Source organism: Nonlabens sp. SY33080 (assembly GCF_011784885.1).
Classification (GTDB): Bacteria; Bacteroidota; Bacteroidia; order Flavobacteriales; family Flavobacteriaceae; genus Nonlabens; species Nonlabens tegetincola.
In genome coordinates this window covers 57672-115342 of record NZ_CP050461.1, presented here as the reverse complement: position 1 = coordinate 115342, position 57671 = coordinate 57672, and the positions used below count along the sequence as shown (strand labels likewise).

The window sequence follows — 57671 nt, the reverse complement described above, 5'->3', positions numbered from 1 at the left end:
TATTTAAATCTGGTGGTTTTGAAATGTAATCAAAAGCTCCTAATCTCATAGTTTGAACAGCAGTATCTAAATCACCATGTCCAGAAATCATTACTACAGGAGTTTCGGGCTTAATTTTTTGAACAGCTTCCAAAACCTCTACTCCATCCATTTTGGGCATTTTTATATCACAAAGTACCAGATCATAATCGTTGTCCTTTATAAGGTCCATACCTGCAAGACCATCCTCGGCTTCAGTGATTTTGTAATTCTTATCCTCTTCACTTAATATTTTACCCAGCACTCTTCTAATTGCGCTTTCATCTTCTATAATAAGTATTTGTGCCATTAAATTTGAAATTTTATACCTGCTCTAGAATAAAATGTATTGCTGCTATTAATAGTGCGCACATCTTCTCCATCTGCATCTCTTAATCTTATATCGTTAAAGATAGTGTATCCTGCATATACATAAAATGAAATATGCTTTGTTAAGTTATATGTATAACCTGGTCCCATCATGGCAGTTGTCATACTTATATTATCAGCAACTCCATTAATTGTGTTTACGTCGTTTTGAATATTAGCATAAAAACCATCTAATCTTGCATATAATTGTACACTATGTTGATCGTTAAATCTATATCTTAAATTCATTTTGGGAGCTCCTATACTATAGCTCCAATCTGTTGCAAACTCTCTGTAATAATTTACGTAAGGTAATGGGAATGGTCGACCAACCGTTGTTGAGTACTGCACACCTAATACAAGTCGCCATGGTTTTCCACCATCTGTTCGTTTTTTCATGTCCTTGATGAAGTAAGCACTTCCTGTAAAAAACAAATCTTCACTTATTGGCTTTGCCTCATCAAAATTTGATGCTGCTAATAAACCTACCCTTGCACCAAATCGCCAATTATTCTCCATAGGAAATGTATATCCTAATGCAACTTCAATACTTTCATACCTATCAGTCTTAAGTTGTCTAAATCGTTCATCATCTCTTATTAGTAAGTGAACGTTCCTATATTCTATGAAAGGAACAAGATAGGATTGCTCTTTTACTTTCAAAGGAACATTGACAAAGGTTCTAAATCTCCTAAAGCTATTATCACTATCACTTTGTGGGAAATACGTAAATTCTGTTCTAAATAGATCAGTTGCTTGTGAGTTCGCTTTCGCGAAAGCGAGAACAACAATTATCAGTATTAATATTTTAATCAGTTTTTTCATCATCTTTTTTCCATGTGATATTAGAAGATACTAGGTGTAAATCTCGTTGAGGGAACGGTATTGATATATTGTTTTCTCTAAAAGCTTTGTCAATTTCAAAACGCAGACTACTCTTAATTTTAGGATCGGTAAAAGCATCGCGTACGTAAAAAAACAGTTCAAAATCTAAAGAACTATCTCCAAAATTTTGAAATAGAACCATGGGTTCTGGACTTTTAAGCACTCCTTTTTGATTATTCGCAACCTCGAGTAGTATTTTTTCTACTAGTCGTGTATCACTTCCATAGGCTACTCCTACTCCTACCTTTTCTCTTGTTTTTGCATGATTTTGTGTGTAATTAAAAACAATGTCCGAGAGAAATAAGTGATTAGGTATAATCAATACTTTATCGTCTCTTGTGATGGCTCTCGTACTTCTTAATTTGATTTCAAAAACACGACCCACCTTATCATCCACTTCTATGATGTCATTAACCAGAACCGATTTATCCACGATAATTGTTATACCTGCTATGATATCCTTGAAGAAGTCCTGTAAAGCAAATCCAATCCCGACGAATAACGCTGCACTGGCTGTAAGTAATGCCGTAATATCTGCTCCAGAACTATTCAGTATAACCAGGATAACAATGATGTAAACCAGATAGTTAAAAAACCTGAAAATACTATCAAATTTTAGTTTGTCACTGTGATCCATTTTACGAGTAAGAATTTTTTTCAATACTCTTAAGAGGACCTTGGTTGCAAGTAAAGCAACAATGGCAAGAATCACCATCCATGTGTCTAAATGAAAATCGCCCTTTTCCTTTGCTTCAATTATTTGATAGGTCAAAAAATCTTTGATGGATTGCCAATCTAATTTCATCTCGTTAATACTTTAACCACTTATATAATTGTTTCCAACTCGTCTTTTTGCCATACATTAAAATACCTACACGGTATATTTTGGCAGCTATATAGGTAACTCCTATTATACTTGCGTATAGCAAGCTTACACTTATAAGAATTTCCCACCAAGTTATTTCTCCAAAAGGAATTCTCATTAACATAACGATGGGACTGGTTAAAGGTATATAACTAAATGTAACCGCAACAGTACCGTGTGGATTATCTATAACTGAGAAAAAACCCACATATATGGATAGCATTAATGGTAAGATGATAGGAAGCATAAATTGCTGTGTATCTGTCTCACTATCTACAGCTGCACCTATAGCAGTATATATGCTAGCGTATAAAAAATATCCTCCTATGAAATAGACGAAAAAGAGGAAAATCAATTGTCCTATTGGTAATTTTAAAATGTCATTGACAAAAGCTTGGGCTTCACTAGCTGTTTGAACTTGATTAACGAGTTGCTCGTTAGCTGGGTTTTGAAGAGCATCTGGTCCCAAAACGACTGACAAAACAATTGCCAGCGTTCCACCTAAAACCACCCAAATAAGAAATTGAGTAATTCCCGCCAGTGACGTTCCTGTTATCTTACCCAACATAAGATATATAGGTTTAACACTGCTCACTATAATTTCTACAATACGATTTGTTTTTTCCTCAATTACAGACCGCATGAGCATGTTACCATATATTATGATGAACATCATTAATAAATATCCTGCTGCTCCACCTGCAGCAATTTTAATCCATCCTGCTTCCTTACTGGTCGTATCGCCATCAAATGTTTGTAACTGCAACTGCTTTTTTACAGTTGCTGCTTGTAAAATGCTAGGTTGAATATTGTTTTCTAATAATTTATACTCAGTGGCTTTTTTGTTTATGGCATTCTCTATTCTTTCTATAAAACCTGAAGATGGATTGTCTTTTGAATAAAAGGTCAAATTTTCGACTTCATTGTCAACACCATATATATGTATCAATCCATAATAGCCTGCCTCCTTAGTAGCAGTTATGGCTTGATCGATCTGATTATCAACTCGAACGAATTTGAAGTTGCTATAGTCTTCAAACAAATCTACATAGGACGCACCAGTCTCATCAAGTATTGCTACAGTCCTAGAATCTTCTCTATTCAAATTTGTGAGCCAACCTATAAGCACAGCTACACCGATGAATATCATAGGACTTACAAAGGTCATTATTATAAAGGTCCTATTACGAACCTTTGTCAAGTATTCTCTTTTAATTATTAAACCTAGTTTACTCATTGCTACCTACGTTTTTAATAAATATATCGTTTATGCTAGGTATAATTTCACTGAAATGAGTTACTTCGCCCAATTGGGTTAATCTATTGAAAACCTCATTTATAGAAACTTCTTTTTGTAAATGAATTTTAAAATCAACTGTATTATCTAGTCCTTTGATATCGGTTGATTGTGCTTGCCACTCAACTGGAAGTTCTTTTAACCATGAATCTGTTTCACTTAAAACACTTATTTGATAATCGTTGTTACGATACTCTTGTTTTACACGGTTAATAGGGCCTTCCAAAACCAAATTTGATTTGTTAATTAAAGCAATATGATCACACATTTCTTCCACACTTTCCATTCTATGAGTAGAAAAAATAATAGTAGCACCTTGATCTCTTAGATATAGGATTTCATCCTTTATGAGGTTGGCGTTTACTGGGTCAAATCCTGAAAACGGTTCATCAAAGATTAATAGCTTAGGTTGGTGTAAAACAGTCACAATAAATTGAACTTTTTGGGCCATACCCTTTGACAATTCTTGCAGTTTTTTATTCCACCATCCTTGCATCCCTAATCTTTCAAACCAAAACTCCAGTCGTTGCTTAGCTTCTTTTTTAGACAGACCTTTTAATTGGGCTAGGTACAGGCATTGCTCGCCTACTTTCATGCTTTTATACAAACCACGCTCTTCAGGCATGTATCCAATTTGTGCAATATGATTTGGTGCTAGTGGTTCACCATTCAATAACACGCTACCTTTATCAGGCATTGTAATTTGATTGATAATTCTAATAAGAGAAGTTTTACCTGCACCGTTTGGACCTAATAATCCATATATAGATCCTTCTGGAACTTTTATGGTCAAATTATTCAATGCAGTATAATCGCCATATTGTTTTGTTATGTTTTCTGCTTGTAATGCGTATCCCATATTCAATAATGAAACACGCAAGTTAACAATATAGGCCGTGGTATAAAGTATTTTAGATATATTTAATAGGAATGATTTATTTAAAGGTAGATTAAGCCATAAAAAAACCCACCTCTTTTGACAAAGAGGTGGGAAAAATTGCTATGAAAAAGAAAAATAACAACTGGTGTTGAAACCAATTGTTATTTCAAATATAGAACTTTTTTCTAATTCATTAAGTTTTTTTTAAGAAAACATGTCTTTTACCTTTTCAAAAAATGATTTATCCGACTTCTCAGGAGCTGGTTCAAAGTTTGAATCGGCCATCATATTTTCAAAAAACTCTTTCTGCTCACGAGTTAAGTTACGTGGTGTCCAGACGTTTACATGAACAAGTAGATCGCCAGTTCCATAACCATTTAAGCTAGGCATCCCTTTTCCACGTAATCTTAAAATTTTTCCACTTTGAATTCCAGATTCTATCGGAATTCTGACTTTTCCTGTAACCGTTTGAATTTCTTTAGAGGTTCCTAATACAGCTTCTGGAACACTTATATATAGGTCATAGTGTAAATTATTTCCTTCTCGTTGTAGTGATTCGTGAGGTTTAACTTCAATATCAACTAGTAGGTCTCCACTCACACCATTTCCTGGTGCATCGTTCCCTTTACCACCTACCTTTAATCGCATGTCACTTTCAACACCAGCAGGAATTTGAATAGTCACTAACTCCTCTTCTACTATGAGACCTTGAGAGTCTGCACCATTAGGTTTTTTGTCCAAGATTTGACCTGATCCACCACAGGTGCTACAAGGAGCACTAGTTTGCATTCTTCCAAGAATCGTGTTTTGAATACGAGTAACTTGTCCACTACCGTTACAAGTGCCACAAGTTTTATAAGAAACTCCTGCCGCTTGTTTTTTACGTTTAACCTTAACCTTTTTATCTACTCCATTTGCAGCCTCTTCTAGGGTAAGGGATACTCTTATTCGCAGGTCTTTACCTTTAACTCTGCGGCGTCCGCCGCCACCGCTGAATCCTCCAAACCCAGAAAAGCCGCCACCAGCACCGCCGAATATATCGCCAAACTGACTAAAGATATCATCCATATCCATGCCGCCAAAACCACCAGAGCCACCTCCAAAACCGCCAGCGCCACTCGTATATGCCTGATGACCTAGTTGATCATACCTAGCTTTTTTCTGAGGATCGCTCAAGGTTTCATAAGCCTCGGCTGCTTTTTTAAACATTTCTTCTGCCTCTGCATCACCAGGATTCTTATCTGGATGGTATTTAACCGCCTTTTTACGATATGCTTTCTTAATCTCTGCAGCACTCGCATTGCGATCTATACCTAATACTTCATAAAAATCTGCCATATTATTTTCCTATAACCACTTTTGGGTAACGTATCACTTTGTCACCTAGTTTATATCCTTTTTCTATTACGTCGATGATTTTACCTTTCATATCATCATTAGGAGCTGGAATTTGTGTAACAGCCTCGTGATCGTCTGCATTAAAAGTATCTCCAGCCTCAACCTCAACCTCTTCTAGGTTTTTTGATTTTAATGTATTGCGCAGCTTGTTGCTTATAAGTGTAACACCTGCGGTAAGTTGTTCATCACCAGATTTATTAATTTCTACAAGTGCTCTATCAAAATCATCTAATACCGGTAACATATCCTTTAAAATGCCTTCACCGGCTGTTTTAAATAACTCTACACGTTCTTTGGCTGTGCGACGTTTATAGTTTTCAAATTCTGCAAACAACCTTAAGTAGCGGTCTTTTTCTGCTTGTAACTCCTCTTGAACTTTTTCCAGTTCAGTTTTTTCCTCACTTTGATCTTGCTCTTGAGCAACATCTTGTTCTTCAGTGTTATGCAACACCTCTTGCTCTACTTCTTCTTGTTGTTGTTTATCTTTTGCCATGTTAAACTGGTCTTTTATTTTCTTGTAAAACTTCAATTTTTTCTAATATGTCGATGTATGAGCATTGATAGTTGAATTTATACGCTTTTGCGAAAGCTTAATTATCAACAACAATGCACAAACATCATCGCGCGTGAAGAAGCAAAATTACTGCCATCTAGTGGAACGATGTCAAAATGTCACAGGATTTTTTAATAAACCTTTAACCTGTTTAATTGTAGGTACATGTAATTTTACACCAACTTAAATTCAAATTATGAAAACGTCATTTATAAAATTCGCTAGTCTAGCCCTATTATTAGTAGGTGCAGTAGCTTGTAAAGAAAACAAAAACGAGGTAGATGCTACTGAAGAAAAAGAAGTTGCTGAAGCAACTGTAGAAGCTGTAACATACACGATTGATACAGAAGCATCAAACATTGCATGGGTAGGTTCAAAACCAACCGAAGATCACACAGGAAACATCTCACTTAAAAGTGGAATGGTTAAAGTAAACGGTGAAACTTTAGAAAGCGGTGAGTTTGTAATCGACATGACCTCGATCGAGGTAACAGATCTTGAAGGTGACAAAGCTGCAAGTCTAAAAGCTCACCTAGAAGGAACTGTAGAAGACCAACAGACTGACTTTTTTAATACACCAGAATATCCTACAGCAAAATTTGTTGTAACTGGAATTGAAGGATCTACTTTATCTGGAAACCTTACTCTTAAAGATGTTACTAAAAATGTATCATTCCCTGTTACTGTAAAATATGAAGGTGATAAAATGATGTTAGACTCTGAAGAGTTTACTATTAACAGAACAGATTGGGGAATTAAATACGGATCTGGGACATTTTTTGACATAGCCGCTAATAAAGCAATTAGTGATGACATTAAATTAACTGTAAATTTAGTAGGAACTAAATAAGCAAAAGTTTTTTGATAATTGATCAAAGACCTATGAGTTCAAACCTCATAGGTCTTTTTTATTTTTGCTTACAGTATGAAACTTACCCAACCTCTTTTTATTCTTTTACTGCTATGCTGTTTAAGCAATAAGTGTATTGCCCAAGATGAACCTTTTAAAATTGATTTTTTAGTTACCATTAATTTGGCTGAAGGAATAGATCTTAGTCACAAATATTCCAATAGACATCAAACGAATAAAGTAGTCGTTTTTAAACAGTATGACACTTATTATTATTAGGAAAAGGAGTTTAGGCGATAGGATTCATTTTTGTGACCAGGAAGAATTGAAATCGTTTTATAAATCTACTATTGAAGATTATATCGATAATAATTCACGATCTATACAAGTCGCTTATAATTCTAGATTCAGTCAAAATGGGGTTTACCAAGCAGTGTTTGAATATTATCGGAATCAACAATTGGAACCCTTGCATTATGACACTAGATTATTGGTAATAAAAAACTATTTATATCAAGTAAGTATAATTCAACCTAAAAATAAACATAGTGTGTATTCCAATCAAGATTTTTTTGATAGCATACAATTCAATTCAAAATACACTGGCATCAATCAATATGCTGCTTGTCATCATAACCAAGTCAAAACGGATCATTTATTCAAATTCGAAAAACCATTAAATAAAAAACTATTAATGGTTTAATGAATCTATTTTATTTAGGTACTGGTATTGCAATAACGGTTGTACTAGTTATTCTTTTAATAGTAGTGCTCAAGAAAAGAAGCAATAACTAGCCAGTCAATGATTTTTCTTTAGGATAAATAGTTTTGAAGAGCATTTTCTAATTCTCTATATTCAAAAGTATATCCTGTTTTTTCAATTTTTTCACTACTTACATGTTGGCTAGACAAAACAATAGCAGACATTTCACCTAGCATCATTTTCATTACAAATTTTGGAACATTTGGTAGAAAAACTGGTTTTCCTACAACTTTCCCTATAGTTTCCATCATATTCCTGTTGCGCACTGGATTAGGCGCAACTCCATTATAAATACCTTGCAACTGTTCCTGAGCTATATGTATAAAAATACCTGAAAGATCATCAATAGCAATCCAGCTTTGCCACATTTTCCCGTTTCCAAAACCTGCGCCAGAATAGTACTTTACCGGTTTGCTCATTTGGTCAAGAGCACCACCTTTGTCTGAAAGTACGATACCTATGCGTACTATACTGTGTTTCAATCCAAGCTGGGTAAAAAGAGCTCCTATTTTTTCCCAAGCAATACAAACATCTGCTAAAAAATTGGAAGCAGTAGGTGGAATTTCATTTTCCTTTAATGCTCGACCATCTTGTTGATCCGGATAGATCCCTATCGCGCTTGCTGTAGTTACGTGTTCAACTTGATGCTTGTTGTTTTTAAGCGTATCGATTAATAACTGGGTTGAAAACACCCTACTATCCATAATACGTTTCTTAGCATCATCGGTCCATCTTTGAAAAACAGTTTCACCTGCTAGATGAATGATATTAGTAACGCCGTCTAGACATTTTACATCTATACTACCTTCTTTTACATTCCACAAAAAACCTTTGTAGTTAGGCTCATCTTTAATTGCCTCTTGTCTCGTGGTCAAATAATGGACCACATGTCCCTTTTCATGTAAATCATTAACGATTCGTTTACCTACAAGTCCTGTTGCTCCTGTTATTAGTACCTTCATAAAGTAAAAATAGGATGACTTAAAGACATCCTATTACTTATTATCAAGAGATTAACGTTATTACAACCTTACAATAATCTCTTTGTTTTCACTAATCTCAAATTTGGCCTCGCTCCATTGTGGTGGACCATAGCTCATGGGATTATTACTCAATCCATATGCCTCAGTAGGCATACCATTATCAGCAAAATCCATTCTTTGATTATTATTCTTGTCGTGCAGTACGGTCACGGCATACTCTCCTTGCGGAATATTTTCAAAAGTCGCAATCGCTTTACCGTCTTTGATCTCTATACTTGTAGATTGATAAGGTTTCTTATTCCATGTTTCTGCCGTGTTTAAGGCATAAACCATTTTTCCATCATCGGTAGATGCGTTGTTCACAGTTACCGTCAATGTAAAAGTTTTTTCCTCTTGTGCATTTATTGTTAAAGAAACTAATGCTAGTAAAATTGAAGTGATAATCGTTTTCATAATTGTGTGTTTAATATGTTTGACAATCCAAATATGTGATCATGCTTCCGCGAAAGCGTAATTCAACTTACTCAATTGTAAAATATAAGTACTCAATTGTCATCTATCCCTATAACAACCATTAACACATTGAGAATGCATTGTATATTTACGACAATGAGACTATTTATACTCCTGTTACTTGTATTGATTTATAGCTGTAATAAATCTGATTATAATAATTACGGTCCTGTTTTTAAGTATAACGAGCATGCTGGTGTCACAAGTTTAGATCCTGCATTTGCTAAAGACCAACGCAATATGTGGGTTTGTAATCAATTGTATAACACACTCGTCAAATTGGATAAGGATTTAAATGTGATTCCTGATCTTGCAAAAAGCTGGAACATTGACAGCACAGCCACAAACTACACTTTTATTTTAAGGAACAACAGCTATTTCTATTATCCTAATCAAGATAAAAAGGAACGTGTTAAAGCAAGTGATGTCGCCTATAGTTTAAATAGATTAAAAAATGAAGCACTAGCCAGTCCAGGTTCTACTATAGCAAGTAATATTGAGAATATCGAGGTGACCAATGATAGTGTGTTAAACATTAAACTGAAGCAAGCGTTTCCAGCTTTTTTAGGTTTAATGAGTATGCAGTATGCATCTATATTATCTGAAAATGCAATCGAAGTTCTCGAGTTAAATCCTAGAAGTCAGCCAGTAGGTACTGGTCCTTTCTATTTAAAAAGATGGGAAGAAAACGTAAAAATGGTATTACGTAAAAATCAATCTTATTGGGAAACTGATTCACAGGGAAATAGGCTTCCTTATCTTGAATCAGTAGCGATTACTTTTAAGCCAGATAAACAAAGTGAGTATCTTGAGTTTGCTCAAGGAAATCTTGACTTCATTAACTCTATTGATGCTAGTTATAAAGATGAACTATTAACTAGCACTGGTGATCTCAAAGAGAAACATCAACATGAAATAACCCTTGCCAAAGCACCATTCTTAAATACGGAATATCTAGGAATTAATTTAAAGTCTAAAAATCCTGCATTGCGGTCAAAGAAAATAAGAACTGCCATAAACATAGGGTTTGATCGTGGCAAAATGATTACCTATTTAAGAAACAACATAGGAATACCAGCAACGCGTGGTTTTATTCCTGCTGGTTTACCAGGTTCTCAACAAGCACCAGAGCTCGTTTATAATAGGAAAAAAGCTCGTGAATTGGTAAATGCTTATAAACAAGAATCAGGTGCCAATTCGGTAATTATCAATCTAGCTACCAGCGCAAATTATTTAGACCTTTGTGAGTTCATCCAAAAAGAATTAGAAAAAATTGGTATTACTATACAAATTGAGGTAATGCCGCCAGGAACTTTAAGGCAATTGCGTAGTAAAGGACAATTAGAAATGTTTCGCAGTAGCTGGATTGCCGACTATCCAGACGCTCAAAATTACCTAAGCTTATTTTATTCTAAAAATCATACACCATCAGGTTCTAATTATAGTTTTTTTCATGATGATCACTACGATGCTTTATACAAAAAAAGTATTGTCACAGCTAGTGTAGACGAACGAGTGATACTGTATAAAAAAATGGACAGTATTATTAATGAAGAAGCTCCTGTAATACCTCTATATTATGATGAAAGTACCAGATTTTACCCAAAAAATATAATAAACCTAAAAGCAGATCCGACCAATATTCTTGATCTTACATCAGTAAAAAAATTAAGTAAGTGATAATTTACGCGACTTATATAAAAAATGCGTTTTCTGTTCTTTATTTTATGTCTTATGCTAACCACTAATCATACTATAACACCAGATAAAAATGATGCTGAAAATTGGTATGTAATTAATGATGGGGTGATGGGTGGATTGTCACAATCTAATTTTGAGATCACAGGTAAACAACTACGATATTACGGTCATGTATCGACAAGAAACAACGGTGGTTTTGCCTCGTTGCGATATAATGTAAAACCTTTAAATATTAACAAGGTTAAATCCTTCAAGCTTACGATTACAGGAGATGGTAGCGATTATGAATTTAGGTTGAGAGCTGCGCAAGATTCCTGGATATCTTACGTCTATAAATTTCAAACAACTGGTGAAAAGCAAACCATTAATTTTACCGTAAAAGATTTAAAACCTCAATACCGCGGTAGAAAATTAAATAAAGAAGTTTATAATGGAAAACAGCCCATTGAAATTGGGCTGCTTATTGGTAATAAAAAGGAACAAGATTTTGAAATCTTGTTTCATAACTTAGAAATTATAGAGTAAGACTAAGTCCTAATATGATTTGACTAGGTCTAGTATCAAGTGTACCTAGAGATCCTACATTGGTGAACTCGGCTTCGTTTTCTGTAAAACCACGTTCATAACGCACATCAATACCCAGATTACCTAAATTAACGCCTACTCCAAATTGTGCTCCTATGGTAAAATCCTCTTCTACGTCATCAATATCAACATCCTCAAGGTCAGTATCTAGAATATATTGAAAACTAGGCCCTGCAAAAATATGGAGAGGTCCTATAATATTGACACCTACTAAAACAGGAGCATCCAATTTATTAACTTCAAATCCTAGCCCATTATACTCACTATTCAATTGAGTATACATTAATTCTGGTCTTATATAAATAGCTCCTAAATCAATTTTCCCAAAAACACCAACGTGAAATCCTATTTTCTCATCAGGATTATCAATAATAGTTTGACCGTCTTGAGATAAATCTCCTGTAGACCCATAATTAACTCCTGCCTTTAGTCCTACTCCTCCATCAGTTTGAGCTTGAGCAAAATAAACAGACATCAAGGCAATTAAACAAATCAATTTTCTCATAGCAATTTTTCTTTTGTTAACGTTCAAACTTACTATTTATTCTCTTTGCAATTCTTTGACCTTAAAAAGCTTAATTTATTTTTAACATGAAATAAATCTAATCGTAAGAGTAAAATAATATATTTGTACCTACAATTAATTCAATTGTAATTAATGAAAGAAAACAAAATGCATATTCCGCTTTCGCGAAAGCTAACTACTACAATTATCAAGAAAGGTACCGACTTTACTGATGAAGTAAGTAGCGCTATAAAAGAGCAAGGAATAACCCTTCAACAATTTAATGCATTGCGTATTTTAAGAGGTAGAAATGGTAAACCAGCCAGTTTACAGGATGTAAGCAAGGACATGATTCACGCCAATTCTAATACTACAAGAGTAATAGATAAATTAGTTACAAAAAAATTGGTAAAACGAGTACAATGTCCGTCAGATCGCAGACAAATTGAAATTACTATAACTCAAGAAGGATTAAATCTACTAACTATCCTCGACCATCAAGTGGACGAAAAAGAAAGCGAAATCACTCAAAACCTTAATGACGAGGAGAAAAAACGATTAATTGCCCTTCTTATGAAGCTTTAAAAAAAATTAAATAAATATATGTATATACAATTAATGTAAAAACAATTAAAATGAATCTAATTTTTAAATCGACTGTTGTTCTAGCTATAGTAGCTGCAACATTCACAAACAATGTTAACATGAAAAAAATAAATACTGAAAAAAGCACCGCTGTATGGACCGGTAAGAAATTTGGGGGACAGCACACAGGAACTATTAATCTAACATCAGGAACTTTAGAGTTTGAAAATGATAAGATTAAAGGTGGAAGTTTTGTAATTGACATGTCTAGTCTGGTAGTTACAGATCTAGAAGGAGAAATGAAAGGTAAATTAGAAGGTCACTTAAAAAGTGATGATTTTTTCTCAACGGCAAATCATCCACAAGCCACTCTAGATTTTACGAGTATTGATAACAAGGAAGGGTATGCGACAATCACTGCAGATTTGTCAATTAAAGGTATTACTCATCCAATAACTTTTGATCTTACTTATAATAATTATGAAGCTACCACTACCCTTGTTATAGACAGAAGCAAGTACAACGTAAAATATGGGTCTAAAAGTTTTTTTAAGGGATTAGGCGACAATTTTATATATGATAATTTTGAGGTTGAAGTATCCTTGATTTACTAGCAATTTTTCACATTGAATTATTACAATCAATTAAATCCCACGAATGCTATTCGTGGGATTTTAATTTTATACTACAATAAGGTGTGTATAGATTATGATACTTTTTAGTAATCTCTTGCGTCATACTAGTACATTTGTAGGAATCTTATTTTTATGAAAATCTATACTAAAACAGGTGATAAAGGAACCACTGCTTTATTTGGAGGCACAAGAGTACCTAAACATAATTTAAGAATTGATAGTTATGGTACGGTTGACGAGCTCAATTCATGGATAGGTTTATTGAGAGACCAACCAGTTACAGCGTCTACTAAAAAAATTCTTATCGATATACAAGATCATTTATTTACAGTAGGTGCTATACTAGCAACGCCACCAGAAAAAGAAAAATTGAAAAATGGTAAGGATCGCCTTAATATTTCCAAAATAGCCGACGAAGATATATTAATGCTAGAACAAGAAATGGATAGAATGAATGAGGATCTTCCGCCTATGACTCACTTTATTCTTCCTGGCGGACATCAATCGGTGTCATTTTGTCACATTACTAGAACAGTATGTCGAAGAGCAGAGCGTTTAGCTAGTGAATTAAACGAAAATACTCCTGTTGACGAACAGGTTTTAAGGTATTTAAACAGACTGTCTGACTACTTATTTGTCTTGGCACGTAAATTGTCATTTGATTTGCAAGCCGAAGAAATAAAATGGGTCCCAAAAAAGTATTAAGAATCAGTTGATTTTAAATCAGCATTCACAAGTGGGGTAACTGAGTCTATAACACTGGGCACAAAACATTTTGATTTTCAAAAGCTTGTACGCTCTTTGCAAATCTTGAATCATTAATAAATAATAACTTGCATAAATCGACGATAAGTTTATTTTTGCAAAAATTAACGAGTAAAATTATGTATTGGACGCTTGAACTAGCATCATATTTAAGTGACGCTCCATGGCCAGCTATGAAAGATGAGCTTATTGACTATGCCATACGTACTGGGGCACCTTTAGAAGTGGTTGAAAATCTTCAAGCAATTGAAGATGAAGGTGAAATATATGAGTCTATTGAAGAAATATGGCCCGATTATCCTACCGATGAGGATTACCTCTGGAACGAGGATGAATATTAAAAAACAATTACATCATAAAAAAGTCTCGCAAAGAGACTTTTTTTTTGCTTGAATTTAGGATATTAGCAAAGGTAGTATTCATTTTTTAAACTACTATTAATCAATTAAGTAACAATATATGGGACTATTAGATTCCGTTTTAAAAATCTTTGTTGGAGATAAAGCAAAGAAAGATATTAAAGATTTACAGCCTTACGTGAATCAAATTCTTTCCTTTGAGAAGGAATTAAGTTCTCTTTCCATAGATGAATTAAGAGCAAAAACTCAAGAATTTAAAGATAAAATTCAAGCTGCTAAAAAGGATACTTTAGAGCAAATTGAAAATCTTAAACTTCAAGTAGAACAAGAACAAGACATCGATAAAAAGGAAGATTTATATAATGAGATCGACCAATTAAATGATGTTGCTTATGATCAAACAGAAGCTGTTCTAGAAGAAATAATGGCCGAAGCTTTTGCTGTTGTTAAAGAAACTGCAAGACGTTTTGTTCAAAATGAAGAATTAATAGTACAGGCTTCACTTAGAGACCGTGAACTTTCTGCTGTAAAAGATTATGTTCGATTAGATGGTGACAATGCTATTTGGGCCAATTCTTGGGATGCAGCTGGTAAAGCAGTTACTTGGGATATGATTCATTATGATGTACAGCTTATTGGTGGTACTGTACTTCATCAAGGAAAAATTGCCGAAATGCAAACTGGTGAAGGTAAAACACTCGTAGCTACTCTTCCTGTTTATCTTAATGCCTTAACTGGTAATGGTGTTCATGTAGTTACCGTTAACGATTATCTAGCAAAACGTGATAGTGCCTGGATAGGACCTATTTTTGAATTCCATGGACTTACTATCGATTGTATCGATTATCACAAACCTAATTCAGAAGAACGTAGAAAAGCTTATCTAGCAGATATTACCTACGGTACTAATAACGAGTTTGGTTTTGATTATTTGAGAGACAACATGGCTCACTCGCCAAAGGATCTTGTTCAACGTAAACACAACTATGCAATCATTGATGAGACCGATTCGGTTTTAATTGATGATGCTCGTACGCCTTTAATCATCTCTGGTCCTATTCCAAAAGGTGGTGATCGTCAAGAATTTGACATGTTGAAGGCTCCTGTCGAGAATGTGGTAACCATTCAACGTAGAGAATTAACGCAAACACTTGCACAAGCCAAGAAATTGATTAATGACGGTGACACTAAAGAAGGTGGTAAATTACTTTACACAGTTTATAGAGGATTACCTAAGAATAAGGCATTGATAAAATTCCTAAGTGAAGAAGGAAATAAAACTTTACTTCAAAAAACTGAGAATTTTTACATGCAAGATAACAATCGTGAAATGCCAGAGATTGACAAATCTCTTTATTTCGTGATTGATGAAAAGAACAATCAGGTTGAATTGACCGATAAAGGTATTGAGCATTTATCAGGTGCCGAAGATCCAGAGTTCTTTGTACTTCCTGAGTTAGGTATCGAGATTGCCAAAATTGAAAAAGAAGATATTTCTGCCGAAGAACAAGCTGAAAAGAAAGAAGATCTGTTTCGTGAATATTCGATAAAATCAGAACGTATTCATACTCTAAATCAACTTCTTAAAGCTTACACTCTTTTTGAAAAAGATGTTGAATATATAGTTGCAGAAGAAGAAAAAGAAACTGCAAAAGGGATTACACGTGAAATGTCTGTAAAAATTGTTGATGAACAAACAGGTCGTGTAATGGAAGGACGACGTTACAGCGATGGTTTACACCAAGCAATTGAAGCAAAAGAAAATGTAAAAATTCAAGACGCCACTCAAACCTTTGCTACCATTACCTTGCAAAATTATTTCCGTATGTATAAAAAATTATCGGGAATGACAGGTACAGCAATTACTGAAGCTGGTGAATTCTGGGAAATCTATAAGTTAGATGTTGTTGAAATTCCAACTAACAGACCAATTGCTCGTGACGATAGACAAGACTTGGTTTATAAGACTAAACGTGAAAAATATAAGGCAGTAATTGATGAAGTTTTATCTTTAAGAGAACAAGGAAGACCTGTTCTTATAGGAACAACCTCTGTTGAGATTTCAGAATTATTAAGTCGTACATTACAACGTGCAGGAATAGAACACAATGTTCTTAATGCAAAACAGCATAAAAAGGAAGCTGATATAGTCGCTCAAGCTGGTAACCCAGGACAAATAACCATTGCTACAAACATGGCTGGTCGTGGTACAGATATTAAACTATCAGACGAAGTTAAGAATGCAGGTGGTCTTGCCATAATTGGTACAGAGCGTCATGATTCGAGACGTGTAGATCGCCAGTTAAGAGGTCGTGCAGGTCGTCAAGGTGATCCAGGTAGTTCACAGTTCTATGTCTCTCTTGAGGATAATTTAATGAGGTTATTCGGATCAGAGCGTATGGCGAAAACTATGGACCGATTAGGAATGAAAGAAGGTGAAGTTATTCAACATTCTATGATTTCTAAATCCATTGAACGAGCACAGAAAAAAGTAGAAGAAAACGCATTTGGTGTGCGTAAAAATCTTCTTGATTATGATGATGTGATGAACACGCAACGTGAGGTAATTTATAAACGTCGTTATAATGCCTTATTTGGAGAACGTCTTGCTGTAGATATCGCAAACATGATCTATGATATCGCCGAAGATGTAACTACAAGTAATAAACTTGCTCAAGACTACAAGAATTTTGAATTTGAATTGATAAGATTTTTCTCAATGAGCAGTCCTATCAATGAATCAGAATTCAAGTCAAAATCTGATCAAGAAATCACAGGTATCGTTTATAAAGCAGCATACAACCATTATAAGGATAAAATGGAGCGCACTGCGCAGGAAGTGTTTCCGGTAATTAAAAACATCGTAGAAAATGATGAACGCAATTATGAACGTATTGCAGTTCCTTTTACTGATGGTATAAAAACACTTAATGTAGCGACTAACCTTAATGATGCCTACGAGAGCGAAGGGAGAACTCTAGTTACAGATTTTGAAAAAAACATTACGCTAGCCATAATCGATGACTCTTGGAAAAATCATCTACGTCAAATGGATGAATTACGCCAAAGTGTGAGACTAGCTGTGCATGAACAAAAAGATCCTCTACTTATTTACAAATTTGAAGCCTTTGAACTTTTCAAACAAATGGTCGATAAAGTAAATAAAGAAGTAATAGGATTTATGTTCAAAGGTGACCTACCTACTAGAGACACTTCAAACATAAGTGAAGCAAGAGAAAGAAAGACTGAAAAAACTACCACTCAAAAAGAAGAAGTTTTAAACAGCGATGAGCGAGCAGCACAAGCTAGATCAGTTGGAGCAGGCGCTAGTCAACAACGTCCACAAGTTACTGAGACCATAACCCGTGAACAACCTAAAATCGGTCGTAATGAGAAGGTAGTGATTAAGAACGTGATGACAGGTGAGACCAAAGAAGTTAAATTTAAACAAGCAATCCCTTTAATAAACAAAGGTGAATGGGTGGTTCAAGGTAAAGCATAATTGTAACTATCACCATAAGATAAATCCTCAACATTTTTTGTTGGGGATTTTTTTTATTCAGTAAACCCAGTTAAAATATTCTTAGTTAACAACTTACTAACTACAAAAGGTATATTCATTTTATAGTTTTAAATAAAAAATGAGTGATAAAAGTAATGAAGAAATTTATGACGAATTCTATGATGCTGTAAACATGACTCCGAGTGAACTAGAACAATGGTTAGATACCGACAAATCAAAAAGTGTAGGTCAAGATAGTGGTGATGGAGAATCAAAAGGTCATAAGTCTGGACGTAAGATTATAACTATCAAAAACAAGAAGAAGGACGATCTCAATCAAAATGACTACGAGCACATGAATAAAGTGATAGGATATATTCACAGGCACACAGCTCAAAAACCAGACAGCGATATAAAAGAAAGCGATTGGAGATACAGTCTTAAAAATTGGGGACATGACCCTTGTAAAGAAATGAATTGTTAAGATTGTTCAGTAATAGTAGTATTTTAGTGGTTGAAAATCTACCATTATGAAACCTCTATTACGAAATATTATAGCATTACCAGCAGGAATAATCGCTGGTGGTTTACTCAACAGCGGTATCGTCTTTATAGGTAACGCAGTTTTTCCCACAGGAATCGATCCTAATGATTATGAGGCCTATGCTCAAGTGATTCCTACCCTATCGATGGAATACTTCATCTTCCCATTTTTGGCACATGCTTTAGGAACCTTATTTGGGGCATACATTGCTTCAAAAGTTGCTGTATCATACCAACTACTTTGGTCTTTATTAATTGGTGGGTTTTTCCTAGTTGGTGGTATTACCGCTATTTCAATGTTTGGAGGACCTACCTGGTTTATGATACTAGATTTAACAATTGCCTATATACCTATGGCTTATCTAGGCTATAAATTTGCATCCAAATAACTTTTATGAGTTTAGAGCACCTTAATCCTAAATCCTGGCAACGCAGGAAAAAACCTTCCTCACAGGAAGTTTTTGAGAAATTAAGAAAAGGAGATATAAGTGCTTTAAGTAGAGCAATAACTGGTGTTGAAAGTAAAGCTAGTGAGGATTATGCTTTCGCGAAAGCGTTACTACAACAAGCACTACCCTATTCAGGAAACTCCTTTAGATTAGGAATAACTGGCGTTCCAGGAGTAGGCAAATCAACATTTATAGAATCTCTAGGAATTCATTTAATCAAATTAGGCTTTAAGGTAGCTGTACTAGCTATTGATCCCAGTAGTAGTGTTTCCAAGGGAAGCATACTAGGAGACAAAACTAGAATGGAACAATTGGTTAAAAGTAAATTTGCTTATATAAGACCTAGTCCAGCAGGCGAAACTCTAGGTGGCGTGGCAAGAAAAACCAGAGAAGTCATCTTGCTGTGTGAGGCGGCAGGATTTGACTTTATTATGGTAGAAACTGTTGGAGTCGGTCAAAGTGAAACTGCGGTTCACAGCATGACTGACTTTTTCCTTCTACTTAAACTAGCAGGCGCTGGTGACGATTTACAAGGGATTAAACGAGGAATAATGGAAATGGCCGATGCTGTCATCATTAATAAAGCTGATGGTGATAATAAAAAAGCGGCTTTACATGCCAGAAGAGAGTTTCAAAATGCGTTGCATCTTATAAATCCTAAATCCCATCAATATCCAGTTAAGGTGCATTTATGTAGTGGATTGCACAATGAAGGCATTGAAGAAATTGCTCAAGAGATTGCATCATTTAGACAACATAGTAATCAAAACGGTAGTTTACTGGAACGTCGTAATTCACAGGAATTATACTGGTTACATCAAACTATAGAAGACCGATTAAAAGAAGCATTTTATTCAAGATCCGAAATAATAAATCAAATTAAAGAGATAGAAACTTCTGTTGTTGAGCGTAAAATATCGGCATTTGATGCAGCCGACAGATTACTTTCTCTCTAACCGACAATTAGTATCAACAACAAGCAGGCAGCAGTAATGCTTATTGATGAAAATATAAGTTGCACCCAATTTTTGTAAATTCTAGATAGGTGCTGATTTGCAAAAAGAAAGAGAAAAACTGGTAACAACCAAAAGCTATATTGGTATTCTTGAACTATTATCTGGGCATATTCCATAGTGACTGATTGCATTTTAAAAACAAAATACAATACCATAAAAAAATAGAACAATACTTGTGTTGCTCCATATCTCGCAAATCCTGAAATTCTTCTATCGATATGATTAATATGGGAAGTAAGCCATAGATAGACGGTAATAAGATAACCTAGACAAAAACTTAATCCAGATAAAGCATATAGTGTTGAACTATCTTTATGCCTATCTATGATAAAGCCATCGTATAAACGGTAATCATTATTGAAACTTAAAAAAGAATCTATATAAAAAAATAGGTAAAAGCCATAAAATAGAATAAGTCCTACAACAAATCCTACCAATATTGAAAAACAAAACCTAGTTCTACCAATACTGTGTATTGTAAAACTAGGTCTTGAATATTTAAATGTTTTTTCAAACACTGACTGTATTAATAAAAGTCTACTGAGCCTGTTGAAATGTCATACATACCACCAACTAATAAAACATCTTCATCCTCTACAAGTTCTCTGATTACCTCACTTTTTTTAAGGATGTTTTCAATCGTCATCAATACGTTTTGTTTAGCGACAGCATTTACAAAGTCAATATTTTTAGAGGTACGTTGGTCTTCTTCCTTTGGCTCCTTTACAGCTTCAACGGCTGGTTCTAATTTATTAATCAATGTGGTAAGGTTACCCATACGTGCATGATCACAAGCACCTTTAATGGCACCACATGCAGTATGACCTAATACTAAAATAACTTTGGTTCCAGCAAGTTTAGTAGCAAACTCCATACTTCCCAAAATATCTTCATTAACGAAGTTTCCTGCAATTCTTACACTAAATAAATCTCCAATCCCTTGATCAAAAATATGCTCGGCGCTTACCCTACTGTCTATACAATGAAGTACGGTAGCAAATGGGAATTGTCCAGTGCTAGTTGATTGTATTTGTTCGTTTAAATTTCGTGAAATTTGTTGTTGCCCAACAAATCTTTGATTTCCTTCTTTTAATTCTTTTAAAGCGGCTTGCGGAGTCATCGCCGCTTGTGTTTCTTTATTTTGTGTAATCATCATTAATAATTAAGCTGATTGTAATTTTTTTCGTTTAAAAAACTCGATAAAACTATCGGGATTTTCCACCGTACCTCTTTGTGAGTATAGTTTTATGTAGATGTTTCTATTTTTAGCTTTTGTCCCAAAGTCCTCTAAAATTTCGATAACATCGTGATCTAGATAAACTGTATTACGCACGTCTATCTCTAGGAAGGTATCTTCTGGTATGCTATCTAATTCTTTTAAAATAGTTGCTTTATTGAAGAAAGTCACTTCTTCAGCAAAAGTCATGTTTATCTTATGCTGGTTGTCCACCTCAGCTTCTTTTTTATGTAGAAAATGACTGTTCTTAAAACTTTGATATAAAGTAAATACAATTCCTATGGCCAGCCCTACTCCTACTCCTGCAAGGAAGTTAAAATATAAAACTATCACAGTTGCGATAAAGGGTATAAACTGTCTCCATCCTGCTTTCCACATTGCTGCAAAAGTTTTTGGATTAGCAAGTTTATATCCTACTATTAATAATATAGCTGCAAGAACCGAATTAGGGATCATGTTAAGTATGGTAGGGATTGATATAACTGATATCAAAAGGAAGAAACCATGAATTATTGCGCTCATTTTAGTACGTCCACCACTTTGAACATTGGCGCTACTGCGCACAATAACTTGAGTAATAGGTAATCCTCCTATTAAAGAAGAAAGTACGTTACCAGTTCCTTGGGCCAGTAATTCTCTGTTGGTTGGTGTTACTCGTTTTTGAGGATCTAGTTTATCAGTAGCTTCCACACACAATAATGTTTCAAGACTAGCTACTAGTGCAATCGTAAAGGCAGTTATCCAAACTGAAAAATTACCTAAATCACTAAAATCAGGAAAAGTAAATTGACCAAAAAAGTCATCCATACTGGACGGCACAGGAACATTTACTAGGTGTTCATTGGCAATACCATATACTGTATTATCTTGAGTAAAATAATAGTATAATATTCCTACTACCACAGCTACCAAAGGCCCTTGAATTAAGTGGAACACTTTAGACTTTTTAACTAATACGTTACTCCATAACAACAAAATTACCAATGAAATTACAGCTATTATAGTTGCACCAGGACTGATAAATTCACCAATCTTTCCTATTTCAGAAAAAGTAGTTTCTCCGTCTAATTGAAAAAACATCCAATCTCCTTGAGGATCTTTATCTAACCCGAAAAAATGTGGAATTTGTTTAGTGAAAATAATAATACCAATACCTACTAGCATCCCTTTAATCACACTACTAGGAAAGTAGTATCCTATAACACCTAGACGTACAACTCCAAAAACTATTTGGATAACACCAGCTATCACAGCTGCGGCTAGAAAGGTTTCATATCCTAATTCACTAATAGATGCGAGTACAATTGCAGCAAGCCCAGCTGCTGGACCGCTTACTCCAATTTGAGAACCACTAAGAGCTCCTACTACTATTCCTCCTATAATACCAGCTATTATTCCCGCAAAAGGCGGTGCACCGCTGGCTAGCGCTATTCCTAAACAAAGTGGTAGTGCAACGAAAAACACTACGATACTTGCCGGTAAATCTGATTTTAAATTTTGTAAATACTTGGTTGTAGACATAATACGTTTTTTTTACATGCATGTGCATGGATAATACTAAATAAAGGGTAGAAATATTACGCTATGACTGGCGGCGGCAATTGGATTTGCCTGATGGGAGAATCCCAATTAAATGCATTATGATGACTAATCGAGCTTTTCACCTTATAAGATGGTATCGAAATGGATAAGATCGAATAAAATAAAACTGGTAGTTGGTTTTCTTTCTCTATCTCGTTAAGAGAAATTTGTTCAGAATCTAATTCGATATCAATATCATAAACTAGTTCTGATTTACTTACTTGATCCATTAAAGTAGGAATAACAGGTATTGAGATCAAAGCTAAAGCTAAGATCACCGCACCTATCATATATAGTCTTCCTAACTGCATATGGGGTAAATATAAACTATTTTTATAACTACTATAAACATATTTAATAGAACAATATAGGGCGTAAAAAAAGCCACCTTAAAGGTGGCTTAGCTATTTATTAATCAGATTACTTACTTCAAAGTAACACCTAATTTTGCTGCTACTGCTGGTGTAAGATTAACAGACTCATCTGCAAACAACACTGCACTTGCATTTACGACAAGTTTAAAACCTTTTTCTTTGGCAACGGCCTCTATTGCATCATTAACCCTTTCTAGAATTGGGTCTAACAATTCTTGACGTTTAAGACCTAGTGTTCTTTCTGCACTTTGAGCACTACTTTCTAATTCCTTTTGTAATGCATCTGCTTGTGAGGCATACTGCTTCATTTGTTCTTCTGTAACTCCAGGAGCACTTGCTTTATATTGTAAATCCGCTAATTTTTGTTTCGCATTTGCCTCTGCTTTTTGCAAGTCGCTGCCTAAACTTTTATTCAATTTTTGAATTTCTGCATTTGCCGCTTGCATCTCTGTCATTGAAGCTAGTAGATAATCAGAATTCACATAGGCAGTCTGTGCCATTGCCATTGAACCTATTAAAAAGAATAATAAAAATACTTTTTTCATTTGTAGTTATTTAAGGTTTGCAAGATAAACAACATGTCACACCTTGCATATTATTTCACTCAGACATTTCAATTATAATGCCGTAAATATAACCTGTTGAAAAAGTGGTTATTACGCTTTCGCGAAAGCGTAACAAGTACTCTCCTTAACATTAATTAACCTACTACTATAATGGAAAACGGTTCAAAAGATGTCGTTACCTTTTCTTGCGACGACGATTGGCATTCTTATCGCCACGAGTTTTGGGCTTTTTATACTTAGCCGTCATTTTGCGACGGTAACTACCACCTTGATTTGTTTTTTTGTTTTTATCCTTTTTTTCATGGAAAGCGGCACCACGCTCGTCTTCTTCTACTTTATTAGGATTAAAAATTTCTCTGACCTTGGGTTGTTCTTCAGGAGTTTTTTGTTTTGACACTTCTACTTCATCAGGAAAGGCAACTTCTGGAATAGAATAATCCATAAGTTGTTCAATAGCTTGTTTTGATTCTATCTCCTTTTCAGTGTAGAATAAAATAGAGTTACCAGCATTTTGAGCCCTACCAGTACGTCCTATACGATGCATGTAGTTTTCAGGAAATGTAGGTACATCGATATTAATAACGTGTGAAATTCCCTCAATATCCAGTCCACGTGCCATTACATCTGTAGCTACAAGAATACGGCAATCACCGTTTGTAAATGCCTCAATGGATCGTAAACGATAATTTTGTGTTTTGTTGGAATGAATAACTGCTACTTCATTACCGTAGTGAGGTAGGATGACCTCATGCAACCTGTCAGCACTACGTTTATTATCTACGAAAACCAGTACTTTACTATAAACCTCGTGATCGCTTATAAGGTGCATGAGTAAATTTACCTTAGTATAAAAGTTAGGTACTGCTATACTTTGTTGATTTATGTTATCCAGCCTTGTTCCAGAAACTGCTACAGACACCTTGGTAGGGTTGTAAAAATAGTCCTTGATAAAGGCTTCTATTTGATCAGTCATTGTTGCAGAATACATGATATTCTGTCTTTTATTGGGTAAATGATCAAAGATATTGGTAAGTTGAAATCTAAATCCTAAATCCAACATCACATCTACCTCATCGATAACCACCTTTTTGCAATGTTTAAAACTTATAGATTGATGTACTATAAGATCATACAACCTTCCTGGAGTTGCTACCACAATATCAACACCGTTTGCCAGAGCTTTCTTTTGCGTGTTAATATTAGTGCCTCCATAAACTCCTTGAACCCTTAGCTCCATTTGCGCTGAATAGGATTTAATATTATCCACTACTTGAACTACTAATTCACGGGTAGGCACCAGCACCAAGATTCTAGGATCATCGATTTGTGCATAGGGTAAAGAATTAAGCAAGGGAAGCATGTAAGCAAGAGTTTTCCCTGTACCCGTTTGGGCAATACCTATAACATCACGTCCTGATGCTACCACTGAATAGGACTTTTCCTGTATAGGAGTCATGGTTTGAAAACCTAGGTCTTCTATACTTTTACGCAGCGGTGTTCTTAGTTCTAATTCAGTAAAGGTATTCATGGTTTATTGCTTTCTAGATTGCAAAGGTAAATTAATCTACTTGACCACTATTATTCAGTCATGCAGTCAAATAGTTAATCGTAATTTATAATTCCTATTAATCAACTTTTAAATTAATTAATAGTTGGGTTTCATATGAGTATTTACATTTGTTCAGGAACATCGATTCCTAGCAGTGAACAAGCGTCTTTGATTACTAACGCTGTTTTGTAACACAACAACAGTCTAAACTGTTTTAAATCGGCATTTTCCTCTTCAACGATCTTAGGTACATTTTGATAGAAAGAATTAAATTCTCGTACTAGTTCATACGTATAATTGGCAATACTAGCAGGATTTAATTTTGTAGCAGCATTGTGGATCACATCAGGGAATTGCTCAATTGTTTTAATGATTGCAATATCCTTGTCGGTTATATCTAGATCACTATTAGCATTTAATTTAGTAGAATCAAATTGAGCCTTCTTTAAAATAGATTTTATCCTAGCATGTGCATATTGAATAAAAGGGCCTGTGTTTCCTTGAAAATCAACAGATTCTTCAGGGTTAAACATCATGTTCTTAACTGGGTCAATTTTAAGCATGAAGTACTTGAGAGCGCCTAGTCCTATAATTTTGAAAAGGTCTTCTTGTTCCTGAGTAGAAAGTCCATCAAGTTTACCTTGTTCAAGAGCTATTTTACGTGCAGTAGCTGTCATCTCTTCCATTAAATCATCGGCATCTACAACGGTTCCTTCACGTGATTTCATTTTACCTGATGGTAATTCAACCATTCCATAACTAAGGTGATGCAGGTTTTCGGCCCAATCATAACCGAGTTTCTTTAAGATTAAAAACAAGACTTTGAAATGATAATCTTGCTCATTTCCTACCGTATAAACCATAGCATTTATAGGGTGATCCTTAACACGCTGAATAGCAGTACCTATATCCTGAGTCATATAAACGGCAGTACCATCACTACGTAGTACTAGCTTTTCATCCAATCCTTCATCTGATAAATCAATCCAAACTGAACCATCATCTTTCTTAAAGAAAACGCCTTTTTGCAAACCTTCTTCAATGATGTCTTTACCCAGTAAATAAGTATTACTCTCATAATAAAGACTATCAAAGCTTACTCCTAGATTATTATAAGTCACCTCAAACCCATCATAAACCCAGCCATTCATTTTTTCCCAAAGAGCAACTGTTTCTGGATCACCAGCTTCCCATTTCCTTAGCATTTCTTGTGCTTTAAGTAAGGATGGAGCTTGTTTTTCTGCCTCTTTAGGATCCATACCTTCATTAATGAGTTGAGCTATTTCTTCCTTGTATTGTTTATCAAACTTTACATAATAATTCCCAACTAATTTATCACCTTTTAATCCTATACTTTCTGGAGTTTCTCCATTTCCCTGTTCTTGCCAGGCAAGCATGGATTTACATATATGGATACCTCTATCGTTTATTATTTGTGTTTTATTCACACGTCTACCCGATGCTTCTAGAATTTGCGCAACACTATAACCTAATAAGTTATTTCTTATATGACCTAGGTGTAGTGGTTTATTCGTATTAGGTGAACTATATTCAACCATAATACCTGGTGAGGAATCATCAACTGGAGTAAAACCGTACTTAGAATTACTTAGCATTTCATTGAAAGCGATAATAAAGACAGTGTTTGTCAAGGTTACATTCAAAAATCCTTTGATTACCTCGTAGCTACCGATGAGCTCGGTATTTTCTTGTAAGTACGCTCCTATTTGTTCACCTATGACTGCTGGATTACCTTTAATTTGACGCAACATTGGAAAAACCATAATGGTAAAATGGCCATTTTGATCTTTGCGAGTTAGAGTTACCTCAACTTTTTCTAGATCAACTTGAAACAACTCTTTAACTGCTGTTTTAGTAACATTTTCCAACTGATGGATCACAGACATAGTATAGTAATTTAGGCCTGCAAAGGTAGTATTTCTAAACAGATAATGGAATAGAAAAAAGACTTGTGAACTAGGGTATTATAGACAAGATACTAGGGTTATTAAATATTTCTATTTAATTGTTACGCTTTCGCGAAAGCATAAAACCTCAAACATTATTTCATTCTTAAAAAAACACAGCTATCTAAATGTCTTTTAATAATATCTATTGAAAGGATTAATCAATAAAACAGACTCAATTAAAAACAATATGCTGTACAACGTCTCCTATAACAAGCCTGAAATTCAACGTAAACTACGACAGGAAGTTGGTGTACCGCTTTCCTTAAAAGAACGCTGGAAATTAAGAGGTTCTGGATCACCTAAACTGAACATCACAAGTTGCAGCATTCATATTCACAATCTACTCGTGCTTGACAATAATGCCAATATTTGTAATGTAGAGATACTCGAAAAAGGAATTATTGTGAGATTTAGATCGCTTTTGGAGACTTTTGCCTTACCCATTCCTTACTATAAACTAAGTATCTATAAAGGTGAAGCCGATGTCTATTCAATTTATAGAGATAATTATTTCATTAAAGTAAAGGCTAATCATAAGAGCGTTCACAAATTTTTTCAAAAAGTATTGCAACGCAAGGAAGAGCAAGGCTACACTTTTATTGACGATTTGTAGTACTATATTTGAATCATGAAACGTTTTTATTTATACTGTTTAATGATTGCGTGTTTCTCGTTTTATTCTTGTAATGAGAATGATAGTCAGGACAACTACAATGAATCCACAATCTTTTATAAAGGTATGGACTTATCCTTTCTAGAAGAACTAGAACAATCAGGATTGCAATTTAAGGACGAGAATAATAATGTCATATCAAACAATTATGCATACTTATCTAGCAAAGGCGTTAATCTCGTAAGAATTAGATTGTGGTTAAATAATCCAAACGGATTATACGACCTAGACCATCTAAAAAGACAAGCGTTACGCGCCCAAGAAAACGGCATGGAATTTTTACTGGACTTTCACTTTTCCAGCACATGGGCCGATCCAGGTTCACAGCGAACACCCAGTAATTGGAGTAATTATAGTCATCAAGAATTAACAGTCGCAATAGAAAACTATAGTAAAAATGTTTTGCAAGAATTAAACTATCAAGGTACGTTACCAAAATTTGTTCAAATAGGAAATGAGACTGATAATGGCTTTTTATGGCCTATTGGAAAGATATACGACAGTGGTAATGAGAATTGGAATAATTACATCGATCTAACTAAAGCCGCAATTAATGGTGTTAAAAGAGTATCTCCTACTTCAAAAATTATTATTCACAAAGCAGATATTGCAACTAGCGAGTACTTTTTTCAACAGCTTATAGATAGAAACGTTGAATTTGATGTTATAGGATTGAGTTATTATCCGTGGTGGCAAACTACTAATCTCGATGACATTGAACAAAAATTAGAGGAATTAGCACAAAGTTTTAATCAAGAAATATTGCTAGTAGAAACTGCCTATCCTTTTACCTTAAACTGGAATGATAATAAGAATAATATAGTAGGACTTCAAAATCAACTTATCCCAGAATACGGCGCCACACCAGTAGGACAGCGTAATTATTTATTGCGCATTCATAATACAATTAAAAACCTTCCTAAAAATAAAGGAATAGGTTTTTGTTACTGGGCACCTGACTGGGTTGCAGTAGCACCTGGTGTTTCCACTAGCACACAGGGAAGCAGTTGGGAAAATCTAGCCTTATTTAATTTTGAAAACCGAGTGACACCTGCCATCGAAATATACGCGATTGAATAATCGTTTTGATATGTAACATATTGTGACGTTCTTGCACTAACCATTCAAATCAAAAGAACATCAATTATGTTATTAAGCCTTAAAAATGTTTCTAAAACTTATAAAAACGGTGTAAAAGCACTGGACAATGTAAGTATTGATATTCACGCTGGAATGTTTGGGTTACTAGGTCCTAATGGAGCTGGAAAATCTTCATTAATGCGTACTATCGCTACCTTACAAGCACCAGATGGAGGATCTATTCATCTGGATGATTTAGATATTCTTAATAACAAAATTGAATTTAGAAAAACTCTTGGATATCTACCTCAAGAATTTGGTGTATATCCTAAAATGAGCGCTCACGATCTATTGCATTATTTTGCCCAACTTAAAGGAATTTCAAACAGTTCAGAAAGAAATGCAATTGTAGACAAAGCTCTTGAAGTTACCAATTTAAGTGATGTAAGACATAAACATGTAGCTGGGTATTCTGGAGGAATGAAACAAAGATTTGGGATTGCTCAACTTTTACTCAACGATCCTAAATTAATAATAGTTGATGAACCTACAGCTGGTCTAGATCCTGCAGAACGTCATAGATTCTTAAATGTCTTAAGAGAGATAGGAACAAATCATATTGTAATTTTTTCTACACATATTGTTGATGATGTGAAAGAACTGTGTACTGATATGGCCATTTTAAATGGTGGTAAAATTCTGGCACAAAATACACCGAAAAACCTAGTTAAGGCATTATCGGGAACCATATGGAAAACCACGGTAACCAAGGATCAATTACCTACTTATGAAGCGTCTTATAATATAATTTCATCCAGTTTTGATGAAGATAGCAATCTGGTAATTAGAGTAATGAACGATACACAACCAGCTCCAGAATTTATCGCTACTGATGCGTCTTTGGAAGATGTGTATTTCACAACATTAAAACAGGAACAACAAATAGAATTAAACTCATAATCATGTTTAGTACTATTTTTTTACACGAGCTTAGAACCTGGTTTAAGAAACCACTGTTCTATATTTATACTGGAGTTATCTTTCTATTAAGCTTATTAATTACCGCACTTTCCGTTGGAGTATTTGATAGTGACTCTGTAACCGTTACTTCTCCTTTTTATCTAAACAGTGCAGTAGGAGTTTATAGTTTAATAAGTGGTGGTATATTAATCACTTATTTACTTATCCCTAGTATTATAGGAGGAACTATCCAACGTGACTTTAGTAGTAACATGCACCACGTACTTTATTCCTATCCCTTAAATAAAGTAAGCTATTTACTAGCAAAATTCAGTGCTGGGATGCTACTCACACTATTAATTATTCTTGCAAGTATGCTGGCCGTTACAATTGGCTTTTACTTACCTGGAGCTAATGAAGATTTGATAGGACCTTTCTCACTCATGAATTACATTCAACCATTTTTAGTAATGGTGATACCTAATGTATTTTTCTATGGAGCCATCGTTTTTGCTATAACGACCTACTTCAGAAATATCAATTTAGGTTTCATGAGTGTACTCATTTTGATTATCTGTCAATTTGCTGCTGCTAGTTCGTTAGATTCTGTAGATGATACCTTTTGGATAGAACTTCTAGAACCTACTGGAGAAAGTGCTATTGGACAAAGAATTAAATACTGGACACCAGATGAGCAAGGCAGTAAATTATTACCTACCGATGGTACTGTATTGTATAATAGATTATTGTGGTTAGGGTTTTCCGTTGTTCTATTCCTTTCTGTAATCGTTGGTTTTAGATTTTCACAACATGCTATTTCGGTAGGAAGAAAGAAGAAATCATCACGAGTAATCAAACGTAATTTTGGAACTGTTCAGGATATTACTTTACCTAAGGTAAGTCAAAACTTCAGCTTTTTTAATCAATTGAAAACAGCTTGGACAATATCAAAATCAGACATTAAATACATTGTAACAGGATGGCCATTTATTATTATAGCGGTAATTGCTTTTGCCTTTTCACTTCTTACTATGTTGGTAAGCGGTCAAGTGTATGGTACAGACATCTTGCCAAAAACCTGGTTGATGTTACAAATCCCTGCAGGAATATTTAGCACATTTACCTATCTATTAATATACCTGTACACTGGCTTTATAATGGACCGTTCCAAAACGGCTCACATGTTACAGCTAGTAGACACCACTCCTACTAAAAATTGGGTTTTCCAATTATCACGAGTATTCTCTATGAGTATAATGGTGTTTTCTCTATTTATTATAGTGATGTTAAGTGGTATCATCATACAAACCGTAAATGGTTTTAATGATTATCAAATTGACCTTTATTTGTTTGATTTGTTCATGATCAAATTTTGGGAATTTTTACCATGGATATTGATGTCAATTTTAATTCACACTTTGATTAAAAATAAATGGTTAGGACTTATGACCTTGCTTGTAATTGCCTTAGGATTACCATTTGCCATGGAGGCTATAGGAGTCGAACAAGCTCAATTTATTTTTAACCAAGGAACCGGCGCTCCTAGTCCTTCAGATATGAATGGTTATGGAGATAGTATTTGGCGCTACTTCACATTTAGAGGTTACTGGATTGCTTTAGGTATAGCGCTATTTGGTGTTAGTTTATTATTCTTTAGACGTGGAATGAGCATAGGTGCAAGTGAGAGGATCGCTTTCGCGAAAGCGAGATTAAAAACACCTATCATCACACTACTTAGTGTAGGATTAATAATGTTTGTAGGAATAGGAAGCTACATTTGGAAAGTTAACAATATTGATAATGAAAGAACTACAGGAAAAGAACGTGAACTACTGGCAGTAAATAAAGAAAAGGAATTAAGTAAATATTTAAACGTTCCCCAACCTAGAATTACTGATGTTAAGGCGTTTGTTGATATTTATCCAGAAACTAGAGACTTTAAAGCTAGGGCAGAAATGCTTATGGTAAACAAGTCCAGCGCCGTTATTGATACACTGCACGTTAATATCAACGATACTCTTACTACAATTGAAACAGATCGTAAAATTGAAGTGGTTTACGACAACGAGGATTATGGCTATCGCATGTATAGGATAACGCCACCCTTGCAACCTGGAGATACGCTAGAGTTTAATGTAGCAACTTACAACAAAGAAAACACCTTCTTTGAAAAAAACTCACCTGTTGTTGAGAATGGAACTTTCATGAATAATTTCGTTTTTCCATCCATTGGATACAATGATCAAGGAGAGATCCGAAATACTCAAATTCGCAAAAAGTATGAATTACCTCCAAAAGATCGCTGGCCTGACGCAACTAAACCAGGTGTGCGAGACAATAATTACATAGGCGGAAACAGCGATTGGATAAACTTTGAAGCTACATTAAGTACAAGTCCAGATCAAATTGCCATATCACCAGGTTATCTAACTAAAGAGTGGGAAGAAAATAACCGTAAGTACTACTATTATAAAATGGATAGTAAAATGGTGAATTTTTACAATTTTATGAGTGGTAGATATGAAGTCATGCGCGACGAGCACGACGGCATTAAACTGGAAATCTATTACCATAAAGATCATGATTACAATATCGACCGCATGATGGCTGGCCTTAAAGCCGGACTAGATTATTATAATGACAATTTTACACCTTATCAACACAGGCAAGTACGCATCATTGAATTCCCAAGAAATTTTGGAACGTTTGCACAGGCGTTTGCAAACACGATACCTTTTAGTGAAGGAATAGGTTTCATTGCAGATGTTGATGGAAGTGACAAGGATGCAGTAGATTACCCTTTTAGTGTTACCGCACACGAACTTGCGCATCAATGGTGGGCACACCAGGTAATTGGAGCCTATGCGAAAGGTGCTACATTACTTTCAGAAAGTTTATCAGAATACAGTTCATTAAAAGTTCTAGAGAAATCTAGAGGAAAAGAACAAATGAGATCTTTTCTTAAAGACGCTATGGATAAATACCTTTTAGGAAGAACGGTAGAGTCCATTGGAGAAAACCCATTGATGTATAATGAAAACCAACAGTATATTCATTATCAAAAAGGATCTTTAGTCCTTTATGCAATGAGCGATTATTTAGGCGAGAAACCATTTAATAACGTGATTAAACAATTTGCAGAGAAATATCAGTTCCAAGGTCCACCATACCCAACAGCTATTGAATTTGTAGACGATATAAGAGCCGCAACTCCTGACTCGTTACAATATCTTATTAAGGATATGTTTGAAACGATAACTTTGTATGATAATGATGCAAAAAAAGCTACGTATACAAAACTTGATGATGGTCGTTATCAAGTGGAATTTACTGGATACATAACTAAGTATAGATCAGACAAAAAAGGAAAAAGTGTTTATAAAAACACGGTAGGTGATAGCCTTTCATACACTCCTGAAGGAAAGAAAAAAGCCTTAAAATCATTACCTCTAGCTGATTATATAGATGTTGGTGTTTTTGGAGAAAAGGATGATGAAACAGGAATTAACAAGGTTCTTTATCTCAAAAAACATAAAATTGTAGCTATTGAAAATAAATTCTCAATCATCGTAGATGAAAAACCTGTAGAGGTTGGAATTGATCCGTTCAACATATTGATAGACCGTAACTCTAACGACAATAGAACAGCGGTTAAAGAAAAGGAATAGATTTTTTCTTCGCGAATTAAAAAATAGAAAAGCCTTACTTTAAAATATTTAAGTAAGGCTTTCTTTATTCAGTAAAAACCATTGTAATCCTATAATCGATATCGAGTTGTTTATAGCTCCGTCTCGTAATAGTTGTTTAATTTCAGACAAAGGTATTTTGGTTAACAAAATATCTTCCTTTTCTGATGCTTCACCACCACCTTGAAAAATCTTATCATGAGAAGAAACTTGAGAAAAATATAAATGTATTTGTTCTGAACAACCACCTGGTGATGGAAAATAAGAACAAATTTTTTCAATATTTTTTAATGAATAGCCTATTTCTTCTTCTACTTCCCTTTTTATTCCTTCAACAGGATCTTCATTAAACCCTAAGCTACCAGCTACTAATTCCATCATAAAAGCTTTACCTCTTCTTGCACTGGGATACCTAAATTGTTTAGTAAATAAAAACGATTTTGTGTCTTGTTCATAAAGTAATATTGCTACACTATCTCCTCGTTCTAGGGATTCCCTTGTAACTTTCAGTTGCTCATTACCGTGCCAAGTATCATGTTTTACCTGGGCTTTTATAACTTTTAGAAAACCATCGTAAACAGTTTCTTCCTTGATTATCTCAAAGTTATTTGCAGTATCGTCTTTCATTATAAATCCAGTATCATTTGAACGGGACAAGAGTAATGTCCAGTATTACCTATGGGCTCATTGAGTAATTTAAAACCCATATGCTTGTAAAGCCCTTGAGCTTCAAACATATTATCCATGGTTTCAAGATACATTTTTGAATAAGCTAATTCCTTAGCAGTTTTAATACATAATTGTATAAGCTCCTTGCCATATCCCTTACCACGTGCTTCTGGCAAAAAATACATTTTTTGAAGTTCACAGATATTCTGCTCGTGATTGTCTAGCGGTCCTACACCACCGCAACCTACAATTTCATCATCCAATTCTATAACGTAATAAACGCGTCTAGGTAACTGAAAGTGCTCATACATGGATTGGGTTGCTTTATCACTATATGCAGTTCCCTCTTTAGGAGCTCCATATTCAAGTATAGTTTGTTGGATAATATTCTTAACAACTGTATTATCCTCCGGTAGAATAGGTCTAATTATCATAATTTCAAAAGTACATCTAGTAACTATTATAAGTTTGCTATTGAGTCTAAATTTAACCCAGCCTTGTGATTTAAATCTTACTTTTGCTGGAATAATGAACAAGGACGAATTTTATATGCAACGTTGTTTGCAGTTAGCTCAAAATGGACTGGGTACTACTTATCCTAATCCATTAGTAGGAAGTGTCATTGTATATGAGAATAAAATCATTAGTGAAGGCTGGCACCAAAAAGCAGGAAAACCTCATGCCGAGGTTAACGCCATTAATAATGCAATTATAAAATTAGGTGAGGAAAAGTTTGAAAAAATAGCTCCTAAGTGTAGTATTTATGTAAATCTTGAACCCTGCTCACATACTGGTAAAACGCCACCATGCGCTTTGCTACTAGTAAGGCATAATTTTAAAGAAGTTATAGTAGGAACACTAGACCCACATGATAAGGTAGCAGGAAGAGGAATAAAGATTCTTGAAGAAGCTGGTATTTCATGTAAAACAGGAATACTTGTAGATAAATGTAACGAAGTTAACAAGCGTTTTTTCTCATTTCACAAGTATAAAAAACCATTTGTTCTGCTTAAATGGGCACAAACTAACGATGGCTATATCGCTCCAGAATTTAAGACTAAGAAGCAACCTGTTTGGATTACAAATTCATACAGCTTACAAAGGGTACATCAACAACGATCCACAGAAAACGCTATTTTAATAGGTGCTGGAACAGCGCTTGCAGACAATCCTAGTCTTACAACCAGAAATTGGAAAGGTACACATCCCTTTAGATTTGTTCTTGCTAATAAAAAGGAGCTGCCAAAAAATCTTAACGTTTTTCATTCACCTGATCCTGCTCAAATTTTAGACATTCCTCTATCCGACATTAAAACAGTATTGCAAGAGTTATATAAAAAAGATATCCAATCGGTAATTGTAGAAGGTGGATCTAGGACTCTCCAAGCATTTATAGATACAGGGCTATGGGACGAAGCACATATTTACACGAGTGAAAATACGCTATTTCATTCTGGAGTAAAAGCACCAGAACTCGACAATCAACAATTAAAAAATCATTTTAATATAAAAGGTGATACTTTAAGAATTTACCATCGTTTATGATCTATCTAGGATTAAGCATATTACTATCTAGTTTACTATATGTAATTTTTAAATTGTTTGATATTTATAAAATAAACACCCTACAAGCTATAGTGGTAAATTATCTTGTAGCTTTTATAACAGGTATTATTTCAAGCAATGGGACTTACGATATAACATCTGTTTTAAAGTCAGACTGGTTGTTTCTAGCGATGTTCATGGGAATTCTTTTCATAACTATTTTCAACGTAATGGCGTTAACGGCACAGCGCAATGGCCTGTCTGTTGCCAGTGTTGCCAGTAAAATGTCATTGGTTATACCTGTGATCGCAGGTTTCACAATATTTAATGAAGAGTGGAACATATTAAAAGCCATAGGTATAATAATCGCTCTGGCAGCAGTTTATTTTACCACAGTTAATAAGAAATCGCAGTCAAATATAGATTGGACTCCAAAAAAACTACTCTTACCACTAGCGCTATTTGTAGGAAGCGGTATAATTGATACAGTTCTCAAAATTCTACAAAACAACCATATGTCAAATAGTAATGAAGATGTTATAAGTGCCACAATTTTTTCTTTTGCATTTATAGCAGGAACTGCGGCTGTGATATATCGGTTAATTAATAAAAATGAGAAATTAGAATGGAAAAGTCTTATCGGAGGAATTGTTCTAGGAATTCCTAACTTTTTCTCAATTGTGGTGATTTTAAAAGCCCTCAATTCACCTGGTTTAGAGAGTACATTTGTTTACCCTATTAACCATGTAGGAACCGTAGTATTATCAACCATGTTTGGTTTATTTCTATTCAAAGAAAAACTTAAATCTAGAAACGTTCTAGGTATTATACTTGCTATAATTGCGATTGTTTTCATCGCTTTCGCGAAAGCGTAAATTCATGAGAGACACTTATAAAACAATAGCAAAAGAAACAACTGAAATCTTATTCAAGGACAAGGGTAGTAAATTCTACGCTCGTGCATTTCCTATCAAGAATCCAGATGAAGTTTCACCTATCATTGATGCTTTGAAGAAAAAATATCCGAAGGCAAATCATCATTGTTATGCCTGGAAGATCGGTCCTGGAGAAAACAATTATAGGGCAAATGACGATGGAGAACCCAATCATAGTGCAGGTGATCCCATTCTAGGTCAAATTAATTCAAATGAATTAAGCGACGTTCTAGTAGTAGTTACTAGGATATTCGGAGGAACAAAATTAGGTGTGAGCGGATTAATAAATGCTTATAAAGAGTCTAGTGCTTTGGCCATTGAGCAGGCTACAATTATAACAAGAACCATCACTTCTCAAGTGAAAATCGACTTTGAATACGCTCAAATGAGTCAGGTTATGAGGTATATTGAAGAACAAGGACTCACAATGGCCTTGCAGGATTTTACTGCCAGCTGTTCTATAACTATAGATGTTCCTCTCAACAATGTTGAAAAAGTAGTCAAAGACATTAATCAAATGTACCCAATTAAGGCAAAGGCTCTAGAAGACTAGACATTATGGAACAAGCCAGTGACCAGCCCAATTATCTTCGCGTTTATATAAAGCTCTTAAGTGATTAGGACGTTTAAGTTTGAGATATTCTATTTCACTAATTTCAAATCGTAGCGGTAAAAAAAAGCTTTTATCGCGTGACACGTATTCTACATGATCAGGATTATCAATAGGCGTACCTGGTGATGGAATTGAGGTATAATCCTTTATACTTTTTGATGTAACCTTTTGAAACAATCGTTTAACTTCTTTGGGACTGTTAATTATAATCAATCTACCATTACACCTTAATTGTAAAAGTTTTTTAGAATTGTAAAATAAAAAACAAGCCTGATCATTTGATTGTATATGTTCTACTTTAATAGATCTTGAATCGGTAAAAACAATTAATTCCTTCTTTTCGACATCAATCTCTCTTAAAACAACAGTTCTAGACCTAGGTACCCCATTGTTGTCTACAGTTGTTAAAACGGGATATTTAAAATCGTGTTTGGATTTAGAGGTTGCTAATTGCAATTCATCGATTAAACTTTCAAAATATTCAGGGAGCATACTTTTGACAAGTTAGTAGATTTTAAAACAATTTCTTACAAGCTTCTAGAAATTCCGGAATTGGTTTTCTAGGTCTAAACGAGTTTGCATCAGTAAAAACAAGAGTTAAGTTTGCGGACGCATGTAAAACATCATTTTGATCGATTATTTCGTAGTAAAATTCAACACGCGTTGTAGGAATATTCTTAAGAGTGGTTTTGACGAAAATTTCATCGTTTAATCTAATTGGTTTTCTGTAAGTTATATCGATATTGTAAACTGGTAGTAGTACTCCTTTTTTTTCCATTTCATCATAAGAGAAACCTAAAGTGTCCAACCAGGACATTCTACCTAACTCTAAATATATCAAATAATTAGCATGGTGAACCACACCCATTTGATCAGTTTCGGCATATCGAGGTGTTATCGGAATAATTGTACTTTTCATATAATTTTCATATCTTATCCAAAGTTAAAAAACCAGTGAGCCCATGCTACTTTTTTTTTAATTTATCAAATGGTTTTTTAGTTTTTTTTAAGGTTTTTTATACACATATTTGTACTCGATTAGGGACTGAAATATACCAACCTTTATTCATCCCAAGTTCGCATCAATTTTAACTATAAAAATACGACTTTTATGACACTGACAGCAGAATCGGTTTGGGACAATTGTCTACTTTTTATTCAGGACAATATTGCGCCCGAGGCTTATAAAACGTGGTTTCAGCCCATTAAGCCTGTAAAATTAACTGATAATGCTTTACACCTTCAGGTACCTAGTCGTTTTTTCTATGAATGGTTAGAAGAACATTATATAGACTTACTTAAAACTGCTCTTACTAAAGAATTAGGGTCTGATGCAAAATTAATCTATGCGATACGCATGGAGAACCCTGCAAAAGGTATGGAAGCTTTTACCGAAAAAATACCTAGTAGTAAGCGCAACTTTACCGAGTCTCAAAATGTAGATGCTCCAGTCAAAACTAAAAGCCCAGAACTTAAAAATCCATTTATTATTCCTGGAATAAGAAATGTTCAAGTTGAATCCCAACTTAACCCTTCTTATAACTTTGATAGCTTTCTCGAAGGAGAATCAAATAGACTGGCTCGTAACGCAGGTATGGCTGTAGCTAACAAACCTGGAGGAACTAGTTTTAATCCGTTATTAATTTTTGGAGGAGTAGGATTGGGTAAAACTCACTTGGCACATGCTATAGGTGTAGGTATTAAGGAAAACTACCCAGATAAAACCGTACTATATATAAGCGCAGAAAGATTCATACAACAGTACACTGAATCTATACGTAAGAATACAAGAAATGATTTTATTCATTTCTATCAACTTATAGATGTTCTTATTGTAGACGATATCCAATTTTTCTCTGGAAAGGCTGGTACTCAAGATGTTTTCTTCCATATTTTCAATCATTTGCATCAAAACGGTAAACAAGTAATTCTTACAAGTGATAAGAAGCCTGTTGATATGCAGGATATTGAACAACGTTTACTTTCCCGTTTTAAATGGGGACTTAGTGCAGAGCTTAATCATCCCGATTATGAAACGAGAGTTTCCATAATCCAAAACAAATTATACAGAGATGGTGTAGAAATGGATGATAATATCGTTCATTATCTAGCGGAAAATATAAAAACTAATATTAGAGAATTAGAAGGAGCAATAATTTCTTTAATTGCACATTCTTCTTTTAACCGTAAGGATATCACCATCGACCTAGCTCGTAAAATTGTTGAGAATTACGTTAAGAATACAAAGAGAGAAGTATCAATTGATCAAATCCAAAAAGTAGTAAGTGATTACTTTCAGATGGATATAGATACACTTCAATCAAAAACCCGTAAGAGACACATTGTTCAGGCAAGACAACTAGCTATGTATTTTGCCAAAAAAATGACCAAAGCTTCTCTAGCTAGTATAGGTTCTCAAATAGGGAAAAGAGATCATGCTACGGTATTACATGCTTGTAAAACCGTTGAAAACTTAGCATCTACTGACAAGCAGTTCAATAAATATGTGCAAGACTTACAAAAAAAGCTAGCAGACTAACATGTCAAATAAACAGCGCATATTAATGGTTTGTTTGGGCAACATTTGTCGCTCACCTCTTGCAGAAGGAATCATGAGGTCAAAATTAAACTTTACAAAATTTGAAGTGGATAGCGCTGGTACCTACGGCGGTCATGTGGGAGAACAACCTGACAATAGATCAATTGAGGTTGCTAGAAAAAACGGCCTAGACATTACTAATCAAAAATGTAGAAAACTTACTGTTGACGATTTTGATAGTTTTGATTACATCTATGTGATGGATGATTCAAACTTTCGTGATGTCACCGCTCTTGCTCCTACTCCAGAACATGCCAATAAAGTTGTCAAAATCCTTGATGAGCTTTTTCCAGGAGAAGGACTTGACGTACCAGATCCTTATTACGGTGGTCAACAAGGTTTTGAAAATGTATACAAAATGCTTGATCAAGCGACCGATGTAATAGCAAAGAAACTGCAGGGCTAGTCTAAACTCCTATTTAAACATACTTATTTATACACTGTTGTACTTGGTTTAAATAACCAGTACCAAATAAGTTTAGATGAACCAGTAGATAATACAATTGATATAATGGTACTCTCTCCTCCCAACCTGGTAAAGGCGTACGCACCTCATGATACATCCAGTAGAACTTATTAGAAAATCCACCAAAAAGTTTCATCAAAGCAATATCCATTTCTGCATGGCCAAAATGAGCAGCAGGATCAATTAAAACCGGCTGTCCATTTGAAGTAAAAATCACATTACCGTTCCATAAATCGCCGTGAATAAGAGCAGGTTTTTGCGATGGGATTAGACGTTCCATTTTTTTAAACAATCCTTCTATCCCTTTTAATTCAAAACCATTACTCACAGCTAGTTCGAATTGCGGGACCAATCGCTGGTGTAAAAAGAATTGTGTACCGCTTTCAGTTTGTAAATTATATTGAGGCAGGCTTCCTATATAATTATCCTCTTCTAATCCAAATAACTCATCAGTGCAATCGTGCAAAGCAGCTAATTGTATCGCAAGGTTTGATTCATCCTTTGTATTTAGAGCATCTGGAGCAATATATTCCAATAGTAGATACTGATATGTAGCACTCTCGCCTTGAGCGATAACCAAGGGAACTCTTATTGTACCTGACTTTCTAAGCAGTTGTAACCCATCATTTTCCCGCTTGAGCATTTTAGGAAATTGAATCTTATCATTATACTTTAAAACATATTGAATAGCCCCTTGATCAATGAGCATGACCTCATTTATATCTCCACCAGAAAGTTTTGAGGCTTTACGTATCCTAAACGGCAATAGTGCTCTTATTTCTAAGGGAACAAGAGTGGTAGATGCAGCTTCCATGATTACTTCAATCCATCTAATTTTCTAGCGATATCATCTGCCTTTTTGAAAGCGGCATCACTAGCCGCACGATTTGTAGTAGATAGTTTATGGTATTCTTTCATCAATCGTGCATATTCCTGTTGTAGCTTCTCCTTTTCTGTCTTCTTTTTGAATAAACCAAACATAATCTTATTGTAATACAACAAAGTTAGTTTGATTATAGATTCAATGAATATTTGATTGGTTAATTAAATGACTAGGTATATATAGAAAAGTTCCTAAAAGAATCAACGAAATTTCCAAAACAAATAATGAACAACCTTGGAGCCTATTTTTGAACTTTTCACATAGTGATTTGCTTGTTTTTTTGTCAAAAGTTTTTCAAGCCTAGCTATATGTCCTTTTTGAGATACTAAGGTTGAGAACAAACCTACCTGAGTTTTATAATCAATCGATTCCTTGATCATCCTTTTGATAAAGAGTGCTTCTCCTCCATTACACCATAACTCATCGGCAGTTCCCGAGAAGTTGTGTTTTTTATCGCCACCTAAATTTTTAGCTTTTCTTTGAAAGGCCTTCATGGCTTCCTGCTCACTACTGAAAAATGGTGGATTACAAATCGTGAAATCTAAATACTCTCCTGTTTGAATAATATTTTTGAAGATACTTCCTCGATCGGATTGTAATCTTATATCGATTGAAGGGACTGTTTTGGTATTCGCTTTCGCGAAAGCGTAACTTTTCTCACTAACCTCTGATCCAATCATAATAAAATTGTAGCAACTTGCTCCCAATAAACTATAAATGGCTGTAGCTCCACAACCTATATCAAGTCCTTTTGCACCTGCTTTAACCTCATCTGCGATGTGATGTATATAGTCTACACGACTAGGAACTGGTGCTAGCAAATATCCATGAGGATATTCGATAGGTGTTATACCATAATAGTGTACTAATAAAGCATTGTTTAGAGCCTTTAAAGCTAAAGGATCATTAAAATTTATAGATGGTTTATCCTGAAACTGGACTGTAAACTTGGATAAAGGTGGATGAGCTTTAATTAGTTCATTAAAGGGATAATCTTCTTGATGAATATTGTTAGGATGCATGCAGAAGTGCCTGTTCTATTGATTTCTTTTTTTGGATTTTACCGGTATTAGTTTCAACTAAAGTCGGCAAAAAGTAAATAGCCCTAGGAACTTCAAACTTATCTAAACCGTTAAAATCAATATCAAAAGGAGATTCGCTTTCTACAATTAATACTACCTGTTCACCAAGGTCATTATCGGGTAAACTACCTATGAAAAAACGGTTTGAGATTTGACTGGATAATTTATCCTCAATTTTTAATGGGTGTAACTTTACACCACCCGAATTAATAACGTCATCTAGTCTACCTAGCAATTCAAATTTCTGCTCATTATGCAATAAAACAAGATCATTGGTAGTAAGTAAATCAGGTGATACTTGTGGAGCATCTATTACCAGTGTTTGATCCTTACTTAATGAAAAGGTAGTTTTACCTACTGCTGTATAGCAAGCTTCATAATGTGGATACAACTGTCTAATCGCGACGTGGCTGCATGTTTCGGTCATGCCATAAGATTGATAAACCCTACTGTGCTTGCCTTGTAGTTGTCCCACAAGGGTTGCAGTTACCGGACTACCGCCTAATAACGTAACACGACTTTTATGAATATTGTCCAATGACTGTGACAATTGAAAAGGAGTCATTGCCGTAAAATCATAGCGCTTCTCAGCTTTTTTTAAGGGTTGACTTGTAGGCTCAACACAATCTAAATGCCAACCATATTGAATTGCTCTTATAAACATCATTTTACCAGCAATGTATTGTAATGGCAGGCAACACAACACTTGTTTTCCTGGTATAAGATCAAAATAATTAGCAGTTATAGCTGCACTGTTTAAAAAGAATTGTTTATTAATTTTAAGAGATTTAGGTTGTCCAGTAGAACCACTGGTATTAACCGTGAGAACTTCAAAATCATCTAGCCAGTTAAGTAAAAAGTCTCCCACCTCTTTTTCCCAGGCGTCACCTTCCTTCACATAGCTATAGGCAACTATCATTAGACCTTCGTGATCTAATGAGCGACCATTTAATTTAAAACTCGGGTGTACTTTGGGGATCATTTGTTCCTTCTTTTTCAAAAAATTCTTTTCTATCCAGCACGCGACCGAATAGTTTTTCTTTCCAATTTTTCCAGTTGTAAATTTTACCTAATATAATTAATAAAATAGGGTATCCAATAAAAATAGATAAGGTATCTGTCCACGCAAAAGTAGGTTCGGACATATCTATAAAAACAGAATCGGTTTGTATGGCTGTCCATGTACTTGTCATGAGCAATGCGGCTGTGATATTATTGGCCGCGTGAAAACCTAGTGCCAGCTCTAACCCTTCATCGAGTAAAGTCATCGCTCCTAAGAGTAGACCTGTACCTATATAAAAAACCATAACAACTGGTCCTAATGTTTCTACTTCAGGATTTGCGGCATGCATTAATCCGAATAATACCGAGGTAACAATCCACGATATAGCACGACTCTTAGTAGCTATACCTAATCCTTGTAACAATTGACCTCTAAATAAATATTCCTCAAAACTAGTTTGAAATGGAAACATTAATAACGACAAAATCACAAGAGGAATAAACTTATCCCATTGAAGGTTATAGACATAATCTTCTGGAGCATTGAGAGCTGTCATGAAAATCATACCACCTTGAAAAACAGCCCAAATAAAGAACATGGTAAATATGCGTTTCCAATCAATCTTTGAACGAGAAGTGGTAAAACTGGTCAAAGATTGACCATTGATGAACTTTACCCAAATAAAGACAATAATCAATCCGATTACAAAAACCATTAAGTTGATGGCCAAAAATGGTAATGTACCCATTTGATCAATCATAGTTTGCATAATCTCGCTAGTAGACTCACCAGATTCATCTAAAAACGCTTTGGTAGCAAAATAGTTGAAAGTCATTAATAAAATAAAACCTACTGGTAGAATAAAAGCATTCCAAATGCCTAACTTCCCTTTGTAACCTTGTTCTATATACATTTTATAAATTTAAATAGTTGGTGTTCCAATTTGTTGTATTGTTACACCATAATTCTCCTTTTTTAATTTCCAAAGGTGCATCAATATTATTTGTAAAAAGTCCACCAGTACCTAAACCTTGCGGCATTGTTACACCTAATGTATATGTAAACTGCGCGATAGCGTTCAAACCTACGTTAGATTCTAGGGCGCTGGTAATCCACCAGTCAATATTTCGCTCTTCAGCTATATTGATCCACTCGCGACAACTTTGAAATCCACCAACTAGAGCTGGTTTTAAAATAATAAATTGAGGACGTATTAAATCCAAACATTTTTGCTTTTCTTCCGTTGTATGCAAACCAATTAATTCCTCGTCAAGGGCAATAGGAACTGGCGTGTTTTGACAAAGTTGCGCCATTGCTTCATATTGACCAGGCTTTATAGGTTGTTCAATACTATGTACGTCATACATGGACAAACGATTTAATTTTTCCATAGTGTTTTCCATTGAAAAAGCTCCATTAGCATCTACTCTGATTGTCATTTCATTAGCAGAAAAACGTGATCTAATCACTTGTAATAAGTGTAGCTCTTTTTCAAAATCTATGGCGCCTATTTTCAACTTTATACAAGAGAAACCAGTTTGCATTTTTTCTTCTAACTGGTCTAGCATAAACTCTTGGTCACCCATCCATATCAATCCATTAATAGAAATACTATCTGCACCTTGAGTAAAAACACTAGGAAACAACTCGAAACAGTCTGTACTTTGAAAAGATTTTAATGCGGTTTCATAACCAAATCTAATAGCAGGCCATTTCAATAATTCCTCAAGTATGATGGATGGTTTTAAATGAATATGATCGCACAACCATTCTAATTTTTGTTCAAAACCTGGTTTATCATCATAGGACAATCCACGAAACATATTAATCTCTCCTATTCCTTTTTTATCTTCATTTTCAAGAATTAAGAACCAAGTATCCTTGGTTTTAAGAATACCACGTGAAGTTCCCGCAGGACTTTTAAATTCTAGGGTGTGTTTATGAATACGTGCTTTCAATTTTTAAATGTCTGATTTAAATTAGTCCAGGAAAAGTACCTATTTTCTTTTGACAGTCCATTCAAAATTAAATAAGCTCACCTGCACACTATCTTCATTTAATCCTTGAGCTTGCATCCATACGGTTTGACCTTCTCCAGTTTCTACCGTTTTTTCAATTGCTTCTTTAATTTTTAAACCATCGTTACAAGTAAAAGTAATTTTTCCTGTGGCTTTTTTTGTGAAAGTTGCGTTATTGTTAGCCACAAGCATACTTACTTTGGCATTGCTTTCTTGAATGTAAGACATAACAAGTGCACCCGTAGAAAGCTCGGCCGCCATAGCTTGGACGGCAAAATACATAGACTTAAAAGGGTTTTGATTAAACCATCGATGCTTCACTCCTACTACACAACTTTGCTTGTCGATTTCTTTAACTCTAACTCCTGTCCACCAACAACTAGGTAGCTTGAAAAAGGTGAACGTATTAATTTTTGAAGGAGTAATCATAATTTTAACATTTCCCACAAATGTAAGGAAAGAGCTTGTATTTATTGCGCTTTCGCGAAAGCGTACATTAAAAAAACACAGTGTAATTAAAAAATATATGGTACTTTGTATTGCATAATACTATCTTTTAGATATATATTTGCATAAGAAATTAATATGCTATGGAAAAATCAATCGAGAAAAACCACAGGAACATAGCCACGGGTATTCATTTACTCACCTTTGGCAAATGGCTATTTCCGTTGGGCAATTTCATCCTGCCCATGCTACTTTGGATGATAAACTCAAAGAAGTCTCCTTTTATAGACTTTAATGGTAAGCAGGCCATTAATTTTCAATTAAGCATGACATTATACACATTTGCTCTTGCATTTTTAGGTGGTAGCGTTATAATAGGTTCCATTGTATCTGGTGGTCCTAGCTTATGGGAAGCGATGGACGGTAATGATTTCCCGTTTTTTAATAATATGGGAACTTTTAACCTTATAGTATCTAGCGGTATTATATGTGGTACAGGAATTCTATTCCTAGCCATATTGGATCTAGTTTGCAGTATAAAAGCAGCAGTTAAATCTCAAGAAGGTGAACTGTACCAGTATCCTTTAACCATTAATTTTCTTTCTACTCAAATTGAGCAGGAAGAGATTAAAAAATAAAATTATATGAAGATAGAAAACACAAAAGCGCAAATGCGCAAGGGCGTACTTGAGTACTGCATTCTTTCTATCCTTAAAGAGGACGATGCTTATGTTGCAGAGATATTAGAAACTCTTAAGGATGCAAAAATGCTGGTAGTTGAAGGAACGATTTATCCACTATTAACCAGACTTAAAAATGCTGGTCTCCTATCTTATAGATGGGAAGAATCAACAAGTGGACCACCACGTAAGTATTATGGACTTACTGAAACAGGAAAAATATTTTTAGAAGAATTAACCGGTACCTGGGAAGACTTAAAAAACGCTGTAAATATGGTTACCAACTCAAAAACTAAGAAATCATGAACAAAACAATAAATATAAATCTTGCTGGGCTGTTTTTTCATATAGATGAGGACGCCTACAACCGTTTACAACGCTATTTGAGCGCGGTAAGAAGATCTTTTAGTGACACCAGTGGCGCCGATGAAATAATGCGTGATATCGAATCTAGAATCGCAGAACTTTTCATGGAAAAAAGAGCCAATGATCAACAAGTTATCTCTATCAATCATGTAGAAGACGTGATTGAAATCATGGGACAACCAGAAGATTATGAAGTTGATGAAGAAATCTTTGAAGATCCAAAACGCAAACACAGATCTGCTGGACCTAGTAAACAGCTTTTTAGAGACACGCAAAACGGTTATATAGGTGGTGTAAGTTCTGGGTTATCCTATTACTTCAACATTGATGCGATATGGGTACGTATCTTATGGGTACTACTTGCCTTTTTCAGTGCAGGATGGATCGTTCTTGTATACGTAATTATGTGGATCTTTGTACCTGATGCAGTGACTACAGCGCAGCGACTTACCATGCAAGGTAAAGAAGTGAACATTTCTAATATTGAAGAGCAAAATTCATTTGAAAATTTTAGTACAGTAGCCGATGAAAAGACCGACGCCGGCTACCGTGTGGTAGGTCAAAAAGGTAAACGTGGTACCGTAAAATTCTTTGGAGCTCTAGGTAGAATTATTAAAGGATTCTTTAAGGCCATAGTCAAATTGATTGGACTATGTATTTTTCTAGCAGCATCAATAGGTATAATTGCTATATTGATATCACTAGTAACCGCAGGAAGTATCTCTATAGACGGTATGCAAGCAGCCGATATTTTGGACATAGGTATTCCTGCCGATGTTAATATTTGGTGGGCAACACTTGCTGTGTTCTTTCTTGTAGGAATCCCACTATTAGTATTAGCCATTTTAGGACTTAAGCTTTTAGTATCTAACTTGCGCAGTATAGGTACCACCGCTAAGGTTGCACTTGCAGGTATCTGGATAGCATCAGTAATAGGAATGGTGTTCATAACCACTAAAATTGCTAGTAGCCAAGCTATTAAAGCATCTATTGCTAAACAAGAGAAGTTTACCGTGGCACCACAAAAAACCTTGTTTCTTGACGTTATTGAAACAGACTTTACCGATCAAGTACGTATCAACGCAAACAATGTAAAAATTGTTTATGACGATGAAGGACCAAAAGTGCTGTCGCGTGATGTACGTGTAGCAGTAACCTCAACAACAGACTCGGTTGCGAGCATTACCCTTAATTACAAGGCGGCAGGATCAACTATGGACGAGGCCAAGGAAAATGCTAATAATATTATCTATAAATATGAGCTTACCGATAGCACGTTAACTCTTGATAATTATTTCGCCTTACGCGAAAACAAAAGGCTTAACCAGCAACGAGTAGATGCAATTATCGCCTTACCAGAAGGCACCATATTCAATTGGGATGATGATTTTATTCACCGCTATCGCAATGGTATCAGTAACGATGCCTTTGATTTATACGATAATGAAAAAACTTATCAAGTGAAAAATGGTAAAGCTATTTGTTTAGACTGTCCTGTGATCAATGAAGAAAAAAAAGTGACAACCCAAAATAATGAAGTAGTCAAGGATAGCGTTACTTCAAAGACTTTAAACGATCCAGAAGTTAACGAATGGCAATACCAAGACTAATGATTTAATGAAAAAGAAAAATCGTTGTTGTACTATGTTTTGTGATTGTAACATAGTATTTGAGAACCGCTTCATTTAATTGGAGCGGTTTTTGTTTACTTTTGAATCATAATATGAACTATATGAAAAATATACTCCTAATACTAGTGATGATAACGGCTACAGTAAGTGTAGGACAAGATCTAGAAAAAGTAAAAGGTAATCGTGAAGTAACAACTGAAATTAGCCCGATCGAAATATTCGAATCTCTTGAAATAAATTCAGATTATGAGGTAGAAATCGTTCCGGGCGCTGCCACACAAATTGAAATCACTACAGATTCAAACTTGCACCAATATTTACAACCAGTTATAGAGAACGGTAAATTAATGATAAATACAACTGCAAGAATTCGTTCAAAAAAAGAAATGAAATTTAGAATCATTTATGGGCCCGAACTTAATAAGATTCATGTGACAGACGATGGCGAGTTAACAAGTGTAACCGCTTTAAACTTTGAAAACTTAATTTTGAATGTTGACAACGATGCCGAGGTTTATATGACTGCAAACGTTAAAAATCTAGAACTCAATGCCGATGATAGTACAAAGTTAGAACTCAACCTATCTGGAGATCAAGCTAAAATTAATTTTAAAGGTAACGCAAACATTAAAGCCCTATTCAATTACAATTTTCTAGAATATAATATGAAAGATCGCGCTGATGCACGTATTGAAGGTGACATCAAAAATGGAGAACTTACTATTCAAGAAAGAGCAGAGTTAGAAGGTAAAAACCTAGTTGTTAACAACCTTAAACTAAGTAGTTCAAATAGTTCAAGAGTTGAAATTAACGCTACCGATGACATCATAATTAACGCTAGTAACAGTACAGAAATCACGCTTTACGGTTCGCCGGATATCAAGATTGAAGAATTCTCTGGTAAAGCAATACTTAAGAAATCATAAATAGCATTACTGCTACAAATAAAAAATGCGTTTGATAGATCAAACGCATTTTTTATTATACACTAAGTTGAGAAACTATTCTACGTGATAATCACCAGCAATAGTTTCCTCCACTACACCAACCTCAGCAAGATAACGTTCTGCATCTAGAGCTGCCATACAACCAGTACCAGCTGCTGTTATCGCTTGACGATAAATCTTATCTTGAACATCACCACTAGCAAATACTCCTGGAATATTGGTTTTAGTCGTACCAGGTTCAGTGATTAAATAACCATCTTCACCCATATCTAGTTGGCCTTTAAAAATATCTGTATTTGGCTTGTGCCCTATTGCGATAAACAAACCTGTAATAGCTATTTCATGCTTTTCATTAGTCTGATTATTCACAATGCGCAAACCTTCTACGACTTGATCACCCAGTACCTCATCTACCTCACTGTTGTAAAGCACCGTTATATTTTCTTTACTATTTACTCTATGTTGCATCGCTTTTGAGGCGCGCATGTAGTCTTTACGTACTAGCATTGTCACACTCTTACAAATATTAGCTAGGTAGGTAGCCTCTTCTGCAGCAGTGTCTCCTGCGCCTACTATGGCAACATCTTGATTGCGATAGAAAAATCCATCACAAACTGCACAAGCACTTACTCCACCACCGCGCAACCTTTGTTCACTAGGTAGCCCTAGATATTTGGCGCTTGCTCCAGTTGATATAATAATAGTATTTGCCTGTACTTTAGTCTTACCATCGATAATTGCAGTATGTATACCACCTTCTTCACTAGCAAAATGAACTTCAGTAACCATTCCTAAACGAACCTCGGTACCGAAACGTTCAGCTTGTTTCTGTAAATCTACCATCATAGATGGTCCATCAATTCCTTCAGGATAACCAGGAAAGTTATCTACTTCGGTTGTTGTGGTAAGTTGTCCACCTGGTTCCATACCTGTATAAACAACCGGTTTCATATCGGCACGAGCTGCATATATTGCCGCTGTGTATCCAGCAGGACCAGAACCTATAATTAGGCATTTTATTCTTTCAACAGTTTCAGACATAGTTCATATTATTTACAACAAATGTAACTTTAAAAAGGCGTTTATCAGAACTTGCTTTATTGTTATTTATTATCCATTTATTAAGGTTCTCTTTAGCTACATTATTAATCAAATTTCTTACGGCGCTGCTTCTATATACTGGATAAGGAAAGTTACATATTACGCTTTCGCGAAAGCGTGATATACAATTACCCATTTAATAGTATATTGCGACGTAACTACCTAAAAACTGAATAACGTTTATGGAAAGCCAAAACATCAATCAAGAAGACGAAAAAATTATTGAAAACAGAGAATTAAGCATTTTTGAAGCACTTATTCCTGTTATTGCGCTTGTGCTCATGCTAGCTGTAAACGTGTACTTGTACGGTGATAATTCACTAGGTGGTAGTAATCAATTTGTTCTTTTACTAGGAGCTGCCGTTGCAGGAATTGTGGGCTCCTTTAATGGAGTGAGTTATAAGAAAATGGTTGAAGAAGTAGCACAGAATATAAAATCTACTACTGGAGCCATATTAATATTATTAATGGTAGGTGCTCTTGCCGGTACATGGCTATTGAGTGGTATTATCCCTACTATGATTTATTACGGACTGGACTTGCTTAATCCATCTATATTCTTAACTGCTTGCGTTATTATTTGTGCGGTTATTTCCATTTCTACTGGTAGTAGCTGGACCACGAGTGCCACAGTAGGTATTGCCTTAATCGGAATTGCAGGCGCTCTAGATATAAGTGCTGGGATGACAGCTGGTGCTGTTCTCAGTGGTGCTTACTTTGGCGATAAGTTAAGCCCATTAAGCGACACCACTAACCTTGCCCCAGCCATGGCAGGAACCGACTTATTTACTCATATTAAGTATATGACTTATACGACTGTTCCTACCATATTAGTCACTTTGTTCGTCTTTATGTTTATAGGATTTACAATAGATAGTGCTGGCGATGTGGATGTAAGCGAGTATCAAGCAGCTATTGATGCTACGTTTAATACTTCGGCGTGGTTATTTCTAGTTCCGATTATTGTTATTGCGATGATTGTTAAAAAGGTATCACCGCTCATTGCTTTACTTCTAGGAACTTTACTCGCAGGTGTATTTGCTTTAATCTTTCAAAACCACATCGTTTATGAAAACGGTTTAAAATATCAAATTACAGAAATTCAAGACGAATTTAAATCCTATGTAGAATGGGATAACACTAGTAGCAACAACTTTCAAAATCCAGGCACTTATACACTACAACCTGTTGAAGATAGTGATGTGGTATTAAGTGAACCTGTTGTGTTTAATTTACCCAGCGGTGGTGAAAATGATTCCTTTACTACCAACAAAACAGTAACCATACTCAAGGATGACGTTGAACTAGGTACACTAGAGCTATCTGCAGTGCCTACTGGATATGCTGCCACAGCTTATTTTGCTATTATGGATGCAATTACAGTTTCTACCAGTGTAGATCCAATTACCAATAATACTAAAATCAAGGACAAGTTGACTGGACTATTTGAAGGAAAAGGTATGGAAAGTATGCTAGGTACCATTTGGTTGATTGTTTGTGCAATGGTATTTGGTGGAGTAATGGACGCTATAGGAGCATTGGCTAGAATTAGTCGCGCATTGCTTCAATTATTCGATTCTGTATTCGGATTATTTGCTAGTACTGTTGTGAGTTGTCTTGCTATTAATGTAACCGCAAGTGATCAATATCTAGCTCTTGTCGTACCTGGAAAAATGTATGCCAAAGCCTATAAGGACAAAGGACTGGCGCCAGAAAACCTATCACGTACTCTTGAAGATTCTGGAACTGTTACAAGTGTACTTATACCATGGAACACTTGCGGTGCGTACCAAAGCTCAACCTTAGGAGTTGATGTTAAAGACTATTTTGTATATGCCATTTTTAACTGGTTATCTCCTTTTATGACCTTACTATTTGCGGCTTTTAGAATTAAAATCCGTCAATTAACTGGCAAACAACCTACCTTAGATACCATTGGTGAAGATTAAAAAAAAACCTACACAAATGTGTAGGTTTTTTGTTTAATTACGTTTTGGACCTTTACGATTTTTATTACGATTAGAACGTGAAGAATTATTCTTGTTCCTTTTTGAAGAACTGCTCTTGCCGTTGTTCTTACGACCTCGCTGCTGTGGTTTAGGCTTTTCAGTAGGCGCATTAGGATCTGGTTCATAACCTTCTATAATTTCAAAATCGAATCGTTGATCTAGGAGTTTTTCAATTCCCTTTACATAAGAAACCTCATCACCAGCTACTAGAGAAATTGCCTGTCCACTAGCGCCTGCTCTACCTGTACGACCTATCCTATGAACATAATCTTCGGGCACATTAGGCAGCTCATAATTGATCACATAAGGTAATAATGGGATATCTAATCCACGAGCAGCAATATCAGTTGCCACTAAAACTCTAACACTAGAGTCTTTAAATCCAGCTAGCGCTCTTGTACGAGCACCTTGACTTTTGTTACCATGTATAGCAGCTGCAGTTACTTTGGATTTGTTCAATTTTTCAGCAAGTCTGTTTGCTCTATGTTTAGTACGAGTAAACACCAGAACCTGTGACCAATTTCCTTCGGTTATCATATCGATTAACACGTCTTGCTTCTGTTTAGTATCAACTCTATACATGAGTTGATCTACTTTTTCGGCAGTAGTATTTTCAGGAGTTGCTTCTACTAACACTGGATTATTGAGGAAACTAGCTGCTAGTTTTTTTATTTCTTTTGAAAATGTAGCTGAGAATAATAAGTTTTGCCTTTTTACTGGCAGCAAGGCTAGTATACGTTTTATGTCTCTTAGAAATCCCATATCCAACATACGGTCTGCCTCGTCTAGAACTAAGGTTTCTACTTGATTAAGTTTTAAGAAACCTTGATTATTAAGATCGATCAATCGTCCTGGAGTAGCAACAAGAACATCAACACCTTTTTTAAGTAAATCAACTTGAGGATTCTGATTAACTCCGCCAAAAATAACAGCACTACGTACGTTTAAAAACTCACTGTACTCTTTTACATTATCATATACTTGAGCAGCAAGTTCTCTTGTTGGAGTTAAAATAAGAGCTCGCACTGGTCTCTTTTTTGATTTAGATTCTCCTAATCTATGTAGCAATGGAAGTGTAAATCCAGCTGTTTTTCCGGTACCCGTTTGTGCACTGGCTAGAACATCCTTTCCTTGTAATACTTGTGGTATAGCTTTTTCCTGAATGGGAGAAGGCTGTGAGTATCCTTTTTTGTCGATCGCTTTCAACAAGGCAGCAGATAAGCCTAAATCTTTAAATAACATATAGGGTAATTACCATTGATATCATTAAAATGAATATCAACTTTAGAATAACTGCAAAGGTAGTCTATTATAACTGTTAGAATTTCACCTTTAAGAAAATAAGTTACAATTATTATTTTGATTTGACACCATAAGGAAACTCTATAATCATATATTGATATAAGATAAAAAAAATCACGCTTTCGCGAAAGCGTAACTTAAATTTGTCTTATCAAAAATCAATTAATTTTTAAATATAAAAAATGGCATTTGTAGGTAAACAATTTCCAAACATCGACGTTGACGCGATGAACGAAATGGGAGACACTTTTAAATTAAATGTACTTGAAGAGGCAAAGAATAAAGGAAAAAAAGTCCTTTTATTTTGGTACCCAAAAGACTTTACTTTTGTTTGTCCAACGGAATTACATGCATTCCAAGAGGCTCTAGGAGAATTTGAAAAAAGAAACACTGTAGTTATTGGTGCTTCATGTGATACTCCAGAGGTACACTTTGCTTGGTTAAACACTCCAAAAGATGATGGTGGTATTGAAGGTGTAACATACCCAATCCTTGCAGATTCAAATCGTAATCTTTCTGGTACATTAGACATTCTAGATGTTGAAGTAGAATATAATGAGGATCTAGATGATCACGTACTTGTAGGTGATAATGTAACATATAGAGCTACTTACCTTATCGACGAAGAAGGAACAGTATTCCATGAAGGAATCAATCACATGCCTGTAGGTCGTAATGTAAATGAGTTTTTACGTTTAATCGATGCATACTCTCACGTACAGAAAAACGGTGAAGTATGTCCTGCAAACTGGGAAGAAGGTAAAACAGCGATGACTGCAAACCGTAAAGGAACTGCAGAATACTTTTCTCAAAACTAAAAATTAAATACAAGCGCTTGTAACTACAAAAGTGATTACAAGCGCTTTTAAAAAATTGTTATGCAAACTTTAGATCAAGATAATTTACAAGAAATTGTAGGTAACAACGACAAGGTTGTTGTGCAGTACATGGCGAGCTGGTGCGGAAACTGCAGGTTAATGAAACCAAAATTTAAAAAACTATCTGCCGAAAATGAAGACACTGTTTTTATACTAGTTGATGCAGAAAAGTTTCCTGAATCAAGAAAATTAGCTACCGTGGACAACTTGCCTACCTTTGCTACTTTTAAAGGTGGAAGTTTTGTAAACCAAGTACAAACTAACAAATTTGAAAACCTTAAAGACCTAGTAAATGAAGTTACCAGTAATTAGACATTTACAAAAAGGAACTACCCCAGAACAGCTAGAAGCTACACTGGAAGTATTAGAACATTTTTCTGAACATCGATCAGTAACAGATGAGGAAATGGATGTGGTAGGTGAACTTATCACTAATATATGTGGAGCACTTGAGGTCCATGCTAATGTAGCACAAGGAATGTCAGGTGTTGAGGCTGCCAATGCCTTTGCCCAAAAAGTTATGGGTTCTATAGATCAATGATAAAAAGCACCTAAAGCAAGGTGCTTTTTTTATTTAATTAATACGCATGTAAGTTGCGGTGACAAAATCTGCTTGAGAGTGTCCTTCTTCACCTAGAATAGCAGATGATTCAGCATCCTTTTGAAGTAACACTAAATCGCCGTTGATATCATTGCCTAAGGCTGTTTTCTTTGTCCTAGAGCCATTTACGAATATTAAGGGTATCACGTAACTACCTTTTCTTATAACAAAAAGTTTATCTTTTAATTTTCCTTTGAGAATTAATGAATCCTGAGGGATTTTATTTTCAAAAAGTACAGCTTTAATCCTGTTATCGCCTTCCATTTTAAGTCCTACCGTACTTAAAGCTGTGCCTATCTGATTTTTTGAATTGTCATGAAAACACAGATCTTTCCATAAGCTGTTTTGTGTATCGCCTGGAACCCTATTTTGATATTCTGCTTCAAACGTATTTTTATTGAAATACATGATATCAGTTGATGTACGCTTACTCAATTCCTGAGTAGAATAACATGATGAAATAAAGGCAATAAGAACAACTAGAGTAATTTTTTTTATCATGGTATTTTGGTTTTAAAAGAAGTATCAAAGATGATGCCCAAAATCATGGCTAATTGTATCTTTATAAAAATTATTTATCATGAAAAGATTCTCTTTAATCTTTGCTTTACTACTAGTAGTTAGTAGCTGTAAAACACTTCAAGATATCGCCAACAACCTTCCACAAGGAGGCGCATTATCCCAAGCCGAAATTGGAAACGGACTAAGAGCTGCACTAGATCAAGGAATTGATAAAGAAGTAACTAAACTAATGCAGAAGGATGGGTTTTACAGGAATGAAGCAGTCAAAATTTTATTACCAGATGAACTGCAAAAAGTAGATAAAGGCTTGCGTAAAATAGGTTTAAGCTCCATAGCAGATGAAGGTTTGAAGTTATTAAATCGTGCTGCCGAAAATGCTACTAAAGAAGCCTTACCCATCTTTACCAATGCGGTAAAGGAAATTACTTTTAACGATGCTAAAAATATACTATTAGGTGATGATAGGGCTGCTACCAGTTATCTAGAAGCTAAAACAACTGAAGAGTTAAGAGCGAAGTTTAGTCCGGTAATTCAAAATAATTTAGGCAAGGTAGGAGCTACAGACTTATGGTCAAATGCGATTACCAAATACAACTCTTTACCACTTACTGATGATGTTAACCCAGATCTTACTCAATATGTAACTGAAAAAGCTCTAGAAGGAGTTTTCAAAATGATTGCACAAGAAGAACTACAAATAAGAAATAAAGTAAGTTCACGTAGTACTGACCTTTTAAAACGAGTATTTGCTTTGCAAGACTAGACTTAATAGTAATTTAACCCTAACATGTTACTGATTTTACATCACTTTTTAAGAATGGATATAATTTTACAGTATCAATGTTAAGGGAAAACATTTTTAAGGGGAAAGAAACCAGGTCTTAATTGATCTGGTTTTTTGTTTAGTCATCTTTTTAAGTTTCAAACAAAATATTAAGTTTTCCTTGTATACGTTTAACTTAATCGCAAGAGTACTGAATTGCAATATTTTATAATATTGTTATATGGATTCAGGAAAGGAGATAGAACGAGTTAAAAAACAAATTGAGATAAAGGAAAAACATTATACTCAATTAATAAGTAAAGCATTCAAGGTTGCCCCAAAAGATCGTAAATGGAGTGAACGGCTATGTTCCATTGCAAAAGAACTTAAAAACGACATACAGCAATTAAGAATTAAAATGGAGCAGTATCAAGAAGTATAATCATAAAAACCTTATAACAATTACTCGCGTTAACAACAGTAATTTTTAACTAATCAATTTCTCCAACCAGTCGCATCCTCCTGTTATAGTAATCCTCTAGCCTTAATCTCCAAGTACTTATTGATCGTGTTTATGGTAAGATGTTGAGGTTCCGTAAGTATCGTTTGAATACCAAATTTGTTTAATTCATTAACAATAAGCTTCTTTTCGTAAGCAAACTTTTGAGCTATTGTTTTGTCAAAGATTTCTTGTGTGGTAGTTGCTTCTTTATCTGTAAGCTCCCTTAGTTCAGTATTTTCAAAGAAGATTACAACAAGCAAGTGATTTTTTGCTATTGCCTGTAAATAAGGTAATTGTCGATACAACGCATCTAAGGTTTCAAAGTTGGTATAGAGTAGTAATAAACTGCGTTGGGTAATTGACCTTTTGATATCTATATAAAGACGAGAAAAATCACTTTCCTTAAAATCAGTA

At 34.9% G+C, this 57671-nt stretch carries 63 protein-coding genes (2 of these 63 cut by a window edge); 31 read left to right on the top strand and 32 right to left on the bottom strand.

From position 1 onward, the window contains the following. The 7 genes from HCN53_RS00560 to HCN53_RS00530 all read right to left on the bottom strand — a co-directional run. A protein-coding gene (locus tag HCN53_RS00560) for a sigma-54-dependent transcriptional regulator (RefSeq protein WP_167341657.1) crosses the window boundary here: on the bottom strand, positions 1–328 show its beginning. Its footprint begins 836 nt before the window's first position; the window shows 328 of its 1164 coding nt (coding positions 1–328); the start codon lies at positions 326–328; the stop codon falls past the left edge of the window. Beyond that, positions 328–1212: a DUF6268 family outer membrane beta-barrel protein gene (locus HCN53_RS00555; RefSeq protein WP_085775662.1), complete on the bottom strand. Its 885-nt coding sequence runs from the start codon at positions 1210–1212 to the stop codon at positions 328–330. The genes HCN53_RS00560 and HCN53_RS00555 overlap by 1 nt, the downstream gene beginning before the upstream one ends. After that, entirely contained in the window at positions 1196–2077 is an 882-nt protein-coding gene (locus HCN53_RS00550) for a mechanosensitive ion channel family protein (protein ID WP_167341656.1), read from the bottom strand. Before HCN53_RS00550 ends, HCN53_RS00555 begins: the two co-directional genes overlap by 17 nt. A gap of 4 nt (positions 2078–2081) precedes the next feature. After that, positions 2082–3374 carry an ABC transporter permease gene (locus HCN53_RS00545; RefSeq protein WP_105018556.1) on the bottom strand — a complete coding sequence of 431 codons (1293 nt, stop codon included), beginning with the start codon at positions 3372–3374 and terminating at the stop codon, positions 2082–2084. Beyond that, the gene (locus tag HCN53_RS00540) at positions 3367–4293 is read right to left on the bottom strand and encodes an ABC transporter ATP-binding protein (RefSeq protein WP_167341655.1); all 927 of its coding nucleotides are present in this window, start codon (positions 4291–4293) and stop codon (positions 3367–3369) included. The genes HCN53_RS00545 and HCN53_RS00540 overlap by 8 nt, the downstream gene beginning before the upstream one ends. Before the next feature lie 225 nt (positions 4294–4518). Beyond that, positions 4519–5652 carry a molecular chaperone DnaJ gene (gene dnaJ, locus HCN53_RS00535; protein WP_167341654.1) on the bottom strand — a complete coding sequence of 378 codons (1134 nt, stop codon included), beginning with the start codon at positions 5650–5652 and terminating at the stop codon, positions 4519–4521. Between the two features lies 1 nt (position 5653). After that, the gene (locus HCN53_RS00530; protein ID WP_167341653.1) at positions 5654–6205 is read right to left on the bottom strand and encodes a nucleotide exchange factor GrpE; all 552 of its coding nucleotides are present in this window, start codon (positions 6203–6205) and stop codon (positions 5654–5656) included. 256 nt (positions 6206–6461) lie between these two features. Here HCN53_RS00530 and HCN53_RS00525 point away from each other — a divergent pair, with 256 nt between their 5' ends. Then, positions 6462–7115, top strand: a complete 654-nt coding sequence (locus HCN53_RS00525) for a YceI family protein (protein ID WP_042279062.1) — start codon at positions 6462–6464, stop codon at positions 7113–7115. A gap of 259 nt (positions 7116–7374) precedes the next feature. Continuing rightward, positions 7375–7818, top strand: a complete 444-nt coding sequence (locus HCN53_RS00520) for a hypothetical protein (RefSeq protein ID WP_167341652.1) — start codon at positions 7375–7377, stop codon at positions 7816–7818. A gap of 110 nt (positions 7819–7928) precedes the next feature. On the opposite strand, the gene HCN53_RS00515 is transcribed toward HCN53_RS00520, so the two are convergent. Both HCN53_RS00515 and HCN53_RS00510 read right to left on the bottom strand, forming a co-directional pair. Next, positions 7929–8840, bottom strand: coding sequence for a TIGR01777 family oxidoreductase (locus tag HCN53_RS00515; protein WP_167341651.1), 912 nt, complete (start codon positions 8838–8840; stop codon positions 7929–7931). A gap of 60 nt (positions 8841–8900) precedes the next feature. Beyond that, a complete protein-coding gene (locus HCN53_RS00510) occupies positions 8901–9314 on the bottom strand; it encodes a DUF2141 domain-containing protein (RefSeq protein ID WP_042279056.1) in 414 nt (137 codons plus the stop codon). Positions 9315–9470: 156 nt separating this feature from the next. On the opposite strand from HCN53_RS00510, the gene HCN53_RS00505 reads away from it, so the two are divergent. Both HCN53_RS00505 and HCN53_RS00500 read left to right on the top strand, forming a co-directional pair. Next, on the top strand, positions 9471–11054 hold the full coding sequence (locus HCN53_RS00505; RefSeq protein ID WP_167341650.1) for an ABC transporter substrate-binding protein: 1584 nt from the start codon (positions 9471–9473) through the stop codon (positions 11052–11054). A 54-nt stretch (positions 11055–11108) separates the two neighbouring features. Beyond that, positions 11109–11600 (top strand): CIA30 family protein, encoded by a 492-nt coding sequence (locus HCN53_RS00500; RefSeq protein WP_167341649.1) that lies wholly within the window; start codon positions 11109–11111, stop codon positions 11598–11600. On the opposite strand, the gene HCN53_RS00495 is transcribed toward HCN53_RS00500, so the two are convergent. Beyond that, positions 11590–12165 (bottom strand): porin family protein, encoded by a 576-nt coding sequence (locus HCN53_RS00495; RefSeq protein ID WP_042279103.1) that lies wholly within the window; start codon positions 12163–12165, stop codon positions 11590–11592. The genes HCN53_RS00500 and HCN53_RS00495 overlap by 11 nt on opposite strands. Before the next feature lie 153 nt (positions 12166–12318). Between HCN53_RS00495 and HCN53_RS00490 the strand changes: the two genes are divergently transcribed. The 8 genes from HCN53_RS00490 to meaB all read left to right on the top strand — a co-directional run bounded on the left by HCN53_RS00490 (position 12319) and on the right by meaB (position 19959). Then, the gene (locus HCN53_RS00490; RefSeq protein WP_060522934.1) at positions 12319–12750 is read left to right on the top strand and encodes a MarR family winged helix-turn-helix transcriptional regulator; all 432 of its coding nucleotides are present in this window, start codon (positions 12319–12321) and stop codon (positions 12748–12750) included. A 50-nt stretch (positions 12751–12800) separates the two neighbouring features. Continuing rightward, entirely contained in the window at positions 12801–13364 is a 564-nt protein-coding gene (locus tag HCN53_RS00485; protein ID WP_240919368.1) for a YceI family protein, read from the top strand. 153 nt (positions 13365–13517) lie between these two features. After that, positions 13518–14090 carry a cob(I)yrinic acid a,c-diamide adenosyltransferase gene (locus tag HCN53_RS00480; RefSeq protein WP_167341648.1) on the top strand — a complete coding sequence of 191 codons (573 nt, stop codon included), beginning with the start codon at positions 13518–13520 and terminating at the stop codon, positions 14088–14090. A 179-nt stretch (positions 14091–14269) separates the two neighbouring features. Next, the gene (locus HCN53_RS00475; protein ID WP_042279049.1) at positions 14270–14491 is read left to right on the top strand and encodes a DUF2795 domain-containing protein; all 222 of its coding nucleotides are present in this window, start codon (positions 14270–14272) and stop codon (positions 14489–14491) included. Between the two features lie 118 nt (positions 14492–14609). Further along, the gene (secA, locus tag HCN53_RS00470) at positions 14610–18011 is read left to right on the top strand and encodes a preprotein translocase subunit SecA (RefSeq protein WP_167341647.1); all 3402 of its coding nucleotides are present in this window, start codon (positions 14610–14612) and stop codon (positions 18009–18011) included. A gap of 139 nt (positions 18012–18150) precedes the next feature. Beyond that, entirely contained in the window at positions 18151–18495 is a 345-nt protein-coding gene (locus tag HCN53_RS00465; protein WP_085774331.1) for a DUF3140 domain-containing protein, read from the top strand. Positions 18496–18541: 46 nt separating this feature from the next. Next, complete coding sequence (locus tag HCN53_RS00460; protein ID WP_042279046.1) at positions 18542–18943, top strand: hypothetical protein; 402 nt, start codon at positions 18542–18544, stop codon at positions 18941–18943. A 5-nt stretch (positions 18944–18948) separates the two neighbouring features. Continuing rightward, positions 18949–19959 carry a methylmalonyl Co-A mutase-associated GTPase MeaB gene (gene meaB, locus HCN53_RS00455; protein ID WP_167341646.1) on the top strand — a complete coding sequence of 337 codons (1011 nt, stop codon included), beginning with the start codon at positions 18949–18951 and terminating at the stop codon, positions 19957–19959. Here the strand turns inward: meaB and HCN53_RS00450 are convergent. From HCN53_RS00450 to argS, 7 genes are all read right to left on the bottom strand, one after another. After that, positions 19956–20537 carry a hypothetical protein gene (locus tag HCN53_RS00450; protein WP_167341645.1) on the bottom strand — a complete coding sequence of 194 codons (582 nt, stop codon included), beginning with the start codon at positions 20535–20537 and terminating at the stop codon, positions 19956–19958. The two genes, meaB and HCN53_RS00450, sit on opposite strands and share 4 nt — an antisense overlap. An 8-nt stretch (positions 20538–20545) precedes the next feature. Then, complete coding sequence (locus tag HCN53_RS00445) at positions 20546–21172, bottom strand: carbonic anhydrase family protein (RefSeq protein ID WP_167341644.1); 627 nt, start codon at positions 21170–21172, stop codon at positions 20546–20548. 9 nt (positions 21173–21181) lie between these two features. Beyond that, complete coding sequence (locus tag HCN53_RS00440) at positions 21182–22777, bottom strand: SulP family inorganic anion transporter (RefSeq protein WP_167341643.1); 1596 nt, start codon at positions 22775–22777, stop codon at positions 21182–21184. 56 nt (positions 22778–22833) lie between these two features. After that, the gene (locus HCN53_RS00435) at positions 22834–23148 is read right to left on the bottom strand and encodes a hypothetical protein (protein WP_167341642.1); all 315 of its coding nucleotides are present in this window, start codon (positions 23146–23148) and stop codon (positions 22834–22836) included. Positions 23149–23261: 113 nt separating this feature from the next. After that, positions 23262–23756, bottom strand: coding sequence for an OmpH family outer membrane protein (locus tag HCN53_RS00430; protein WP_042279037.1), 495 nt, complete (start codon positions 23754–23756; stop codon positions 23262–23264). A gap of 196 nt (positions 23757–23952) precedes the next feature. Beyond that, the gene (locus HCN53_RS00425) at positions 23953–25305 is read right to left on the bottom strand and encodes a DEAD/DEAH box helicase (protein ID WP_167341641.1); all 1353 of its coding nucleotides are present in this window, start codon (positions 25303–25305) and stop codon (positions 23953–23955) included. Positions 25306–25448: 143 nt separating this feature from the next. Continuing rightward, positions 25449–27233, bottom strand: a complete 1785-nt coding sequence (gene argS / locus HCN53_RS00420; protein WP_167341640.1) for an arginine--tRNA ligase — start codon at positions 27231–27233, stop codon at positions 25449–25451. A 250-nt stretch (positions 27234–27483) separates the two neighbouring features. Here argS and HCN53_RS00415 point away from each other — a divergent pair, with 250 nt between their 5' ends. The 4 genes from HCN53_RS00415 to HCN53_RS00400 all read left to right on the top strand — a co-directional run bounded on the left by HCN53_RS00415 (position 27484) and on the right by HCN53_RS00400 (position 33677). Continuing rightward, entirely contained in the window at positions 27484–27909 is a 426-nt protein-coding gene (locus HCN53_RS00415; protein WP_167343224.1) for a hypothetical protein, read from the top strand. A 15-nt stretch (positions 27910–27924) separates the two neighbouring features. Further along, positions 27925–29049 carry an arabinogalactan endo-beta-1,4-galactanase gene (locus HCN53_RS00410; RefSeq protein WP_167341639.1) on the top strand — a complete coding sequence of 375 codons (1125 nt, stop codon included), beginning with the start codon at positions 27925–27927 and terminating at the stop codon, positions 29047–29049. A 66-nt stretch (positions 29050–29115) separates the two neighbouring features. Continuing rightward, complete coding sequence (locus HCN53_RS00405; protein WP_060522945.1) at positions 29116–30009, top strand: ABC transporter ATP-binding protein; 894 nt, start codon at positions 29116–29118, stop codon at positions 30007–30009. A gap of 2 nt (positions 30010–30011) precedes the next feature. Next, positions 30012–33677, top strand: a complete 3666-nt coding sequence (locus HCN53_RS00400; protein ID WP_167341638.1) for an ABC transporter permease/M1 family aminopeptidase — start codon at positions 30012–30014, stop codon at positions 33675–33677. A gap of 48 nt (positions 33678–33725) precedes the next feature. Here the strand turns inward: HCN53_RS00400 and HCN53_RS00395 are convergent, their stop codons facing one another. Next, the gene (locus HCN53_RS00395; protein ID WP_167341637.1) at positions 33726–34322 is read right to left on the bottom strand and encodes an NUDIX domain-containing protein; all 597 of its coding nucleotides are present in this window, start codon (positions 34320–34322) and stop codon (positions 33726–33728) included. After that, positions 34322–34798 carry a GNAT family N-acetyltransferase gene (locus tag HCN53_RS00390; protein WP_167341636.1) on the bottom strand — a complete coding sequence of 159 codons (477 nt, stop codon included), beginning with the start codon at positions 34796–34798 and terminating at the stop codon, positions 34322–34324. The genes HCN53_RS00395 and HCN53_RS00390 overlap by 1 nt, the downstream gene beginning before the upstream one ends. 40 nt (positions 34799–34838) lie before the next feature. Here HCN53_RS00390 and ribD point away from each other — a divergent pair, with 40 nt between their 5' ends. Genes ribD through HCN53_RS00375 form a run of 3 tightly spaced genes read left to right on the top strand, consistent with a single transcriptional unit; the run spans position 34839 to position 37397 of the window. After that, on the top strand, positions 34839–35909 hold the full coding sequence (ribD, locus tag HCN53_RS00385) for a bifunctional diaminohydroxyphosphoribosylaminopyrimidine deaminase/5-amino-6-(5-phosphoribosylamino)uracil reductase RibD (RefSeq protein WP_240919367.1): 1071 nt from the start codon (positions 34839–34841) through the stop codon (positions 35907–35909). Continuing rightward, positions 35906–36784: an EamA family transporter gene (locus HCN53_RS00380; protein WP_167341635.1), complete on the top strand. Its 879-nt coding sequence runs from the start codon at positions 35906–35908 to the stop codon at positions 36782–36784. The genes ribD and HCN53_RS00380 overlap by 4 nt, the downstream gene beginning before the upstream one ends. A gap of 4 nt (positions 36785–36788) precedes the next feature. Beyond that, entirely contained in the window at positions 36789–37397 is a 609-nt protein-coding gene (locus HCN53_RS00375; protein WP_167341634.1) for an IMPACT family protein, read from the top strand. 3 nt (positions 37398–37400) lie between these two features. Here HCN53_RS00375 and HCN53_RS00370 read toward each other — a convergent pair whose 3' ends face one another. Continuing rightward, a complete protein-coding gene (locus tag HCN53_RS00370; protein ID WP_167341633.1) occupies positions 37401–37949 on the bottom strand; it encodes a pyridoxamine 5'-phosphate oxidase family protein in 549 nt (182 codons plus the stop codon). A 22-nt stretch (positions 37950–37971) separates the two neighbouring features. After that, the gene (locus HCN53_RS00365) at positions 37972–38376 is read right to left on the bottom strand and encodes an acyl-CoA thioesterase (RefSeq protein WP_105018533.1); all 405 of its coding nucleotides are present in this window, start codon (positions 38374–38376) and stop codon (positions 37972–37974) included. 192 nt (positions 38377–38568) lie between these two features. Between HCN53_RS00365 and dnaA the strand changes: the two genes are divergently transcribed. Together dnaA and HCN53_RS00355 are read left to right on the top strand one after the other, a co-directional pair. Beyond that, positions 38569–39996, top strand: coding sequence for a chromosomal replication initiator protein DnaA (gene dnaA / locus HCN53_RS00360; protein ID WP_042279024.1), 1428 nt, complete (start codon positions 38569–38571; stop codon positions 39994–39996). A gap of 1 nt (position 39997) precedes the next feature. Then, entirely contained in the window at positions 39998–40462 is a 465-nt protein-coding gene (locus HCN53_RS00355; RefSeq protein WP_240919366.1) for a low molecular weight protein-tyrosine-phosphatase, read from the top strand. A 13-nt stretch (positions 40463–40475) separates the two neighbouring features. Here HCN53_RS00355 and HCN53_RS00350 read toward each other — a convergent pair whose 3' ends face one another. The 7 genes from HCN53_RS00350 to HCN53_RS00320 form a co-directional block, all read right to left on the bottom strand. Then, on the bottom strand, positions 40476–41336 hold the full coding sequence (locus HCN53_RS00350; protein WP_167341632.1) for a fructosamine kinase family protein: 861 nt from the start codon (positions 41334–41336) through the stop codon (positions 40476–40478). A gap of 2 nt (positions 41337–41338) precedes the next feature. Next, positions 41339–41503, bottom strand: a complete 165-nt coding sequence (locus tag HCN53_RS00345) for a Lacal_2735 family protein (RefSeq protein ID WP_167341631.1) — start codon at positions 41501–41503, stop codon at positions 41339–41341. 102 nt (positions 41504–41605) lie between these two features. After that, positions 41606–42427, bottom strand: coding sequence for an RlmF-related methyltransferase (locus tag HCN53_RS00340; RefSeq protein WP_167341630.1), 822 nt, complete (start codon positions 42425–42427; stop codon positions 41606–41608). Beyond that, positions 42417–43487: an AMP-binding protein gene (locus tag HCN53_RS00335; protein WP_240919365.1), complete on the bottom strand. Its 1071-nt coding sequence runs from the start codon at positions 43485–43487 to the stop codon at positions 42417–42419. Before HCN53_RS00335 ends, HCN53_RS00340 begins: the two co-directional genes overlap by 11 nt. Then, positions 43441–44403 (bottom strand): CPBP family intramembrane glutamic endopeptidase, encoded by a 963-nt coding sequence (locus HCN53_RS00330; RefSeq protein WP_167341629.1) that lies wholly within the window; start codon positions 44401–44403, stop codon positions 43441–43443. The genes HCN53_RS00335 and HCN53_RS00330 overlap by 47 nt, the downstream gene beginning before the upstream one ends. A 1-nt stretch (position 44404) precedes the next feature. Next, entirely contained in the window at positions 44405–45448 is a 1044-nt protein-coding gene (locus HCN53_RS00325) for an o-succinylbenzoate synthase (protein ID WP_167341628.1), read from the bottom strand. A 39-nt stretch (positions 45449–45487) separates the two neighbouring features. Further along, a complete protein-coding gene (locus HCN53_RS00320; RefSeq protein ID WP_167343221.1) occupies positions 45488–45940 on the bottom strand; it encodes a DUF4442 domain-containing protein in 453 nt (150 codons plus the stop codon). 158 nt (positions 45941–46098) lie between these two features. Here HCN53_RS00320 and HCN53_RS00315 point away from each other — a divergent pair, with 158 nt between their 5' ends. The 4 genes from HCN53_RS00315 to HCN53_RS00300 all read left to right on the top strand — a co-directional run bounded on the left by HCN53_RS00315 (position 46099) and on the right by HCN53_RS00300 (position 49558). Further along, positions 46099–46593 carry a DUF4870 domain-containing protein gene (locus HCN53_RS00315; protein WP_042279017.1) on the top strand — a complete coding sequence of 165 codons (495 nt, stop codon included), beginning with the start codon at positions 46099–46101 and terminating at the stop codon, positions 46591–46593. A 6-nt stretch (positions 46594–46599) separates the two neighbouring features. Beyond that, the gene (locus HCN53_RS00310; RefSeq protein ID WP_042279016.1) at positions 46600–46941 is read left to right on the top strand and encodes a PadR family transcriptional regulator; all 342 of its coding nucleotides are present in this window, start codon (positions 46600–46602) and stop codon (positions 46939–46941) included. After that, positions 46938–48611: a PspC domain-containing protein gene (locus HCN53_RS00305; protein WP_167341627.1), complete on the top strand. Its 1674-nt coding sequence runs from the start codon at positions 46938–46940 to the stop codon at positions 48609–48611. The genes HCN53_RS00310 and HCN53_RS00305 overlap by 4 nt, the downstream gene beginning before the upstream one ends. Before the next feature lie 122 nt (positions 48612–48733). Beyond that, positions 48734–49558, top strand: a complete 825-nt coding sequence (locus HCN53_RS00300) for a GIN domain-containing protein (RefSeq protein ID WP_167341626.1) — start codon at positions 48734–48736, stop codon at positions 49556–49558. A 75-nt stretch (positions 49559–49633) separates the two neighbouring features. On the opposite strand, the gene trxB is transcribed toward HCN53_RS00300, so the two are convergent. Continuing rightward, entirely contained in the window at positions 49634–50620 is a 987-nt protein-coding gene (trxB, locus tag HCN53_RS00295) for a thioredoxin-disulfide reductase (protein ID WP_105018525.1), read from the bottom strand. A gap of 242 nt (positions 50621–50862) precedes the next feature. On the opposite strand from trxB, the gene HCN53_RS00290 reads away from it, so the two are divergent. After that, entirely contained in the window at positions 50863–52629 is a 1767-nt protein-coding gene (locus HCN53_RS00290; protein WP_105018523.1) for a Na+/H+ antiporter NhaC family protein, read from the top strand. Positions 52630–52662: 33 nt separating this feature from the next. Here the strand turns inward: HCN53_RS00290 and HCN53_RS00285 are convergent, their stop codons facing one another. Then, on the bottom strand, positions 52663–53931 hold the full coding sequence (locus tag HCN53_RS00285) for a DEAD/DEAH box helicase (RefSeq protein WP_167341625.1): 1269 nt from the start codon (positions 53929–53931) through the stop codon (positions 52663–52665). Positions 53932–54173: 242 nt separating this feature from the next. Between HCN53_RS00285 and HCN53_RS00280 the strand changes: the two genes are divergently transcribed. From HCN53_RS00280 to HCN53_RS00270, 3 genes are read left to right on the top strand one after another with little or no spacing between them, the layout of a single operon-like run. Then, positions 54174–54809, top strand: a complete 636-nt coding sequence (locus HCN53_RS00280) for a peroxiredoxin (RefSeq protein WP_085774311.1) — start codon at positions 54174–54176, stop codon at positions 54807–54809. 60 nt (positions 54810–54869) lie between these two features. After that, positions 54870–55181 carry a thioredoxin family protein gene (locus HCN53_RS00275; RefSeq protein WP_042279006.1) on the top strand — a complete coding sequence of 104 codons (312 nt, stop codon included), beginning with the start codon at positions 54870–54872 and terminating at the stop codon, positions 55179–55181. Then, positions 55162–55410, top strand: coding sequence for a DUF6952 family protein (locus HCN53_RS00270; protein WP_167341624.1), 249 nt, complete (start codon positions 55162–55164; stop codon positions 55408–55410). Before HCN53_RS00275 ends, HCN53_RS00270 begins: the two co-directional genes overlap by 20 nt. A 33-nt stretch (positions 55411–55443) precedes the next feature. Here the strand turns inward: HCN53_RS00270 and HCN53_RS00265 are convergent, their stop codons facing one another. Next, positions 55444–55971, bottom strand: coding sequence for a hypothetical protein (locus tag HCN53_RS00265; protein WP_167341623.1), 528 nt, complete (start codon positions 55969–55971; stop codon positions 55444–55446). Positions 55972–56050: 79 nt separating this feature from the next. Between HCN53_RS00265 and HCN53_RS00260 the strand changes: the two genes are divergently transcribed. Further along, the gene (locus HCN53_RS00260) at positions 56051–56755 is read left to right on the top strand and encodes a DUF4197 domain-containing protein (protein WP_167341622.1); all 705 of its coding nucleotides are present in this window, start codon (positions 56051–56053) and stop codon (positions 56753–56755) included. A 241-nt stretch (positions 56756–56996) separates the two neighbouring features. Next, the gene (locus HCN53_RS00255) at positions 56997–57197 is read left to right on the top strand and encodes a hypothetical protein (protein WP_105018519.1); all 201 of its coding nucleotides are present in this window, start codon (positions 56997–56999) and stop codon (positions 57195–57197) included. 83 nt (positions 57198–57280) lie between these two features. On the opposite strand, the gene HCN53_RS00250 is transcribed toward HCN53_RS00255, so the two are convergent. After that, a protein-coding gene (locus tag HCN53_RS00250; RefSeq protein ID WP_167341621.1) for a DUF58 domain-containing protein crosses the window boundary here: on the bottom strand, positions 57281–57671 show its final stretch. It continues 944 nt past the right edge of the window; the window shows 391 of its 1335 coding nt (coding positions 945–1335); its start codon lies off the right edge, out of view; its stop codon occupies positions 57281–57283.

Bases quoted from the DNA above. Each gene is read 5' to 3' on its own strand.
- HCN53_RS00550 (WP_167341656.1), bottom strand. From the start codon at position 2,077: ATGAAATTAGATTGGCAATCCATCAAAGATTTTTTGACCTATCAAATA.
- HCN53_RS00300 (WP_167341626.1), top strand. From the start codon at position 48,734: ATGAAAAATATACTCCTAATACTAGTGATGATAACGGCTACAGTAAGT.
- HCN53_RS00350 (WP_167341632.1), bottom strand. From the start codon at position 41,336: ATGGAAGCTGCATCTACCACTCTTGTTCCCTTAGAAATAAGAGCACTA.
- HCN53_RS00390 (WP_167341636.1), bottom strand. From the start codon at position 34,798: ATGATAATTAGACCTATTCTACCGGAGGATAATACAGTTGTTAAGAAT.
- HCN53_RS00405 (WP_060522945.1), top strand. From the start codon at position 29,116: ATGTTATTAAGCCTTAAAAATGTTTCTAAAACTTATAAAAACGGTGTA.
- HCN53_RS00555 (WP_085775662.1), bottom strand. From the start codon at position 1,212: ATGAAAAAACTGATTAAAATATTAATACTGATAATTGTTGTTCTCGCT.
- meaB (WP_167341646.1), top strand. From the start codon at position 18,949: ATGAGTTTAGAGCACCTTAATCCTAAATCCTGGCAACGCAGGAAAAAA.
- dnaA (WP_042279024.1), top strand. From the start codon at position 38,569: ATGACACTGACAGCAGAATCGGTTTGGGACAATTGTCTACTTTTTATT.
- HCN53_RS00260 (WP_167341622.1), top strand. From the start codon at position 56,051: ATGAAAAGATTCTCTTTAATCTTTGCTTTACTACTAGTAGTTAGTAGC.
- HCN53_RS00445 (WP_167341644.1), bottom strand. From the start codon at position 21,172: ATGATTACACAAAATAAAGAAACACAAGCGGCGATGACTCCGCAAGCC.
- HCN53_RS00255 (WP_105018519.1), top strand. From the start codon at position 56,997: ATGGATTCAGGAAAGGAGATAGAACGAGTTAAAAAACAAATTGAGATA.
- argS (WP_167341640.1), bottom strand. From the start codon at position 27,233: ATGTCTGTGATCCATCAGTTGGAAAATGTTACTAAAACAGCAGTTAAA.
- HCN53_RS00415 (WP_167343224.1), top strand. From the start codon at position 27,484: ATGCTGTACAACGTCTCCTATAACAAGCCTGAAATTCAACGTAAACTA.
- HCN53_RS00480 (WP_167341648.1), top strand. From the start codon at position 13,518: ATGAAAATCTATACTAAAACAGGTGATAAAGGAACCACTGCTTTATTT.
- HCN53_RS00380 (WP_167341635.1), top strand. From the start codon at position 35,906: ATGATCTATCTAGGATTAAGCATATTACTATCTAGTTTACTATATGTA.
- HCN53_RS00540 (WP_167341655.1), bottom strand. From the start codon at position 4,293: ATGGGATACGCATTACAAGCAGAAAACATAACAAAACAATATGGCGAT.
- HCN53_RS00340 (WP_167341630.1), bottom strand. From the start codon at position 42,427: ATGCATCCTAACAATATTCATCAAGAAGATTATCCCTTTAATGAACTA.
- HCN53_RS00495 (WP_042279103.1), bottom strand. From the start codon at position 12,165: ATGAGAAAATTGATTTGTTTAATTGCCTTGATGTCTGTTTATTTTGCT.
- secA (WP_167341647.1), top strand. From the start codon at position 14,610: ATGGGACTATTAGATTCCGTTTTAAAAATCTTTGTTGGAGATAAAGCA.
- HCN53_RS00330 (WP_167341629.1), bottom strand. From the start codon at position 44,403: ATGTATATAGAACAAGGTTACAAAGGGAAGTTAGGCATTTGGAATGCT.
- HCN53_RS00290 (WP_105018523.1), top strand. From the start codon at position 50,863: ATGGAAAGCCAAAACATCAATCAAGAAGACGAAAAAATTATTGAAAAC.
- HCN53_RS00355 (WP_240919366.1), top strand. From the start codon at position 39,998: ATGTCAAATAAACAGCGCATATTAATGGTTTGTTTGGGCAACATTTGT.
- HCN53_RS00425 (WP_167341641.1), bottom strand. From the start codon at position 25,305: ATGAATACCTTTACTGAATTAGAACTAAGAACACCGCTGCGTAAAAGT.
- HCN53_RS00265 (WP_167341623.1), bottom strand. From the start codon at position 55,971: ATGATAAAAAAAATTACTCTAGTTGTTCTTATTGCCTTTATTTCATCA.
- HCN53_RS00465 (WP_085774331.1), top strand. From the start codon at position 18,151: ATGAGTGATAAAAGTAATGAAGAAATTTATGACGAATTCTATGATGCT.
- HCN53_RS00435 (WP_167341642.1), bottom strand. From the start codon at position 23,148: ATGCAGTTAGGAAGACTATATATGATAGGTGCGGTGATCTTAGCTTTA.
- HCN53_RS00310 (WP_042279016.1), top strand. From the start codon at position 46,600: ATGAAGATAGAAAACACAAAAGCGCAAATGCGCAAGGGCGTACTTGAG.
- HCN53_RS00505 (WP_167341650.1), top strand. From the start codon at position 9,471: ATGAGACTATTTATACTCCTGTTACTTGTATTGATTTATAGCTGTAAT.
- HCN53_RS00280 (WP_085774311.1), top strand. From the start codon at position 54,174: ATGGCATTTGTAGGTAAACAATTTCCAAACATCGACGTTGACGCGATG.
- HCN53_RS00485 (WP_240919368.1), top strand. From the start codon at position 12,801: ATGAATCTAATTTTTAAATCGACTGTTGTTCTAGCTATAGTAGCTGCA.
- HCN53_RS00545 (WP_105018556.1), bottom strand. From the start codon at position 3,374: ATGAGTAAACTAGGTTTAATAATTAAAAGAGAATACTTGACAAAGGTT.
- trxB (WP_105018525.1), bottom strand. From the start codon at position 50,620: ATGTCTGAAACTGTTGAAAGAATAAAATGCCTAATTATAGGTTCTGGT.
- HCN53_RS00440 (WP_167341643.1), bottom strand. From the start codon at position 22,777: ATGTCTACAACCAAGTATTTACAAAATTTAAAATCAGATTTACCGGCA.
- dnaJ (WP_167341654.1), bottom strand. From the start codon at position 5,652: ATGGCAGATTTTTATGAAGTATTAGGTATAGATCGCAATGCGAGTGCT.
- HCN53_RS00520 (WP_167341652.1), top strand. From the start codon at position 7,375: ATGACACTTATTATTATTAGGAAAAGGAGTTTAGGCGATAGGATTCAT.
- HCN53_RS00475 (WP_042279049.1), top strand. From the start codon at position 14,270: ATGTATTGGACGCTTGAACTAGCATCATATTTAAGTGACGCTCCATGG.
- HCN53_RS00430 (WP_042279037.1), bottom strand. From the start codon at position 23,756: ATGAAAAAAGTATTTTTATTATTCTTTTTAATAGGTTCAATGGCAATG.
- HCN53_RS00370 (WP_167341633.1), bottom strand. From the start codon at position 37,949: ATGCTCCCTGAATATTTTGAAAGTTTAATCGATGAATTGCAATTAGCA.
- HCN53_RS00530 (WP_167341653.1), bottom strand. From the start codon at position 6,205: ATGGCAAAAGATAAACAACAACAAGAAGAAGTAGAGCAAGAGGTGTTG.
- HCN53_RS00375 (WP_167341634.1), top strand. From the start codon at position 36,789: ATGAGAGACACTTATAAAACAATAGCAAAAGAAACAACTGAAATCTTA.
- HCN53_RS00525 (WP_042279062.1), top strand. From the start codon at position 6,462: ATGAAAACGTCATTTATAAAATTCGCTAGTCTAGCCCTATTATTAGTA.
- HCN53_RS00270 (WP_167341624.1), top strand. From the start codon at position 55,162: ATGAAGTTACCAGTAATTAGACATTTACAAAAAGGAACTACCCCAGAA.
- HCN53_RS00510 (WP_042279056.1), bottom strand. From the start codon at position 9,314: ATGAAAACGATTATCACTTCAATTTTACTAGCATTAGTTTCTTTAACA.
- HCN53_RS00395 (WP_167341637.1), bottom strand. From the start codon at position 34,322: ATGAAAGACGATACTGCAAATAACTTTGAGATAATCAAGGAAGAAACT.
- HCN53_RS00315 (WP_042279017.1), top strand. From the start codon at position 46,099: ATGGAAAAATCAATCGAGAAAAACCACAGGAACATAGCCACGGGTATT.
- HCN53_RS00410 (WP_167341639.1), top strand. From the start codon at position 27,925: ATGAAACGTTTTTATTTATACTGTTTAATGATTGCGTGTTTCTCGTTT.
- HCN53_RS00305 (WP_167341627.1), top strand. From the start codon at position 46,938: ATGAACAAAACAATAAATATAAATCTTGCTGGGCTGTTTTTTCATATA.
- HCN53_RS00460 (WP_042279046.1), top strand. From the start codon at position 18,542: ATGAAACCTCTATTACGAAATATTATAGCATTACCAGCAGGAATAATC.
- HCN53_RS00275 (WP_042279006.1), top strand. From the start codon at position 54,870: ATGCAAACTTTAGATCAAGATAATTTACAAGAAATTGTAGGTAACAAC.
- HCN53_RS00285 (WP_167341625.1), bottom strand. From the start codon at position 53,931: ATGTTATTTAAAGATTTAGGCTTATCTGCTGCCTTGTTGAAAGCGATC.
- HCN53_RS00500 (WP_167341649.1), top strand. From the start codon at position 11,109: ATGCTAACCACTAATCATACTATAACACCAGATAAAAATGATGCTGAA.
- HCN53_RS00400 (WP_167341638.1), top strand. From the start codon at position 30,012: ATGTTTAGTACTATTTTTTTACACGAGCTTAGAACCTGGTTTAAGAAA.
- HCN53_RS00490 (WP_060522934.1), top strand. From the start codon at position 12,319: ATGAAAGAAAACAAAATGCATATTCCGCTTTCGCGAAAGCTAACTACT.
- HCN53_RS00365 (WP_105018533.1), bottom strand. From the start codon at position 38,376: ATGAAAAGTACAATTATTCCGATAACACCTCGATATGCCGAAACTGAT.
- HCN53_RS00515 (WP_167341651.1), bottom strand. From the start codon at position 8,840: ATGAAGGTACTAATAACAGGAGCAACAGGACTTGTAGGTAAACGAATC.
- HCN53_RS00345 (WP_167341631.1), bottom strand. From the start codon at position 41,503: ATGTTTGGTTTATTCAAAAAGAAGACAGAAAAGGAGAAGCTACAACAG.